This is a genomic window from Caenimonas sedimenti (assembly GCF_007833165.1).
Classification (GTDB): domain Bacteria; phylum Pseudomonadota; class Gammaproteobacteria; order Burkholderiales; family Burkholderiaceae_C; genus Ramlibacter; species Ramlibacter sedimenti.
On sequence record NZ_VOBQ01000015.1, the window covers coordinates 56,785 to 108,264 of the forward strand.

64 protein-coding genes (2 of these 64 cut by a window edge) are annotated in these 51,480 nt (G+C 69.2%); 36 read left to right on the top strand and 28 right to left on the bottom strand.

Annotation, left to right across the window (positions count from 1 at the left end; all coding sequences use genetic code 11):
* Positions 1-13: the 3' portion of a murein biosynthesis integral membrane protein MurJ gene (murJ, locus tag FN976_RS19030; protein ID WP_145894642.1), read on the top strand. Its footprint begins 1,568 nt before the window's first position; the window shows 13 of its 1,581 coding nt (coding positions 1,569-1,581); its start codon lies off the left edge, out of view; its stop codon occupies positions 11-13.
* A 56-nt stretch (positions 14-69) separates the two neighbouring features.
* The gene (locus FN976_RS19035; protein ID WP_145894643.1) at positions 70-921 is read left to right on the top strand and encodes a SirB1 family protein; all 852 of its coding nucleotides are present in this window, start codon (positions 70-72) and stop codon (positions 919-921) included.
* 13 nt (positions 922-934) lie between these two features.
* On the opposite strand, the gene FN976_RS19040 is transcribed toward FN976_RS19035, so the two are convergent.
* Positions 935-1,798 (bottom strand): ParA family protein, encoded by an 864-nt coding sequence (locus FN976_RS19040; protein WP_145894644.1) that lies wholly within the window; start codon positions 1,796-1,798, stop codon positions 935-937.
* Between the two features lie 234 nt (positions 1,799-2,032).
* Between FN976_RS19040 and FN976_RS19045 the strand changes: the two genes are divergently transcribed.
* From FN976_RS19045 to atpE, 6 genes are read left to right on the top strand one after another with little or no spacing between them, the layout of a single operon-like run.
* Positions 2,033-3,103, top strand: a complete 1,071-nt coding sequence (locus FN976_RS19045; RefSeq protein WP_145894645.1) for an AI-2E family transporter — start codon at positions 2,033-2,035, stop codon at positions 3,101-3,103.
* Positions 3,100-3,774 (top strand): DnaA regulatory inactivator Hda, encoded by a 675-nt coding sequence (gene hda, locus FN976_RS19050; RefSeq protein ID WP_145894646.1) that lies wholly within the window; start codon positions 3,100-3,102, stop codon positions 3,772-3,774. The genes FN976_RS19045 and hda overlap by 4 nt, the downstream gene beginning before the upstream one ends.
* On the top strand, positions 3,771-4,454 hold the full coding sequence (locus FN976_RS19055) for a histidinol-phosphatase (protein ID WP_145894647.1): 684 nt from the start codon (positions 3,771-3,773) through the stop codon (positions 4,452-4,454). The genes hda and FN976_RS19055 overlap by 4 nt, the downstream gene beginning before the upstream one ends.
* Positions 4,451-6,034: a polynucleotide adenylyltransferase PcnB gene (gene pcnB / locus FN976_RS19060; RefSeq protein ID WP_145894648.1), complete on the top strand. Its 1,584-nt coding sequence runs from the start codon at positions 4,451-4,453 to the stop codon at positions 6,032-6,034. The genes FN976_RS19055 and pcnB overlap by 4 nt, the downstream gene beginning before the upstream one ends.
* A gap of 12 nt (positions 6,035-6,046) precedes the next feature.
* Complete coding sequence (gene folK, locus FN976_RS19065) at positions 6,047-6,532, top strand: 2-amino-4-hydroxy-6-hydroxymethyldihydropteridine diphosphokinase (RefSeq protein ID WP_145894649.1); 486 nt, start codon at positions 6,047-6,049, stop codon at positions 6,530-6,532.
* 52 nt (positions 6,533-6,584) lie between these two features.
* On the top strand, positions 6,585-6,827 hold the full coding sequence (gene atpE, locus FN976_RS19070) for a F0F1 ATP synthase subunit C (RefSeq protein WP_145894650.1): 243 nt from the start codon (positions 6,585-6,587) through the stop codon (positions 6,825-6,827).
* Positions 6,828-6,829: 2 nt separating this feature from the next.
* Here the strand turns inward: atpE and FN976_RS19075 are convergent, their stop codons facing one another.
* The 3 genes from FN976_RS19075 to FN976_RS19085 are packed head-to-tail and all read right to left on the bottom strand — an operon-like array spanning position 6,830 to position 9,362.
* Entirely contained in the window at positions 6,830-7,306 is a 477-nt protein-coding gene (locus tag FN976_RS19075; protein WP_145894651.1) for a protein-tyrosine phosphatase family protein, read from the bottom strand.
* A 14-nt stretch (positions 7,307-7,320) separates the two neighbouring features.
* Positions 7,321-8,595 carry a c-type cytochrome gene (locus FN976_RS19080; RefSeq protein ID WP_145894807.1) on the bottom strand — a complete coding sequence of 425 codons (1,275 nt, stop codon included), beginning with the start codon at positions 8,593-8,595 and terminating at the stop codon, positions 7,321-7,323.
* Positions 8,595-9,362, bottom strand: a complete 768-nt coding sequence (locus tag FN976_RS19085) for a c-type cytochrome (protein ID WP_145894652.1) — start codon at positions 9,360-9,362, stop codon at positions 8,595-8,597. Before FN976_RS19085 ends, FN976_RS19080 begins: the two co-directional genes overlap by 1 nt.
* A 113-nt stretch (positions 9,363-9,475) precedes the next feature.
* Between FN976_RS19085 and FN976_RS19090 the strand changes: the two genes are divergently transcribed.
* Complete coding sequence (locus FN976_RS19090; protein ID WP_145894653.1) at positions 9,476-9,670, top strand: hypothetical protein; 195 nt, start codon at positions 9,476-9,478, stop codon at positions 9,668-9,670.
* Positions 9,671-9,676: 6 nt separating this feature from the next.
* Here the strand turns inward: FN976_RS19090 and FN976_RS19095 are convergent, their stop codons facing one another.
* A complete protein-coding gene (locus FN976_RS19095) occupies positions 9,677-9,961 on the bottom strand; it encodes a 2Fe-2S iron-sulfur cluster-binding protein (protein ID WP_145894654.1) in 285 nt (94 codons plus the stop codon).
* A gap of 45 nt (positions 9,962-10,006) precedes the next feature.
* Between FN976_RS19095 and FN976_RS19100 the strand changes: the two genes are divergently transcribed.
* From FN976_RS19100 to FN976_RS19120, 6 genes are all read left to right on the top strand, one after another.
* Positions 10,007-10,924 carry a DUF808 domain-containing protein gene (locus FN976_RS19100; RefSeq protein WP_145894655.1) on the top strand — a complete coding sequence of 306 codons (918 nt, stop codon included), beginning with the start codon at positions 10,007-10,009 and terminating at the stop codon, positions 10,922-10,924.
* Between the two features lie 113 nt (positions 10,925-11,037).
* Positions 11,038-11,211 (top strand): hypothetical protein, encoded by a 174-nt coding sequence (locus tag FN976_RS28930; RefSeq protein ID WP_186511000.1) that lies wholly within the window; start codon positions 11,038-11,040, stop codon positions 11,209-11,211.
* Positions 11,212-11,364: 153 nt separating this feature from the next.
* Positions 11,365-11,655, top strand: coding sequence for a hypothetical protein (locus FN976_RS19105; protein WP_145894656.1), 291 nt, complete (start codon positions 11,365-11,367; stop codon positions 11,653-11,655).
* A 60-nt stretch (positions 11,656-11,715) separates the two neighbouring features.
* Complete coding sequence (locus FN976_RS19110; protein ID WP_145894657.1) at positions 11,716-12,552, top strand: murein L,D-transpeptidase; 837 nt, start codon at positions 11,716-11,718, stop codon at positions 12,550-12,552.
* A gap of 309 nt (positions 12,553-12,861) precedes the next feature.
* Positions 12,862-13,380 (top strand): L,D-transpeptidase, encoded by a 519-nt coding sequence (locus tag FN976_RS19115; protein WP_255440596.1) that lies wholly within the window; start codon positions 12,862-12,864, stop codon positions 13,378-13,380.
* A 102-nt stretch (positions 13,381-13,482) separates the two neighbouring features.
* On the top strand, positions 13,483-13,851 hold the full coding sequence (locus FN976_RS19120; RefSeq protein WP_145894659.1) for a proteophosphoglycan ppg4: 369 nt from the start codon (positions 13,483-13,485) through the stop codon (positions 13,849-13,851).
* Positions 13,852-13,907: 56 nt separating this feature from the next.
* Here FN976_RS19120 and FN976_RS19125 read toward each other — a convergent pair whose 3' ends face one another.
* From FN976_RS19125 to FN976_RS19135, 3 genes are all read right to left on the bottom strand, one after another.
* Positions 13,908-14,360: a DUF4864 domain-containing protein gene (locus FN976_RS19125; RefSeq protein ID WP_145894660.1), complete on the bottom strand. Its 453-nt coding sequence runs from the start codon at positions 14,358-14,360 to the stop codon at positions 13,908-13,910.
* Positions 14,361-14,423: 63 nt separating this feature from the next.
* A complete protein-coding gene (locus FN976_RS19130; protein WP_145894661.1) occupies positions 14,424-14,867 on the bottom strand; it encodes a DUF4864 domain-containing protein in 444 nt (147 codons plus the stop codon).
* A 372-nt stretch (positions 14,868-15,239) separates the two neighbouring features.
* On the bottom strand, positions 15,240-16,112 hold the full coding sequence (locus FN976_RS19135; protein WP_145894662.1) for an NUDIX hydrolase: 873 nt from the start codon (positions 16,110-16,112) through the stop codon (positions 15,240-15,242).
* Positions 16,113-16,204: 92 nt separating this feature from the next.
* Between FN976_RS19135 and FN976_RS19140 the strand changes: the two genes are divergently transcribed.
* Complete coding sequence (locus FN976_RS19140; RefSeq protein ID WP_145894663.1) at positions 16,205-17,263, top strand: serine hydrolase domain-containing protein; 1,059 nt, start codon at positions 16,205-16,207, stop codon at positions 17,261-17,263.
* 9 nt (positions 17,264-17,272) lie between these two features.
* On the opposite strand, the gene FN976_RS19145 is transcribed toward FN976_RS19140, so the two are convergent.
* The 3 genes from FN976_RS19145 to FN976_RS19155 all read right to left on the bottom strand — a co-directional run bounded on the left by FN976_RS19145 (position 17,273) and on the right by FN976_RS19155 (position 19,615).
* Complete coding sequence (locus FN976_RS19145; protein WP_145894664.1) at positions 17,273-18,256, bottom strand: PA2778 family cysteine peptidase; 984 nt, start codon at positions 18,254-18,256, stop codon at positions 17,273-17,275.
* Between the two features lie 13 nt (positions 18,257-18,269).
* A complete protein-coding gene (locus FN976_RS19150) occupies positions 18,270-18,629 on the bottom strand; it encodes a PA2779 family protein (RefSeq protein WP_145894665.1) in 360 nt (119 codons plus the stop codon).
* A 173-nt stretch (positions 18,630-18,802) separates the two neighbouring features.
* A complete protein-coding gene (locus FN976_RS19155; RefSeq protein ID WP_145894666.1) occupies positions 18,803-19,615 on the bottom strand; it encodes a TIGR00266 family protein in 813 nt (270 codons plus the stop codon).
* A gap of 75 nt (positions 19,616-19,690) precedes the next feature.
* Here FN976_RS19155 and FN976_RS19160 point away from each other — a divergent pair, with 75 nt between their 5' ends.
* Complete coding sequence (locus FN976_RS19160) at positions 19,691-20,590, top strand: aminotransferase class IV (RefSeq protein WP_255440597.1); 900 nt, start codon at positions 19,691-19,693, stop codon at positions 20,588-20,590.
* Here the strand turns inward: FN976_RS19160 and FN976_RS19165 are convergent.
* A complete protein-coding gene (locus tag FN976_RS19165) occupies positions 20,584-20,949 on the bottom strand; it encodes an HPF/RaiA family ribosome-associated protein (RefSeq protein ID WP_145894668.1) in 366 nt (121 codons plus the stop codon). The two genes, FN976_RS19160 and FN976_RS19165, sit on opposite strands and share 7 nt — an antisense overlap.
* Before the next feature lie 136 nt (positions 20,950-21,085).
* Between FN976_RS19165 and FN976_RS19170 the strand changes: the two genes are divergently transcribed.
* From FN976_RS19170 to FN976_RS19190, 5 genes are all read left to right on the top strand, one after another.
* Entirely contained in the window at positions 21,086-21,757 is a 672-nt protein-coding gene (locus tag FN976_RS19170; RefSeq protein ID WP_145894669.1) for an alpha/beta hydrolase, read from the top strand.
* A gap of 73 nt (positions 21,758-21,830) precedes the next feature.
* Positions 21,831-22,370, top strand: a complete 540-nt coding sequence (locus FN976_RS19175) for a YidB family protein (RefSeq protein WP_145894670.1) — start codon at positions 21,831-21,833, stop codon at positions 22,368-22,370.
* Positions 22,371-22,453: 83 nt separating this feature from the next.
* Positions 22,454-24,028: a 4-hydroxyphenylacetate 3-hydroxylase family protein gene (locus FN976_RS19180; RefSeq protein WP_145894808.1), complete on the top strand. Its 1,575-nt coding sequence runs from the start codon at positions 22,454-22,456 to the stop codon at positions 24,026-24,028.
* Entirely contained in the window at positions 24,025-24,459 is a 435-nt protein-coding gene (locus FN976_RS29850; protein WP_145894671.1) for a nuclear transport factor 2 family protein, read from the top strand. The genes FN976_RS19180 and FN976_RS29850 overlap by 4 nt, the downstream gene beginning before the upstream one ends.
* Before the next feature lie 46 nt (positions 24,460-24,505).
* A complete protein-coding gene (locus FN976_RS19190) occupies positions 24,506-24,991 on the top strand; it encodes a GNAT family N-acetyltransferase (RefSeq protein ID WP_186511003.1) in 486 nt (161 codons plus the stop codon).
* 10 nt (positions 24,992-25,001) lie between these two features.
* Here the strand turns inward: FN976_RS19190 and FN976_RS19195 are convergent, their stop codons facing one another.
* Positions 25,002-25,475, bottom strand: a complete 474-nt coding sequence (locus FN976_RS19195) for an SRPBCC family protein (protein ID WP_145894672.1) — start codon at positions 25,473-25,475, stop codon at positions 25,002-25,004.
* An 87-nt stretch (positions 25,476-25,562) separates the two neighbouring features.
* Entirely contained in the window at positions 25,563-25,895 is a 333-nt protein-coding gene (locus FN976_RS19200; RefSeq protein WP_145894673.1) for a hypothetical protein, read from the bottom strand.
* A 194-nt stretch (positions 25,896-26,089) separates the two neighbouring features.
* On the opposite strand from FN976_RS19200, the gene gshA reads away from it, so the two are divergent.
* The 3 genes from gshA (at position 26,090) to FN976_RS19215 (ending at position 28,793) form a co-directional block, all read left to right on the top strand.
* Positions 26,090-27,643: a glutamate--cysteine ligase gene (gene gshA, locus FN976_RS19205; RefSeq protein ID WP_145894674.1), complete on the top strand. Its 1,554-nt coding sequence runs from the start codon at positions 26,090-26,092 to the stop codon at positions 27,641-27,643.
* A gap of 98 nt (positions 27,644-27,741) precedes the next feature.
* Entirely contained in the window at positions 27,742-28,338 is a 597-nt protein-coding gene (locus tag FN976_RS19210) for an RcnB family protein (protein WP_145894675.1), read from the top strand.
* 5 nt (positions 28,339-28,343) lie between these two features.
* Positions 28,344-28,793: a hypothetical protein gene (locus FN976_RS19215; RefSeq protein ID WP_145894676.1), complete on the top strand. Its 450-nt coding sequence runs from the start codon at positions 28,344-28,346 to the stop codon at positions 28,791-28,793.
* On the opposite strand, the gene FN976_RS19220 is transcribed toward FN976_RS19215, so the two are convergent.
* Together FN976_RS19220 and FN976_RS19225 are read right to left on the bottom strand one after the other, a co-directional pair.
* Entirely contained in the window at positions 28,765-29,946 is a 1,182-nt protein-coding gene (locus tag FN976_RS19220) for an aromatic ring-hydroxylating dioxygenase subunit alpha (RefSeq protein ID WP_255440598.1), read from the bottom strand. The two genes, FN976_RS19215 and FN976_RS19220, sit on opposite strands and share 29 nt — an antisense overlap.
* A gap of 8 nt (positions 29,947-29,954) precedes the next feature.
* Positions 29,955-30,923, bottom strand: coding sequence for a Bug family tripartite tricarboxylate transporter substrate binding protein (locus FN976_RS19225; RefSeq protein ID WP_186511005.1), 969 nt, complete (start codon positions 30,921-30,923; stop codon positions 29,955-29,957).
* 87 nt (positions 30,924-31,010) lie between these two features.
* On the opposite strand from FN976_RS19225, the gene FN976_RS19230 reads away from it, so the two are divergent.
* Both FN976_RS19230 and infA read left to right on the top strand, forming a co-directional pair.
* Positions 31,011-31,922: a LysR family transcriptional regulator gene (locus tag FN976_RS19230; RefSeq protein WP_145894679.1), complete on the top strand. Its 912-nt coding sequence runs from the start codon at positions 31,011-31,013 to the stop codon at positions 31,920-31,922.
* A gap of 54 nt (positions 31,923-31,976) precedes the next feature.
* A complete protein-coding gene (gene infA / locus FN976_RS19235; protein WP_145894680.1) occupies positions 31,977-32,243 on the top strand; it encodes a translation initiation factor IF-1 in 267 nt (88 codons plus the stop codon).
* Between the two features lie 69 nt (positions 32,244-32,312).
* Here the strand turns inward: infA and FN976_RS19240 are convergent, their stop codons facing one another.
* Entirely contained in the window at positions 32,313-32,984 is a 672-nt protein-coding gene (locus FN976_RS19240; protein WP_145894681.1) for a hypothetical protein, read from the bottom strand.
* 195 nt (positions 32,985-33,179) lie between these two features.
* On the opposite strand from FN976_RS19240, the gene FN976_RS19245 reads away from it, so the two are divergent.
* Positions 33,180-34,094: an SDR family NAD(P)-dependent oxidoreductase gene (locus FN976_RS19245; protein ID WP_145894682.1), complete on the top strand. Its 915-nt coding sequence runs from the start codon at positions 33,180-33,182 to the stop codon at positions 34,092-34,094.
* On the top strand, positions 34,091-34,693 hold the full coding sequence (locus FN976_RS19250; RefSeq protein ID WP_145894683.1) for a hypothetical protein: 603 nt from the start codon (positions 34,091-34,093) through the stop codon (positions 34,691-34,693). The genes FN976_RS19245 and FN976_RS19250 overlap by 4 nt, the downstream gene beginning before the upstream one ends.
* Here FN976_RS19250 and FN976_RS19255 read toward each other — a convergent pair.
* Entirely contained in the window at positions 34,683-36,122 is a 1,440-nt protein-coding gene (locus tag FN976_RS19255) for a UdgX family uracil-DNA binding protein (protein WP_145894684.1), read from the bottom strand. The two genes, FN976_RS19250 and FN976_RS19255, sit on opposite strands and share 11 nt — an antisense overlap.
* A gap of 2 nt (positions 36,123-36,124) precedes the next feature.
* Complete coding sequence (locus tag FN976_RS19260) at positions 36,125-37,384, bottom strand: putative DNA modification/repair radical SAM protein (RefSeq protein WP_145894685.1); 1,260 nt, start codon at positions 37,382-37,384, stop codon at positions 36,125-36,127.
* A gap of 51 nt (positions 37,385-37,435) precedes the next feature.
* Here FN976_RS19260 and FN976_RS19265 point away from each other — a divergent pair, with 51 nt between their 5' ends.
* Positions 37,436-38,068 (top strand): GDSL-type esterase/lipase family protein, encoded by a 633-nt coding sequence (locus FN976_RS19265; RefSeq protein ID WP_145894686.1) that lies wholly within the window; start codon positions 37,436-37,438, stop codon positions 38,066-38,068.
* A 1-nt stretch (position 38,069) separates the two neighbouring features.
* Here the strand turns inward: FN976_RS19265 and FN976_RS19270 are convergent, their stop codons facing one another.
* Positions 38,070-38,384 carry a hypothetical protein gene (locus tag FN976_RS19270; RefSeq protein ID WP_145894687.1) on the bottom strand — a complete coding sequence of 105 codons (315 nt, stop codon included), beginning with the start codon at positions 38,382-38,384 and terminating at the stop codon, positions 38,070-38,072.
* Positions 38,385-38,551: 167 nt separating this feature from the next.
* Between FN976_RS19270 and FN976_RS19275 the strand changes: the two genes are divergently transcribed.
* Complete coding sequence (locus tag FN976_RS19275) at positions 38,552-39,304, top strand: SGNH/GDSL hydrolase family protein (RefSeq protein WP_145894688.1); 753 nt, start codon at positions 38,552-38,554, stop codon at positions 39,302-39,304.
* Here FN976_RS19275 and FN976_RS19280 read toward each other — a convergent pair.
* The 3 genes from FN976_RS19280 to FN976_RS19290 form a co-directional block, all read right to left on the bottom strand.
* Positions 39,295-40,233 (bottom strand): EamA/RhaT family transporter, encoded by a 939-nt coding sequence (locus FN976_RS19280; protein WP_145894689.1) that lies wholly within the window; start codon positions 40,231-40,233, stop codon positions 39,295-39,297. The genes FN976_RS19275 and FN976_RS19280 overlap by 10 nt on opposite strands.
* Positions 40,234-40,358: 125 nt before the next feature.
* Positions 40,359-40,577 carry a hypothetical protein gene (locus FN976_RS19285; RefSeq protein ID WP_145894690.1) on the bottom strand — a complete coding sequence of 73 codons (219 nt, stop codon included), beginning with the start codon at positions 40,575-40,577 and terminating at the stop codon, positions 40,359-40,361.
* Between the two features lie 76 nt (positions 40,578-40,653).
* Positions 40,654-41,448, bottom strand: coding sequence for an SAM-dependent methyltransferase (locus tag FN976_RS19290; RefSeq protein WP_222432848.1), 795 nt, complete (start codon positions 41,446-41,448; stop codon positions 40,654-40,656).
* A gap of 217 nt (positions 41,449-41,665) precedes the next feature.
* Between FN976_RS19290 and FN976_RS19295 the strand changes: the two genes are divergently transcribed.
* The 3 genes from FN976_RS19295 to FN976_RS19305 all read left to right on the top strand — a co-directional run bounded on the left by FN976_RS19295 (position 41,666) and on the right by FN976_RS19305 (position 45,610).
* The gene (locus FN976_RS19295; RefSeq protein ID WP_145894692.1) at positions 41,666-43,414 is read left to right on the top strand and encodes a tannase/feruloyl esterase family alpha/beta hydrolase; all 1,749 of its coding nucleotides are present in this window, start codon (positions 41,666-41,668) and stop codon (positions 43,412-43,414) included.
* Positions 43,405-45,174 carry an ABC transporter ATP-binding protein gene (locus FN976_RS19300; RefSeq protein WP_145894693.1) on the top strand — a complete coding sequence of 590 codons (1,770 nt, stop codon included), beginning with the start codon at positions 43,405-43,407 and terminating at the stop codon, positions 45,172-45,174. The genes FN976_RS19295 and FN976_RS19300 overlap by 10 nt, the downstream gene beginning before the upstream one ends.
* A 61-nt stretch (positions 45,175-45,235) precedes the next feature.
* On the top strand, positions 45,236-45,610 hold the full coding sequence (locus tag FN976_RS19305) for a DUF4124 domain-containing protein (RefSeq protein WP_222432852.1): 375 nt from the start codon (positions 45,236-45,238) through the stop codon (positions 45,608-45,610).
* A 3-nt stretch (positions 45,611-45,613) separates the two neighbouring features.
* Here FN976_RS19305 and dbpA read toward each other — a convergent pair whose 3' ends face one another.
* Positions 45,614-46,999 (bottom strand): ATP-dependent RNA helicase DbpA, encoded by a 1,386-nt coding sequence (gene dbpA / locus FN976_RS19310; RefSeq protein ID WP_145894695.1) that lies wholly within the window; start codon positions 46,997-46,999, stop codon positions 45,614-45,616.
* 47 nt (positions 47,000-47,046) lie between these two features.
* A complete protein-coding gene (locus FN976_RS28940; protein ID WP_186511009.1) occupies positions 47,047-47,190 on the bottom strand; it encodes a hypothetical protein in 144 nt (47 codons plus the stop codon).
* Between the two features lie 96 nt (positions 47,191-47,286).
* Between FN976_RS28940 and FN976_RS19315 the strand changes: the two genes are divergently transcribed.
* Positions 47,287-47,643: a hypothetical protein gene (locus FN976_RS19315; RefSeq protein WP_145894696.1), complete on the top strand. Its 357-nt coding sequence runs from the start codon at positions 47,287-47,289 to the stop codon at positions 47,641-47,643.
* Positions 47,644-47,660: 17 nt separating this feature from the next.
* Here FN976_RS19315 and FN976_RS19320 read toward each other — a convergent pair whose 3' ends face one another.
* From FN976_RS19320 to FN976_RS19330, 3 genes are read right to left on the bottom strand one after another with little or no spacing between them, the layout of a single operon-like run.
* Positions 47,661-48,356, bottom strand: a complete 696-nt coding sequence (locus FN976_RS19320) for a B3/B4 domain-containing protein (RefSeq protein WP_145894697.1) — start codon at positions 48,354-48,356, stop codon at positions 47,661-47,663.
* A 41-nt stretch (positions 48,357-48,397) separates the two neighbouring features.
* Entirely contained in the window at positions 48,398-49,228 is an 831-nt protein-coding gene (locus tag FN976_RS19325; RefSeq protein WP_145894698.1) for a helix-turn-helix transcriptional regulator, read from the bottom strand.
* Entirely contained in the window at positions 49,225-50,691 is a 1,467-nt protein-coding gene (locus tag FN976_RS19330) for an amidase (RefSeq protein WP_145894699.1), read from the bottom strand. Before FN976_RS19330 ends, FN976_RS19325 begins: the two co-directional genes overlap by 4 nt.
* A 152-nt stretch (positions 50,692-50,843) precedes the next feature.
* Here FN976_RS19330 and FN976_RS19335 point away from each other — a divergent pair, with 152 nt between their 5' ends.
* Positions 50,844-51,480 carry the 5' portion of an enoyl-CoA hydratase/isomerase family protein gene (locus FN976_RS19335; protein WP_145894700.1) on the top strand. 149 nt of this gene lie beyond the right edge of the window, so the window shows 637 of its 786 coding nt (coding positions 1-637); the start codon lies at positions 50,844-50,846; the stop codon falls past the right edge of the window.

Consider the following 51,480-nt stretch of genomic DNA (forward strand, 5'->3'; position numbering starts at 1 on the left):
TGTCACGCGTTGATGAAGTTGCGGCACCGGAGCTTGACGGGGCCCAGCCCGTCCATTACAAAGAATGGCATGTCGCTGCAATTCACGGCACCCACCCCGCTGGAGTACTTCAAGACCCTGGTGCAGAGCGACGAACACTTCCCGTTGCTCGAGGCCGCGGCCAGCCTGGCACAGGACGAATACCCCGACCTGGACCTGCAGATCGTGCTGGGCGACGTCGACCAGCTGCTCGCGCGGCTGAAGCGCCGCATCCCGGCTGACGCCGCGGCGCTGCAGCGCCTGCGCAGCCTGAACCAGTTCTTCTTCCGCGACCTGAGCTTCGGCGGCAACGTCAACGACTACTGCGACCCCGACAACAGCTACCTGAACGTCGTGCTGCGCACCCGCCGCGGCATCCAGATCTCGCTGGCGGTGCTGTGGATCGAGCTGGCGCAGGGCATCGGCCTGCATGCGCGCGGCGTGTGCTTCCCGGGCCATTTCATGGTCAAGGTCAACCTGCCCAAGGGCCAGGTGGTGATCGACCCGTTCACCGGGCAGTCGCTCTCGCGCGAGGAACTGTCGGAGCGCCTCGAACCGTACAAGCGCCGCAGCGGCCTGGTCGATGAATTCGAAGTGCCGCTGGGCCTCTACCTGCAGGCGGCCCCGCCGCGCGACATCCTGGCGCGCATGCTGCGCAACCTGAAGGAGATCCATCGCGCCCAGGAAGACTGGGTGCGGCTGATCGCCGTGCAGAACCGGCTGCTGGTGTTGTTGCCGGATGCCTGGGCCGAATACCGCGACCGCGGTCTTGCCCATGCGGAGCAGGGCCACCCGGCGCAGGCCGTGGACGACCTGGAAACCTACCTGGTGCACGCCCAGGACGCCCTGGACATCGACGCCATCGCCGACCGCGTGGCCGACCTGCGCCGCGCGAAGCACTAAAGCCCGGTCGAGATCAGGTTTTCAGCAGCTGCTGATGCTGCTGGACTTCGCCGGCCTGCGTGCGCGGGGTGATGACCGGCGCGGACCGTTGCACCGCCGCATGCAAGGGACGGCCGCCCGAGAGCACCGAAGCCAGACGGCTGCCCTGGGCCAGCGTGTGCTGCGCCGCCTTCAATTGCGGTGCCAGCGAGCCGCCCAGCGGGCCCACCGGGTTGCGGCGCAGCGCCGGTTCGGCGGCTGCCTGCGGTTGCAGCACGGGGCGGATCCAGTCCAGGATCGCTTCCCATTGCGCGAGGTCCTTCTTCGCCTCGTCCGCGGGCAGGTCGAACAGAGTGAGCCCGCGTTCGAGGTTGCGCACGTAACCTTGCGTCTCACGGATCACGCCGATCAGCGGCAGGCCCTGGCCTTCCGCCCAGGCCCGCAGCGAGGCCGCGGCGTTGGTGCGGCCATCGACCCGCATGCCGACCGCCGCCACCTTGCAGCGGCCGCTGGCCACGCGGGGCAGGGACTGCATTTCGGCCAGGCAGGCGGTCGCGGCTTCACGGTCGAACACCGAAGGGCAGACCGGGATCACGACGGCATCGGCGAACATCACCACCCGGGCCAGTTCGAACCCGTGCAGCCCGCCGGGCGTGTCCAGCACCACGTGCGTGATGCCGGTCGGCACGCGCAGCACGTTCTTCTGGTCCAGGGTCCACGGCGCGATGGTGGGCAGGCCGGCGTCGCGGCGCTTCAGCCAGCCGCGGCTGGACTGCTGGCGGTCGATGTCGCCCAGCATCACGGCATGGCCCTGGCGCGCGCACCACGCGGCCACGTGGGCCGCGAAGGTGCTCTTGCCGCTCCCGCCTTTGCGGTTGACGACGGCGATCACTGGCATGGTGTCTCCTCGCTCTTGTCCGAAGTGTCCGGCAAATCCCGGCCCCGGTCCAGTCCCCACCGGAATTTGTCGCTAGAAGTTTTGTAGCAGCGCAACGCACGGCGGACTTCCTTCCGGGACCCGGGCGCCACCTGGCCTGCGCCGGCCGGGGCCCATTTCCAGGCCTTTCGGCCGACGCCCGTAGAATTTGCGCCATCTCCAGGGCCGCCCGCCCGGCCCCTTCTCCCCCACGGAATGCAATTCACCCCCACCCAGAAACGAGCCGCCGCCTGGGCCTCCATCGCCGCGCTGGTGGTGCTCGCCCTGTGGCTGCTGGGGCCCGTCCTCACGCCGTTCATCGTCGCCGGCGTGCTGGCGTACGCGCTCACGCCCGTGGTCGACCGGCTCGACGCGGCCTGGGGCGGCCGCGTGCCGCGTGTGCTGGCCGTGGTGCTGGTGGAGCTGGCCTTCCTGCTGGCGCTGATCTGCCTGCTGCTGCTGGTGGTGCCGGTGGTCGCCAAGGAAATCCCGCTGATGCGCCAGCAATTGCCTTCGCTGTTCGAACGCCTGCACAACACGCTCACCCCGTGGCTGCAGCAGTACGGCATCCAGGTCTCGCTGGACCTCGCCAGCCTGAAGGAGCAGATGCTGGAGTACATGAATGCCAACTGGGGCGACGGCCTGGCCTCGCTCTGGCCATCGCTGAAGCTGGGGGGCAGCGTCGCCCTGGCGCTGCTTGGCAACGCGGTGCTGATCCCGGTCGCCCTGTTCTACCTGCTGATGGACTGGAAGCCTTTCGTCGCGCGGGCGCTCGAACTCGTGCCCCCGCGGGCCCGCCCCAGCGTGGACGCCTTCACCGGCGAGGCCGACCAGGTGCTGGGCCAGTACCTGCGCGGCCAGTTGCTGGTGATGCTGACGATGGCGGTGTTCTACAGCGTGGGCCTGGCGCTGTTCGGGCTGGACCTGGCGCTGCCGATCGGCGCCTTCACCGGTCTGGCCATGTTCGTGCCTTACGTGGGCTTCGGCCTGGGCCTGATCCTGGCGGTCGTCGCCGGCCTGCTGCAGTTCGCTTCGATCAAGGCGCTGGTGATGGTGGGGGTGGTCTACGGGCTCGGGCAGGTCTTCGAAAGCCTGTACCTGACGCCACGGCTGGTGGGCGAACGCATCGGGCTGCATCCGCTGGCCGTCATCTTCGCGTTGCTGGCCTTCGGCCAGCTGCTCGGCTTCGTTGGGGTGCTGGTGGCCCTTCCGGCAAGCGCAGTGCTGCTGGTCGCCATCCGGCGCATGCGCGCGAGCTACCTCGCGAGCAAGCTGTACCACGCATGAAGCAGCTGGCGCTGGACATCGGCCTGGCTGGCCCGCCGACGCTGGAGAGCTATTTCCCCGGCATCAACGAGCCGGCCTGGCGCCATCTGCAGCTCTGGGCCGGCAGCCCGACCCGCTCGCCAGTCCCCACCTACCTGTGGGGTGGCCCGGGCAGCGGCAAGACGCACCTGCTGCAGGCCGTCCAGCAGGAGCTGCGCGGGCAGGGCGCCAGCACCGGCTGGCTGGACGCCTCGCTGCTGGAGCCCCCGGAGTTCAACGAGCACTGGGCGGTGGTCCTGCTGGATGACGTCCATCTCTACACCGCGGTGCAGCAGCATGCGGCCTTCACCTGGTTCGTGCAGGCGCAAGCGCTGCAGCGCGGCGTGCTCGCCGCCGGCGCCCTGCCGCCGGCCGACCTGCAGCTGCGCGAGGATCTGCGCACGCGCCTGGGCTGGGGCCACGTGTTCCAGTTGCAGACCATGAGCGAGCCGGAGCGGCGCGCCGTGCTGCGGCAGGCCGCGGACGCCCGCGGCGTGTTCCTCAGCGACGAGGTGATGGACTTCATCCTCACCCGTTTCTCGCGCGACCTGGGCAGCCTGATGCAGTTGCTGCAGCACCTGGACGCCTACGCGCTTCAGACGCAGCGGGCGATCACGATCCCGATGGTGAAGTCGATGCTGGAGGATGAATGAGCTTACGGCCCAAGGTCACGCTGTTCGACCTCGACCACACCCTGCTGCCAATCGACTCCGACCATTCCTGGGGCGAGTTCACGCAGCAGATCGGCTGGACCGATCCGGTGGAGTTCAAGCGCCGCAATGACACTTTCTACGCGCACTACATCGCGGGCACCCTGGACGTGCACGACTACGTGCGCTTCGCGGTGGAGGCCATCCGGGTGCGCGACCAGGCGCAGTACGAGGAGGCGCATGCCCGCTTCATGCGGGAGTGGATCCTCCCCGCGCTGCGCGAACCGGCGACGGCCCTGGTGCGCCAGCACCAGCAGGCCGGCGACACGGTGGCCATCGTCACGGCCACCAACGAATTCGTCACGCGGCCGATCGCCCAGGCCTTCGGCGTGGCGGAGCTGATCGCGGTCGAACTCGAGCGCGGCGCCGACGGCTGGATCACGGGCGAGATCGCCGGCGTCCCCTCCATGCGCGGCGGCAAGGTCGTGCGCACCCAGCAATGGCTGGCCGCGCGCGGCTGGGACTGGCTGGACGTCGAGACCACCTTCTATTCCGATTCGACCAACGACCTGCCCCTGCTGGAGCAGGTCGACCACCCGGTCGCCACCAACCCCGACCCGCGCCTGCGCACGCTGGCGCTGGAGCGGGGCTGGCGCATACTCGACCTGTTCCCCAAGACATGATCAAGAAATTCATCGACAGACTGCTCGGCAACTCGCCCAAACCGAAATTCGGCAAGCGCAAGGAGGTCGGGCCCGAGGAGCACGGGATCGACCCGGCCCTGGCGGACGAGCGCGCCCTCAACGTGGTGCATACGCTCAAGGAGGCGGGGTACGAGGCGTACATCGTGGGTGGCGCCGTGCGCGACCTGCTGGTGGGCCTGCGGCCGAAGGACTTCGACGTGGCCACCAATGCCACGCCGGAGCAGGTGAAGGGCCTGTTCCGCCGCGCCTTCATCATCGGCCGGCGCTTTCGCATCGTCCACGTGGTGTACGGCCGCGGCCGCGAGCACGAGGTGATCGAGGTCTCCACCTTCCGCGCCTACCTCGACAGCGCAGCGGCTGAAGCCGTCAGCGGCAACGAACGCACGAGCAAGAGCGAACTCGCCGGCATGAAGCACGCGGTGGACGCGTCGGGCCGGGTGCTGCGCGACAACGTGTGGGGCCCGCAGGAGGAAGACGCCGCGCGCCGCGACTTCACCATCAACGCCATGTACTACGACCCGGAACGCCGGATCGTGGTCGACTACCACGGCGGCATCGCCGACGCCAAGAAGCGCCTGATCCGCATGATCGGCGACCCGGCGGCCCGTTACCGCGAAGACCCGGTGCGCGTCATCCGCGCGGTGCGCTTCATGGCGAAGCTGGCACCCCTGGGCTTCAAGCTCGAACCCAAGACACAGGCACCGCTGGTGCCGAGCATGGCGCTGCTGGCGGACGTCCCGCAAAGCCGCCTGTTCGACGAGATGCTCAAGCTGCTGCAGACCGGGCACTCGCTGGCGACGGTCGAGCAATTGCAGGCGCTGGGCATGGCACGCGGCATCTATCCGCTGCTGGACCTGATCGTGGAGCGCGCGGCCGACCCGTTCGTGCGGGCCGCCCTGCAGGACACCGACCGCCGCGTCAGCGAAAGCAAGCCGGTCGCGCCGAGCTTCCTGCTGGCCTGCGTGCTGTGGTCCGACGTGCGCGACGGCTGGGCGCAGCGGCTCGCCCGCAAGCAGCATTCCTTCCCCGCCTTGCAGGACGCCATCGACGACTGCTTCAACGCGCGCATCGGCGACGTGTCGGGCCGCGGCAAGCTGGGCGCCGACATGCGCGAGATCTGGATGATGCAGCCGCGCTTCGAGAAGCGCGTCGGCAGCACGCCGTTCAGCCTGGTGGAGCAGCCGCGCTTCCGCGCCGCCTTCGACTTCATGCGCCTGCGTGCCGACGCCGGCGAGGTGGACGTGGTGCTGGCCGATTGGTGGCAGGAGTTCAGCCAGGCCAGCGACGCCGTGCGCGAAGATCTGGTGGACCAGCTGCGTGACGAGCAGCAGAAGAACCAGCGGCGCGTGCGCACGGTGCGGCCGCCGCTGCCGGCGTCCTCCGAGGCGGAAGACGTGAACGACGCGCGACCACCCGCCGCCGGCCCCGCCCCCGCGTCACGACCGGACGACGACCGCGAACCCACCGGCGGCGACGCGCCACGCAAGCGCCGCCGGCGCCGGCGCAAGCCGGGCGGCGGCCAGGGCGGCGCGGATGCGGGTGCCGGCTCCGAACCCTGAGCGCTCTCGCGAATGCGCCCGCCCGTGGTTGCCTTCGTCGGACTCGGCGCGAACCTGGGCGATGCGGCCGCCGCGCTGCAGGCCGCGCTGGCCGCTCTGGGACAGTTGCCCGGCACGCGCCTGCGGCGGGCCTCCCGGATCTACCGCAGCGCGCCAGTCGATGCCGGCGGACCCGACTTCCTCAATGCGGTGGCCGAGGTGGAGACTTCGCTCGCGGCTCCCGACCTGCTGGCCGCGCTGCAAGGCATCGAAAGCGCCGCCGGCCGCGAGCGGCCGTACCGCAACGCCCCGCGCACGCTGGACCTGGACCTGCTGCTCTATGGCGACGGCAGCATCGAAAGCCCGGTGCTGACCGTCCCCCATCCGAGGATGCGCGAGCGCGCGTTCGTGCTGCTGCCGCTGGCGGAACTGGCGCCCGCGCGGGTGGCAGCGCGCGACCTGCAAGCCGTCGCCGGCCAGCGCATCGAGCCATTACCTCCCACGTCATTGCCGCGATGACCCCATGGCCCGAACATCGGGTCATCGATTCATCAACAACGGAGGTTCCCAAATGACAGACACCGGACTCATCGCCCTCGCGTGCGGCCTCATCATCGGCCTGGGCGCCATCGGCGCGTGCATCGGCATCGGCAACATGGGCGGCCGTTTCATCGACGGCGCCGTGCGGCAGCCGGAACTGATGGAACCGCTGCAAGTGAAGATGTTCCTGCTGGCCGGCCTGATCGACGCCAACTTCCTGATCGGCGTTGGCGTGGCGATGATGTTCGTGTTCGCGAATCCGTTCGCGAAGTAGCGTCAGAACCAGCCCACCAGGCCCGACTGCTCCGCGTTCTGCGGATTCGAGCCGGCATCGCGCACGCGCTGCAACGCATCTTCTTCCGGCAGGCCCAGCGCCTTCAGGATGCAAGCGGCGGCCGTGCCCGTGCGGCCGATGCCGGCGGCGCAGTGGAGCATCACGGCGTCGCCGCGCTTCAGCGCATCCACGACCTGGGCCACGTCTTGCCGGAAGCCGGCGGCGTCCTCCGGCACGCCGAAGTTGCGCATCGGGCTGTGCAGCCAGCGAAAACCGAGGCGGCCGGCCACGACGGCGGCGTGATAGTCGGGGGACAGCTCGGCGAGTTCTTCGCGCGGGGTCAGGCACACCACGAGCGCCAATTCGCTGCGTTCCGCCTGCGACTCGAAAGCGGGCCAGCTGGCGAAGCGGCCCGGCATCGCACCCAGCCAGAGTTGGCCGGGGACGGACTCGGGCAGGCGGACAGGGCGCAGCGACATGGCAAGAGTCTGCGTCAGCGGCCGCTCGAGCGCTGCTGGTTCACCGCGAGCTCCGACACCGGCGCGGCGCGATTGCCCCACGACGTACGGACGTAGGTCAGCACGGCGGCCACGTCCGCGTCCGACAGCGTCAGCGCATAGGGCGGCATGCCGTAGGGCCGCGGATTGCCCTGCGTGGCGGGGGGGAAGCCGCCATGGAGCACGACCTGCACCAGGTTCGCGGTGGATGCCATGGTCACCGCCCGGTTGCCGGCCAGCGCCGGATAGGTGCCCGGCTGTCCCTTGCCACCCTCGCCGTGGCAACTCATGCACTGGTCGGTATAGATTTTCGCCCCGCGATCGCGCACCGGCGCGGCCGGCAAGGCGACTTCACGCGGATCGGTGTCCGTCGGCGCGGGCGGCAGGCTCTTGAGGAACACCGCCATGGCGCGGATGTCGCCCGGGTCCAGGTGCTGCGTGCTGTGCAGCACGACTTCCGCCATCGGTCCGAGCACGGTGGCGCGCGGCGAGATGCCGGTCCGCAGCAGCTGCTCGATCTCGGCGAGCGGCCAGTCCGCCAGGCCGGCCTCGGTGGGCGAGGCCAGCGACGGTGCGTACCAGTTCTGCATGGGGATGAGGCCGCCGGAAAGATCCGTCAGCTCGCCACCCGCTCCCAACGCATTGCGCGAGGTATGGCACGCACTGCAGTGGCCGAGGCCCTGCACCAGGTAGGCACCGCGGTTCCACTCGCGGGTCTGCGCCGGGTCATCGACGTGCGTCGCCGGCCGGAAGTACATGGCGCGCCAGACAGCCAGAGCGGCCTGCGTGCTGTAGGGCCAGCGCAGGCGGTGCGCGCGGTTCGGCTTGTTGGCCGGCGGCAGGCTGCGCAGGTAATCGAACAGGGCGTCGGCATCGGCGCCGGTGATGCGGGTGGTGTGCGTGTAGGGGAAGGCGGGGTAGAGCAGCCGGCCGTCGCGCGACCGGCCCTCGTGCAGTGCGCGGCGGAAGTGCGCCACCGACCAGCCGCCGATGCCGGTCGCGGTGTCGGGCGTGAGGTTGCTGGAATAGACGGTGCCGAACGGCGTGTCGACGGGCCGGCCACCCGCATACGACGTGCCGCCGCGCTCGGTGTGGCACAGCATGCAGTTGCCGGCCCGTGCCAGGTAGGCGCCGCGCGCGACCTGTTCCGCCGTGGGGGGCGCGCCGGGCGGCAGGTCGTGCAGCTTGCCGCCGCCCCAGAAGTTGAACATCCACACCAGCAGGCCGAGGCCGGCGAGGCCGAACAGCAGCGCGAGCAGCAGGCGCTTCATCATTTCGGAGCCGGCACGACGTAGGCAGTGCCGCAGCGCAGGACGGGCGGATCGTCCGCGGTGGCCGCGGCCTTGCGCGCCGGCTTCCGGCGGGTGGGTTTCGGTGGCTTCGGTGTGACGACCGGCTCGGCGGCGAGCCAGGCCGTCACCGCCAGCACGTCGTCGGGTGCCAGCCGCCGGGCGATGTCGGCCATGCAGTCGGGCGCGTGCGCGCGCCGCTGCCCGGTGCGCCAGGCCCCGAGCTGGGCATTCAGGTAGTCGCGCGGCAAGCCCAGCAAGCCGGGGACGTTCGGGGCCACACCGGTGAGCGTCGCGCCATGGCAACTTGCGCAAGCGGGCAGGCGGCGCTCCCTGTCGCCTTGCTGAGCCAATTGCCGGCCGCGCTGCAGCACGTCGGCCGGCGCGGTGGAAGCCGCGGGTTGGGGGTAGGGCACGTCCTGCCGTGCGAAGTGCCGGGCGATGTCGAGGAGGTACTCGTCCGAGAGCGGATCGAGCAGCATCGTCATCAAGCCGTAGTGGCGGCGCCCATCGCGGAAGTTCAGCAGCTGGTTGTAGAGGTAGCCCTCCGGCTTGCCCGCGATGCGGGGGTAGTAGCCATCGGGTCCGGCCCGGCCCTCCTTGCCATGGCAGCTGGTGCAGGCCAGGGTGCGCTGGGCCATGCTGTCCTCGAAGCGCACCGGTGTGGATGCCGGCGGCGCAGCGGGCGCGGGCGCGCCGGCCACGGCCGCAGCCCAGCCGGCGAGCACAAGGAGAGCAAGCCTTCGCATCGCGGGACTATGCCACCGATGGCCAACGCGCTCCGCACGTGCCCGCCACATCCTCACAAGGCGCGGCGCCGCGTCCTACAAAACAGCCCTTGCCCGCCACCTATGTTGGGGCCATGAACCTCTATCGACGCTCCGCCAAGCCGCGGCCGCAGGCCGACAACGTGCGTGGCCGCCGGCCGCCGCCCGGCCCCGAACCTGGCGAAGGCACGAACAGCGTGCAGCACCGGCCCGACCCCAAGGCCGAGCCGATCCCGGACGGCGAGCACAAGTACGTGCCGCGCAGCCCCTATCGAACCGGAAATTACTGAGGCGCCTCAGTCCCCGAGGACGACGTCCGAGCACGGGTACGCCACGCACGGCAGCACCCAGGCGCCGCTCGCACGTTCTTCCGGGAGCAGGCCGGGCCATTCGATCCGGTAAGTGACCGCGCCCTCATGCAGCGGCCGCAGGCACGAGCGGCAGGTGCCATTGCGGCACGCGTGGGGCAAGGCGATGCCCGCGGCCAGCGCGGACAGCAGCAGTGTCTGCTCCGCCGGCGCGGCGAAGCCGCGGCCGGAGGGCGCCAGCGACGCGGCGTGCAACTTCCCCGATTCGGCCATCGGCCCATGATAATCGGCGCACAACAACGACCAAGGGTTCCCGCGATGGCCTCCAGCCTGTTCGCCCTCCTCGACGACATCGCCACGATCCTGGACGACGTCGCCGTCCTCACCAAAGTGGCCGCCAAGAAGACTGCCGGCGTGCTCGGCGACGACCTCGCGCTGAACGCGCAGCAGGTCACCGGCGTCGCCGCCGACCGCGAATTGCCCGTGGTGTGGGCCGTCGCCAAGGGCTCGGCGGTGAACAAGGCCATCCTGGTGCCGGCGGCGCTGGCCATCAGCGCCCTTGCACCATGGGCCGTCATCCCGCTGCTGATGATCGGCGGCGCCTTTCTCTGCTTCGAAGGGTTCGAGAAAGTGGCGCACCGGCTGTTGCACAGCAAAGCCGAGGACGAAGCGCACCACCAGGAGCTGACCGAAGCGCTGGCCAACCCGGCCATCGACCTGGTGGCGCTCGAACGCGACAAGATCAAGGGGGCGATCCGCACCGATTTCATCCTGTCCGCCGAGATCATCGTCATCAGCCTGGGCACGGTGGCGCAATCGAATTTCACCACCCGGGTCGCGGTGCTGGTGGGGATCGCGGTGCTGATGACGGTGGGCGTCTACGGGCTGGTGGCGGGCATCGTGAAGCTGGACGACTTCGGGCTCTACCTGAGCCGCAAGGCATCGGCGGGCGCGCAGGCGGTGGGCCGGGGTATCCTGGTGGCCGCGCCGTGGCTGATGAAATTCCTTTCCGTGGCTGGCACCGCCGCGATGTTCCTGGTGGGCGGCAGCATCCTGGCGCACGGCATCCCGCCGCTGCACCATGCGATGGAAGCGGCAGCACACGCCGCGGGCGCCATGGGCTGGCTCGTGACCATGCTGCTCGATGCGCTGGTCGGCATCGTCGCGGGCGGGCTCGTGCTGGCGGTCGTGACGCTGTTCCAGCGGCTGCGCGGAGCCAAATCCGCGCACGCCTGAAGGCCCACGCGCAGAACCGTAGGCACCCTCCTACGGCGCTTCGCGCGGGCGACGGATATGGCCGGCTGGCTCTTCCTCCAACAATGGCTCTTCTCTTCGAGAGGGAGTCCGTCATGCCCGATATGCAACAACCCCAACCGGGTTCCGCCAGCCTGTCCCTGGCCGCGCTCGATGCCGCGTCGCGCTGCCTGGACGACGACTACGCGCTCGGCTGCGAATGCGCCGACCCGCGTCTGCAGATCGAACGCTGGGCCGAAGCGCCACCCTCCGCCGGAGAGTTGGGCTGAAGCACTTGCTGACAGCGGCGCTCCTACAGGCGCCGCGGGCATCGCCCCACTTGGTGCATTCGGGTTTCTACCTAACCTGGGTCTCAGTCGGCTGAAACACGCCGGCAGTGTTCAACAGCCCACCAGGGCTACCCACAGAAGGAGTGAAGACTCATGCAATCGACCAAGAAGACCCTGACCACCCTCGGCGTTGCCGCCGCGATGGCCCTCGGCGGCATCGCCGTCGCCCAGACCAGCGCCGATTCCGGCACCAACGTGAACGACGCCAGCAGCGCGACCTCGACGATGGGCGCGGGCGCGGCCCCGAGCACGAGCGGCAGCTCTGACCTGGGCAGCACGGCCACGAACAACAGCGCGACGACCGACACGTCGACGATGGGCTCCAGCTCTTCGACCACCTCGCTGGACGCGAGCGCGCCGGTGGCGCAGGTGGACCGCAACTAAGCCAGGCCACTTCAAGTCCCCATCGGGCACCGCCCGATGGGGCTATCCTTCAGAAACGCCATGGACGACAAGAAAGCCGACCAGAACAAATCCGAATTCGTCGACGCCCTGCAGAAAGGCCTTCTGCTGGGCGTCGCCCTGCTGGTCCTGGTGCTCCCGCCGCTGCGGATGGCCCAGTCGCCGCGCGCTCCGGCGCCGCCGACCGCGGTGGCGACGGCACCCCAGGCCGTACCGGCGCCCCAGGAAGCCCCGGCGCCTGCACCCGAGAGCCCCGCCAATCCGCGCAGCCCGCTGCGCCTGGCCGATTTCAATGGCGAAGACCCATCGCCCGAAGTGCGCCATGTGGCGAACTGGGCGCACCACGTGGGCGACCACAAACAGCAGGCCTTCGTGATCGTCGACAAGAAGGATGCGCGCGTCTACGTGTTCGGCCCGGACGGCAAGCTGCGCGAGAGCGCACCGGCGCTGCTCGGCTCGGCCCATGGTGACCACAGCGTGCCGGGAATCGGCGACAAGCCGTTGTCCGCCATCACGGCCGAAGAGAAAACCACGCCCGCCGGACGCTTCAAGGCCGAGCCCGGGCTGAACGCGGGCAACGAGGACGTGGTGTGGGTCGACTACGACGCCGCCGTGTCCATGCACCGCATCCGCCCGCTGGTGGCCGCCGAACGCCGCCTGGAACGCCTGGCTTCGCTGACGGTCGACGACAACCGCATCTCGTTCGGCTGCATCAACCTGCCGGTGAGTTTCTACGAGAACGTGCTGGTGCCGGCCGTCAAGCGGCATGGCGCCGTCATTTACGTGCTGCCCGAAACGAAGTCACCGCAGCAGCTGTTCGGCTCCTTCGACGTGGAAGACGTGCGCCAGTTGGCGCAGCGGAACCCGCGCCGCACCTAGCCTAGGTTCGGCGCCAGCGGACCCCAGCAATTCCGCCAAGCTCGTCTTTACAGTTACAAACCATTGCGCCGCCCCCGCGGCGCTTGCTAGCATCCTCTCCAGCCGAGCTGGCCGTCGCCAGCCGGAGGACGCGCGAAGTTGCGCGGGGGGACTCGGATGCGGGGCAGAACCGCGGTCTGGCGTTGCCGGGCCGGTGTGGTCGTGTTGTCTTTGGCGGCAGCTGCCGCCGCTTTCGCCCAGGCGCCGTCGGCGCCGCGCGAAAGCCCACCCAGTTTTTCCCAGGTTCGAAGCTCCAGCGAAGCCAGGCGCATGGTCGACTGGGTCCTGCGGCATGGCGACCACGGCGGCCGGCCCTTCGCGGTGGTCGACAAGCGGCTGGCGCGCATCTACGTGTTCGACGGCCAAGGCCGCCTGACCGGCGAGACCGCCGCCCTGCTGGGCCAGACCTGGGGCGACCACACGGTCCCAGGTGTCGGCGAAAGGGCCCAGACCGGCAGCGTCCGCCCCGACGAGCGCACCACCCCGGCCGGCCGGTTCGATTCCATGCCGGGACGCAACCTCAAGGGTGAGGCCGTCATCTGGGTGGACCACGCCAGTGCCTTCGCCATTCACCGCCTGCGGCCCGACGCGGCGCAGCGCGCGCGGCAGATCCGGCTCGCCACCGCGTCGCCCGACGACAACCGCGCCTCGCTCGGCTGCGTGATCGTGTCGGTGCGCTTCTACGAAGACATCATCGAGCCCACGCTGGGCCGCTCACGAAGCGTGGTGTACGTGCTGCCCGAAACCGGGCCGCTGCGTCTGCCGCTTCGCGACGAAAGCGCTGTCTGACACTGCGGCGCGCGTGGGGCCGACGATGCCTCAACCGCCCGTGACTCACTCTTGCATGTCGCCGAATTTGGCGCACCACAACCACGCAAGGAGTCAATCCACATGTCACGCTTCACGCATTTCTCGATCGCCGTTCTCGCCACCGCCGCCATGGGCGCCGCCATCGCGCAAAGCACGCCGCCCACGCCCAACGCTGCGAACCCCGCGCAAGGCGCCGGCCAGCAGAGCTCGCAGAACACCCCCATGGGCACGACCGGCACGCAAGCCGGCGGCGGCACGGCGGGCAGCACCAGCGGCACCACCGGCAGCACCATGAGCAGCGGCACCTCGGGCAGCACGGGCGGCTCCACCATGAGCAGCGGCACCTCCGGCAGCACCTCCGGCAGCACGGCCGGCTCCAGCACGATGGGCTCGACCGACACGACGGCCAGCGCATCCACCACGCGCCGCGCCCGCGCGGATCGGAATTAAACGGTCTTCACAAGCACAAGGACAAGGCCCGCGACGCGGGCCTTGTTTTCGACCGCTTACGTGGAAAGACGGGGCGTATCCGGGACGACCAGGCAGGCGCTGATGCGCCAAGCCTTGTCCTGCTGGCGCTGCAGCAGGTAGGTGACCAGCCAGGCCGAACCTGCGCTGTCGGTCATGCGAACGCGCTGGAACGCCATGGTGCCGTCGGACTCGGGCTTCAGGAACATCACCGATGCGGGGCGGTGCACCATGGGGTAGTGCGCGCGCACCATCGCCATGAAGTGCTCGGCGCTGTCGAACTTGCTGCGGATGGCTGGGTCCGCCAGCGCGAAGGCCTTGCCGGCATCGTCGGTGGCGAAGGCACGCAGTTGCTGCTGCACGACCTCGCGGACGCGGGTCACGTCTTCCTTCGGCAAGTCGGCGGCGAGCACACCGCCGATGAGCGCGCCGGCGAGCGCCAGCGCCCAGGTGACGGGCTGGTGGCGCAAGCGCGAAACGATCGGGTGCATGGGGTGCTCCAGTCGCAGGTGCAACGATGATGCCGCAAAGGGCCGGCCTGCGCCAGCCGCCAGTCAGGTGGTGCGCCAGTCGTTCTCGGCGACGATGCAGCCGCCGATGCGCCAGCTCATGTCCGGCTGCTGCACCATGGAGAACAGCGCCAGCCAGGTCTTGTCGTTGCCGTCGCGGATGGTGACGATCTGCAGCACCGTGCCCTGTTCTTTCTCGGGCGCCAGGAAGCCGAAGCCGGCGGCGCGGTAGACCATGGGGTAGTTGCCGCGCACCATGGCGAGGAAGCGGTCGGGATTGCCGATGGCTTTGCGCACCTCGGGCGTCGCCGCGGCGAAAGCGGCTTCCGCGTCGTCTTCGGAGAACGCCTTGAGCTGCTGCAGGATCACGGCGCGCACCTGCTGCACCTCGGCGTCGGGAACCGTTTCGGCCCGCGCCTTCAGCTGCATGCTGGCCGCCGCCAGCGCGATGCCGACCAGGGTGAAGAAGCGGAGGATCATGGGGCTCATGGCGGCATCTCCCGGGGCGGCGTTGAACTTGCTGCCAAGGGTAGGTGGGCCGCGTGGAGTTCAGCTGTAGGTGGACAGCGCGGGGGCGCGTGGGAAGGTCCACAGAGCGTGCCAATGGCGCGATGAGAGCGTGGTGAATGGGGGGAGGGTGCGCGGCGCAAGCCGCCGGGAAAGCCGCCGGCCCACTGGACAATGCTCTTGCTTTTTCGCTGGCGGTCGCGGAAAGCTCGATGCCTGTCTTGGTAGCGCGGGCCGGCTGGCTCTCGAAGTGGATTGGAGCGGTGGGGCCCTGGCGGGTGCGCAGGCAGGCAGGCCTTGCGGCTGTAGGCGCGGCCCGTCGAGCTGTGTGGGAGGTCCCGCGCCGGCAGGCGCTCAGGCGTCGCTGAGCAGCACGCGCAAGCCGCCTTCGGGCTCGAACCGGTCGTTGCGCCAGTGCAGCCGGGTGGGCCCGGGCAGTGCCCGCTCGCGCAACGAGTGCCGGGGATCGCCGGGGTAGCACAGCACCCGCTCGCCCTCCTGCTCGAACGGCTCGGGCCGGATGCAAGGCGGCTGCCGGGCTCGAGCCGCTTCCAGCACGGACGCCACGTTGCGGTGGCGCGCCAGGTGCGCGAGGCTCATGATCTGCGGCGGCGCCAGCTCGATGCCGCCCTCCCAGTACTGCGTGAGCGCCCGCCCCGGCGCCAGCCACAGGCTTTCGACGGCCTCATGCTGGTCATGCGCGGGCACCTGGCCCGGTGGCACCGCCGCGACGAAGAAGCGCGTGTCGAAACGCTTGCGCACCACGCCGCCGACCTGCGGCGTGACCCAGCGCGACCAGGGGTGCAGCGCGCCGGCCTGCAGCACCAGGCCCCAGGGCTCGAGCAACTCGCTGAACCGCGGGCCGGTGCGCAACGCCGCCCAGGCTTGCTGCGCCTGGGCGGGCGTGACCGGCGCGAACAGCAACCCGGTTTCCTCGAACACTTCACGGATCGCCGCGACGTACAGCGCGGCGGCCTGCAGCCCGTCGAGCTCCGGTTCGCCGAGCGCCGCGTGCAACGCAGCAGGCGCCGTGTCCAGGCGGTCGGCCCACTCGGCATCCTCCGCATCCACCTTGCCGCCCGGGAACACGTAGGCCCCGCCCAGCACGTCGGACAGGCCATGGCGCTTCAGCAGGAACACCTCCAGCCCGTCCGCGCCGTCGCGCAGCAGGACGACCGTCGCCGAGGGCAGGGCGGGCGAGCGGATGGCTTCGGTGGTGAGTTGCATGGGTGTCCTTGCGGGCGACGTTAGCAGAGACCATGCGACCCGCCGAGCACCTGGGGGACGCTATGCTTTGGTAGCACACCAACGTCCATCCCATGCACGATTTCACCGAAGCCATCTCCTATGCCACCGCGCACGAAGTCGCGTGGCCGCGCGACCCCCATGCCGAGCCGGCGCGCTGGGGCGTCCACCACGACGATCCGCCGCCCTTCAACCGCCTGCGCGGTCCCGTGCATGCGCGCGGCGGCGTCTCGGGCGTGATCCGCGTGGGCGGCCGGGAGGTCGCGGCCTGGGGGGAGCCGGACCGCGCCGACCTGACGTTCAGCGTCGCCAAGACCTACCTCGCACTGCTGGCCGGCCTGGCGCTCGCGCGCGGACTGATCGCGAGCGCCGATGAGACGGTGGCCTCGCGGCTGCCCGGCATCGGCTTCGACGATCCGCACAATCGCGCCATCACCTGGGCACACCTGCTGGAGCAGGTGAGCGAATGGCAGGGCACCTGCTTCGGCATGCCCGACCAGGTGGAGCATCACCGCAAGGTGGCGCACGACCCCAAGCCGCCCACCGGACGCAAGGGTGAAGCGCGCGCATTGCAGCCGCCGGGCAGCTACTGGGAATACAACGACGTGCGCATCAACCAGCTGTCGCTGGCGCTGCTGCACCTGTTCTGCCGTCCCCTGCCCGACGTGTTCCAGGAGGCGGTGCTGGGACCCATCGGCGGTGGCGCGGACTGGCGCTGGGTGGGCTACGACGATGCCTGGGTGGAGATCGACGGCCGGCGGATGCAGTCCGTGCCCGGCGGCACGCACTGGGGCGGTGGGGTATCGATCAGTGCGCGCGACCAGGCGCGCATCGGCCGGCTGCTGTTGTCCGATGGGCTGCACGAGGGCCGCCAATTGCTGCCGGCCGATTGGGTGCGGCGCATGCGTGAGCCTTGTTCGATCGCGCCGTTCTACGGCTGGCTGACCTGGCTGAACCGCGAGGGGCAGTTGTTCGCCGATGCGTCGCGCGCCAGCAGCTTCATGATCGGTGCGGGTGGCCACTACGTGTGGATGGAACCGGAGCACGACGCCGTGGTGGTCGTGCGCTGGCTGGACAGCGCGCGTGCGCCGGGTTTCGTGAGCCGTGTGACGCGCGCTTTGCGCGCGGCTTAGACGAAGCCGCTAGCGCCCGGCCTGCCCCTGCCGCAGCCGCTGCTGGATGGCCTGGCGCGTCGCGCGCACGTCGCTCGCGAAAGGGCTCTGCGGGTCGCTGGCCTGCTCGATCAGCGCCAACGCTTCGTGGTGGCGCCCGAGATCCGACAGGGTCTGCGCCAGGTTGTTCAGCACGATGATGGATTGCGGATGCCGCTGCTTCGCGCCACGCAGCACGTCAGCCGCCTGCGCCAGCGAGCCGCTGGCGTGCAGGTGGTTGGCCAGGCCGACCGCCGCCGGCAGGCTTTCGGGCCAGCGCTGCAGCGCGGCCGCGTAGCCACGCACGGTGGCCTGCACGTCGCCCCCACGCGCCAGGCCGGCGAGGGCGTCGAGCCAGCTGTCTTCGGTGGCCGTCGCCGCCGCTTGTTCCGGCGGCAGCACGGCCATGGCCCAATAGCCGCCCTGCATCCAGGTGCGCTCGAAAGCGGTGAACGACATCTCCTGGCGCGCCTGCGTACCGGAGCGCAGGAAGATGCTGCCGGTGGCGTAGTCGAAACCGTTGACGACGGCATAGTGCCACTGCGGGAAGATCGGCCCGACATCCTGCAGCACGACGACGGGATGCCCGGCGGCCACTTCGCGCAGCAGGTTGGCGAACTGCGGCGCGAGCTTGAAACTCACGCGCCCATGGCGGCGCGGCGTGGCCAGCATCTCGAGCTGCAGGCTGCCGCGCCGGGACGGCAGCCACACCTGCTCGACCAGCGCCTCCGGGCTGGCCACCACGCCGCTGTGACCCAACACGGTGGCCAGTGCGGCGGGGCCGCACTGGTATTCGTCCTGCGGAAAGAACGGGACGTCCGCCAGTTCCACCCGCTGCGGCACGCCGGCCGGCCAGGCGCCACGCAGGGCCATGGTCTGCGGCACCATGGATGCGCAGCCGCCCAGCAGCAGCGCGGCCAGCCAGAGCGCCAGCAAGCCCGCGCGATGCCAATGGTGCTTGTGCCCCTCCTCCATCGGGATCCGTCTCCTATTTGCGGATGGCGTAATACCAGATCAGCGCGGCGACTAGAACTACCGCCAGGATGCCCCAGCCACTGGCGGCGCCGGCGGGTGCCGCCTGGATGTCCTGCGCGAGGGTGCGAACTTCCTGGTCGGTCATCGCATTCACGCGCTCACGCGCGGCGGCGGGGTCCACGCCGGCCAGGCGCAGCTGGTCCCCCACTTCGGCACGTTCCAGCGCGCCCAGCACCAGCGCGCGCTCGGCCGTCGCGGGTGCGCCCGCGGCCTGCTCGGCGCCGATCAGCCCGGCTTGCGCCGACTGGAACGACAAGGTCATGAGCGACACCACGAGGGTGCGGCAAACCGCTCTCTTCAGGATCGAAGTCATCAAGGTCTCCAATGAGTGTTGGTGCCCTGCGGCATGCCGGGCACGAGGCAATTTACGCACTCCATGTCCTCAGCGGGGCCGACTTCGCCCCATGGAAACATTTCCCTACATGTGTTTCCGGCCGGTGTTGCGGTGGCAGGCCGGCCGTGCTGCGCCGGCCAGCCGTCGCGCCCTCACTCGTCGTCGCCGCTCAGCACGCTGCCGAGCAGGCCGCCGCCCACCAGGCCGCCGAGCACGGAGCCTTCTTCCTTGGAGCCGCCGCGCTGCGGTGCAGCCGCGAAGACGCGCGAGGCCAGGCGGGAGAACGGCAGGCTTTGCAGCCAGATGGTGCCAGGGCCGGTGAGCTTCGCGAAGAACAGGCCCTCGCCCCCGAACAATGCGGTCTTCACCTTGCCCACGTACTGGATCTCGAAGTTGACGCTCGGCGTGTACGCCACCACGCAGCCGGTGTCGACCAGCAGCGATTGCCCGGCCGCCAGCTCGCGCTTGACCACCGTGCCGCCCGCGTGCACGAACGCCATGCCGTCGCCGTCGAGCTTCTGCATGATGAAGCCTTCGCCGCCGAAGAAGCCGACCGACATCTTGCGCTGGAAGGCGATCCCCAGCGAGACGCCCCGCGCGGCACACAGGAAAGCGTCCTTCTGGCAGATCAGCGTTCCACCCATCTTGCTCAGGTCCATCGCCAGGATCTTCCCGGGGTAGGGCGCGGCGAACGCCACGCGCTGCTTGGCCTGGGCCTGGTTGCTGTACACGGTGGTGAACAGCGACTCGCCGGTCACCAGCCGCTTGCCGGCGCCCATCAGCTTGCCGAAGAAGCCACCCTGCTGGGCGCTGGCGTCACCGAACACCGTGTCCATGGTGATGCCGGCGTCCATGAACATCATGCTGCCGGCTTCGCCGATGGCGGCTTCGCCGGGGTCCAGTTCCACCTCCACGAACTGCATCTCCGCTCCGCGGATGTCGTAGTCGATCACGTCCATGGCCATGGCAAAACCTCCGTTGGTTGAAATGGATGAGTCGGGCGATGGTAGCGAACTCGGCCTTGCGCGAGAATGGTCCGAATGGACGGTCCCGATTTCTCCAAAGGTGTCGCGTGGCAGCGCGGCGAGTACGTTCCCATCGCGCAGGCCTCGGTGCCGCTCACCGACTGGGGCTTCCTGCGCTCGGATGCCACCTACGACGTGGTGACCGTCTGGGACGGCGCGTTCTTCCGGCTCGACGCCCACCTGGAGCGCTTCGAGCGCAGCTGCCGGCGCTTCCGGCTGGATCCCGGCAAGACGATGGCGGAGGTGACGGACATCCTGGCGCAATGCGTCAAGCTGGCAGGGTTGCGCAGCGCCTATGTCGAGATGCTCTGCACGCGCGGCCAGCCGCCCTGGGGCTCACGCGACCCGCGGCAGGCCGTCAACCAGTTCTACGCGTTCGCGGTGCCCTACGTCTGGATCGCCAACGAGGCGCAGCGCGAACGCGGCCTGCACGTGATCGTGAGCGACGTGCAGCGCATCCCGGCGGCCAGCGTGGACCCGACCGCCAAGAACTACCACTGGAACGACCTCACCATGGGCTTGCTGGGGGCGCTCGATGCGGGCGGCGACACGGTGCTGCTGACCGATGCCGCGGGCAACGTGGTGGAGGGACCGGGCTTCAACGTGTTCGCGGTGCGCGGTGGCGCGCTCGTCACGCCGAAGGAGGGCGTGCTCGAAGGCGTGACGCGGCGCACGGTGCTGGAGATGGCGCAGGCGCTGGGCATCCCGGTGGAACTGCGGGCGTTGCCTGCGGACGAACTGCGAGCCGCGGACGAAGCCTTCCTCAGCACGTCCGGCGGCGGCGTGCTGCCGGTGACTCGGGTGGACGGGCAACCGGTGGGCAACGGCGCACCGGGCGCAGTGACCCGGCGCCTGGTGGAGACCTACTGGGCGTGGCACCGCGATCCGCGGTACAGCCGCCCCATCGATTATTGAGGGAGCGTGTCGACGTCCTTGCGGATGGTCTCGCGCTCGCGGTGCTCCTTGCGGTCGAGCTTGCCCAAAGCGTGGTCCAGGGCCCGCCCCAACTTCTCGGCAGCGCCGCGGAACGCCAGGTCCTGGTCGGCACCCTCGTTCGTCACGGCCACGGGCGGACGGCCGGCAATACGCGCTTCCATCATGCAGCGCTTGTCGATGCCGCCCTTGGCGCCATGGTTCTGGTCGGAGAGTTGCACTTCGATGCTGGTGATGTCCTGGCGGTAGCGGCCCAGGTGCTCGTTGAGGTAGTCGGCGGCCCAGCGTTCGAGTCCTTCCGTGTTCGCGATCCCGTTGCTGGTGTTGACCTGGATGTGCATGCTCTTCCTTTCGGTTTCTTTGGAGTTGCCTTCAGCTTGAGGCCGAATCGTCCCGCGGGCAAGTGGGACGAGGGCGATTGGCTTGTCGGACAGCCTTGGACAGCGCGCTATGCTTCCCGCCATAAAGAGGACCCCCATGGCAGAGCTGGAAATCATCGAAGCGCAGACCGGCCCCGAGCCGCGTTCCACCATCCTGATCCTGCACGGGCTCGGCGCGGACGGCAACGATTTCGTGCCGATCGCGCAGGAGCTGGACCTGGCGTCCATCGGCCCGGTGCGGTTCGTGTTCCCGCATGCGCCGGTGCGGCCGGTGACCATCAACAACGGCTACCGCATGCGCGCCTGGTACGACATCCTGGGCAGCGAAGCCCAGGGGCGGGAAGACGAAGCGGGTTTGCGCGAGTCGCTCGCCGCCGTGGAGGAACTGCTGGCGCGCGAGGAGGCGTTGGGCATCGCGCCCGAGCGCATCGTGCTCGCCGGTTTCTCGCAGGGTTGTGCGATGGCGCTGCTGACGGGGTTGCGGCACGGCCGGCGGCTGGCCGGCATCGCGGGGCTGTCGGGCTACCTTCCGCTGGCCATGCACACCGCGGCGGAGCGGCATGCGGCGAATGCGGACACGCCGATCTTCCTGGCGCACGGCAGCCATGACGACATCGTCGTGCCCGCGCGCGGCCGCATGACCCGCGATGCGCTCGCGGCGTTGGGTTACCGGCCAGAGTGGCATGAATATCCCATGGGCCACTCCGTGTCCATGGAGGAGATCGCCGACCTGCAGGGATGGCTCCTGAAGGTCCTCGGCACGGTGTGAACGGCTTGCGCGCCTACATGCGGCGCGCTGCGCGACAGTACGCTGGGGCCATGCAAGAAAGCGGAGCGCAGACATGAACGCCCACCCCCTGCTCGGACAGATTCTCGGCGGCGTGTTCGGCCATGCCATGCAACGGCGCGGCATGCCGCCGCGCGCCGGGCGTGGCCTCGGCGGCGCCGCCGTGGGGGGCATCCTGGCCGGCATGCTCGGGCGCGGCCGGGGCGGGCGCGGCAACATGCTGATGTTGCTGCTGCCGCTGGCGCTGCGCTGGGTGCAACGCAATGGTGGCATCGCCGCCGTGCTGAAGCGCTTCCAGCAGCAAGGCTACGGGCCCCAGGCCAAGTCGTGGGTCGCGACGGGCGAGAACAAGCGCCTGGACGAGCACGCCATCCACGAGCTGGTGGGCCAGCGCGAGATGGCGCAGCTTTCGCAGCAGCTGGGGGTGCCGCAGCACGAGGTGGCCCAGGGTTTCGCGGAGATCCTGCCCGAGGTGGTGGATCAGCTCACGCCTGCCGGCCGGCTGCCGGCGGAGGCGGACGACCTGCTGGAGGACGGCCGCAGCGAGCTCGAACAGGAGATCGGCCAGGTGCAGCAGAAGGAAAGCACTCCCTAGACAGTTCCGCGGCGGCGCGGCCACAATGCTCCGGCCACCACCGGAGAACTGCAGTGAACGCTCCCGCCGCCCTCGCCACGCTGATGACCGGCGACGACTACCGTGAATCGCTGCGCCGCTACCAACCTCGCGTGTTCGTCGATGGCCGTGCCATCGAATCGGTGGTTGACGAGCCGGCGCTGCAGCCCGGCATCAACGCCATCGCGCTCACCTACGACTACGCGCTGAAACCGGAGTACGAGCCGCTGATGACGGCGGTGCAGCACACCAGCGGCAAGCGCGTGAACCGGCTCACGCACATCAACACCGGGGTTGCGGACCTCATGAACAAGCTGGAGGCCGTGCGCCTGGTCTGCCAGGAAACGGGCTGCGCCCAGCGCTATCTCACGCACGACGCGATGAACGCCATCGGCCAGGTGGCCGCGCGCATCGATGACGCCAGGGGCTCGCGCGAACACACGGCGCGCTTCCTGGAATATCTGCATCGCGTGCAGGACCAGGACCTGACGCTGGGCGTGGCGATGACGGACGCCAAGGGCGACCGCAGCCGCCGCCCGCACGAGCAGGCCAGTGCCGACAGCTACGTGCACATCGTCGAGCGCAACGCGAGGGGCGTCGTCATTTCGGGGACCAAGGCCATCGTGACGGGTGCGCCCTACATGCACGAACTGCTGGTCATGCCCTGCCGAAACATGGGGAAGGAAGATGCGGACTTCGCGGTCTGCTGCGCGGTGCCCATTGACGCGCCGGGACTCACCATCGCCGCGCGTCCCGCGGGCCGGCCCGGCGACAAGGTGGAGCATGGTGAAGCATTGTTCTCGCGCAAGTACGGCCAGAGCACCGGTGTGTGCATCTTCGATCGCGTGTTCGTACCGTGGGAACATGTGTTCTACGCCGGCGAGTGGGAGCACAGCGGCCACCTCACCTACAGCTATGCCACCCACCATCGCCACACCTGCATCGCCGCCAGGGCGGGCTTCGGCGACCTGCTGATCGGCGCCGGCGCACTGATGTGCGAGGCGAACGGCTTCGACCCGGGCCACGAGACGCACCTGCGCGAGCAGATGGTGGAGCTGATCAAGATCACCGAAGGCTTCTTCGCTTGCGGCGTGGCGGCCAGCGTCTACGGCAAGGCCGACGAGCACAGCGGCACCTTCATGCCCGACCCGGTGTTCTCCAACATCGGCAAGCTGCTGCTGGCCACGCAGATCTACGACATGCACCGCATCGCGCACTATGTGAGCGGCGGCCTGATCGTCACGCTGCCGGGGCCCGACGAAGACCACAACCCCGAGACCGGCGCGAAGCTGTCGGAGGTGCTGCGCGCGAATCCGGCGGTGCCGTACGAGAAGCGCATCGAGACCGCGCGCTTCATCGAGGACCTGACGGCCGGCTACCAGGGCGGCTGGTACAGCCTGATCAGCCTGCACGGCGGCGGTTCACCGGCCGCGATGAAGCAGGAGATCTGGCGGCACTACCCGGTGGGGTCAAAGGTGGAGTTGGTCGAGCGGTTGCTGGAGCGCGGCGTGCTGCACGACCCGAATCGCGCGATCACGAAGAACCGCCAGCCCGGGAAATGCTGCGACATGGGCTGCAGCACGCCGGGGGCGCCGGTGATGGTGCCGTTGCCGAGTCCTCAAGGGCCCCATCATGAGTGACTCCGAAAAGCAGGTCCTCCGAGCCCTCGACACCTACAAGTCGGCGGTGCTGGCCAAGAACGCCGAGACGCTCATGCACCTCTACGACCCCGAGGTCAGGGTCTTCGACACCTGGGGCATCTGGTCGTACGAATGCGCGGCTGCCTGGCGAATCGCCGTGGAAGGCTGGTTCTCCTCGCTTCGCGACGAGACCCCGGGTCACGTTCGAGGGCGTGAAGATCATCAGCGAGGCAGACTTCGCCTGCATGAGCGCCTTCGTCACGTACACCGGCATTTCAGCCCAGGGGCAGGAGCTCCGGGCCATGCAGAACCGGATCAGCTGGGCCCTCAGGAACCGGGGCCATGTTCTGCGTATCGTCCACGAGCACACATCCGCACCGATCGGGTTCGAGGACCACAAGGCGATCCTGGAGCGTGAAGGGAAGTCATGAGCGGGCGGGCCGTCGCGTCGTGGCGCACATGAACGTCCGTTGTGCCATGCCAGCGGACATCCAAACCCTCAACGAAATCGCTCTCGCGGCCAAGGCGCACTGGGGTTACTCCGCCGAGCAGCTTCGGGCTTGGAAAGCGGACCTCACCGTCTCCGCGGAAGCACTGGCGGCCAAGCCGGTCTGGGTGGCGGAAGAAAATGGGCGGCCGACCGGCTTTGTGCAGGTGGCGATGGACACGCAGCCTTGGGAACTGGAGGCGTTGTGGGTTGATCCAGGGCACATGGGCCGGGGTGTCGGCAAAGCCCTCCTGGCGTGGGCCAGGCAACAGGCTCTGGCTGGGGGCCAGAGCGAACTGGCCATCGACGCGGACCCCCACGCCGAGGCGTTCTACCGTGCTTGTGGGGCCCGCCTGGTGGGCACGGTGCCGGCACCCATCGCCGGCAGTCCGGAACGCGTACGGCCTCAGCTCAGATTGCAGGTGAAGGCCGAAGATGGAGATGGAAGCCCTGGATTCCCGCCTCCGCGGGAATGACGAAGCAGGCCTACGCCTCGCCGCCGAACCGCTTGATCAGGTTGTCGATGTACTTCTCGACCAGCTTTTCGAACTCGGAAGCCACGACCGGTTCCACGACCATCTTCATCAGGCCGGGCAGCGGCACTTCGACCGTCCCGTCGATCTTCAGGACCACCTTGGTCGTCTTGCCCTTGACGTCGGTGATCTTCCAGCTGCCGCCGACCAGCGCGTTGCCGACGCCCTTGACCGGCGTCCACTTGACGGTGCCCTTGGCCTTGTCAGTCACGTACTTGCTGGCGTAGACGGTCTGGATGTTCACCTGGGCGGTGCCGACCTTCTGCATTTCCCACTTGTAGACGCCGTCACCCATGTCGGTGAGCTTCTCCACCTTGGGGAAATGCGAGACGGACGTGGGGACGTCCGACAACACCGCGAACACTTCGTCGGCCTTGGCCTTGACTTCGAACTCGTAGCCCAGGTCGATGTTGACGCTCACTGCCATGCTTGTCTCCTCGTGCTTTTGTCGTTCTGGCGAAAAAAAGGGTGGCCCATTCTGCCACCCCGTCTTGCGAGCGCGAAGCGCCGCGGATTACGCGCGCGTCTGCTGCCAGGTGGCGGCGCGGTCCACCGCCGTACGCGCGGCTTGCACCACCGTCTGCACGGCGACTTCGGCGCCGCTGGCGGTCAGGGCAACGCCCTTGGTGTAGTAGCCGGCGAACACCTTCTTGGCATGCGTGGCGTTGCGGCGCGTCTCGGCCGACAGCTTCGGCGCGGACTGCTTGAACGCGCTGTCCCACTGGGCGCCGGCGAACTCGGCCAGGCGCTCGCCGCCTTCACGCCAGGCGTCGATGGCCTTCTGGGCGTTGCTGTCGATACCGTCGATGACCTGGCTGGCCACGGTGGAGAAGTCGGCGTTTTTCATGGGTCGTTCCTTGATGAGGGGAGAATTCGGATGAGTGGATTGTCGGCAGGCGGCCTAGTGCGGACGACCTAAAGCGGGCACTTTCTCTAGAGGGGCTGACCTAACGCAAAAAGCTTGGGCCTGCCCGGTGCAGGTTTTGCCCAAAGGTGTTACCTTCCGGCCCAGCACGAACCCGAGGGCGACGAGAGACATCCATGAGCACCCTGCAACAAGCCCTGAACACGCTCGCGCCCGAGCGTCTGAAGGGCATCCGCCGCGGCATCGAGAAGGAAAGCCTGCGCGCCACGGCGCAGGGCTCGCTCGCGTTGACGCCGCACCCGGCGGAGCTGGGCTCCGCGCTCACGCACCCGAACATCACCACCGACTACAGTGAGTCCCAGCTCGAGCTCATCACGGGCGTGCACACCAGCGTCGAGCAGTGCCTGGAAGAGCTGACCAACATCCACCAGTTCACCTACCGCGCGCTCGGCGACGAGGTGCTGTGGGTGAGCAGCATGCCGTGCAACCTGCCGGCCGACGAGAACATCCCGATCGGCCGCTACGGCTCGTCGAACGTGGGCCGCGCCAAGAGCGTCTACCGGATGGGTCTCGCGCACCGCTACGGGCGGCGCATGCAGACCATCTCGGGCATCCACTACAACTGGTCGATGCCGGGCGTGACGGACGCGCAGTACTTCGGCCTGATCCGCAATTTCCGCCGCCACGCCTTCCTGCTGCTGTACCTGTTCGGCGCGTCGCCGGCGGCATGCTCCACCTTCGTCACCGGCCGCAACCACGAACTGCAGTCGCTCACCCCGCACACGGTCTACATGCCGCACGGCACGTCGCTGCGGATGGGCCGGCTGGGTTACCAGAGCGACGCGCAGGCCAGCCTGGCGGTCAGCTACAACAGCCTGGAAGGCTACGCCGCGTCGATCCATGACGCGCTGACGCGCCCCTATCCCGCCTACGAGGCGGTGGGCATCATGAACCCCGGCGGCGAGTACAACCAGCTCGCCACCAGCCTGCTGCAGATCGAGAACGAGTTCTACGGCACGATCCGCCCCAAGCGCGTCATCCGCCCCGGCGAGCGCCCGTTGCATGCCCTGCGCGAGCGCGGCGTCGAATACGTCGAAGTCCGCCTGATGGACCTCGACCCCTTCGTGCCGATCGGCATCAAGGCCCAGACCATCCGCTTCCTCGACGTCTTCCTGCTGCACTGCCTGCTGGCCGGCAGCCCGGCCGACACGCCGCAGGAAATCGCCGCGCTCGGACGCAACCAGCACAAGACGGCCGCGTACGGGCGCCAGCCTGGCCTGATGCTGGAGCGCGGCAATGCCGAGGTCTCGCTGGCCGATTGGGGTGCCGAGATCGTCGCGGCCTGCGGCCCCATCGCAGCCCAGCTCGACGCGGCGCACGGGACCACCGACTACACCGACGCCATGCGCTCCGCGCTCGCGCTGCTGGCCGAGCCCGAACTGCTGCCGTCGGCCCGTGTCCTGGCGGCCATGGCGCAGGACCACGACAACAGCTTCACGGGGTTCGTCCGCGCGCAGTCGGAACAGGTCAAGGCGAAGCTGCTCAAGCTGCCCTATGCGGGTGCGCTGCAGACGCGGCTGGAAGCCTTGGCGCGCCAGTCGGTGGCCGAACAGGCCGCCGTGGAAGCCGGCGACAGCATGCCGTTCGAGATCTACCGGCAGCAGTACGTCTCGCCGGAACGGCTGGGCCTGGGCAAGACGGCCGTGGCGCCCGCGCTCGCGGCGGTCTAGCTTCCTCACGTCAAGCCATGGCGACGGTGTCCTACAGGCGTCGCCTACCGCTGAGCCGAAAGTAGCGGGGCCGGGGAGTTTCCCCGCAAGGAGCTTCCATGCAAATCAGACTTTCATCGCATCGCCTGCTGGCCGTGCTGATCGCCGCGGCATTCTGCGCGGGTCCCGCGCTGGCCGACAAGGACGACAAGGGCGGCAAGCACCATGACAAGGCCGAGAAGCATGCGCAGAAGCATGAGGACAAGGCCGAGCGAAAGGCCGGGAAGCACGCGGAGAAGGCCGCGAAGCAGCAACACAAGGAAGCCATGAAGGACCGCCGGGACGACGACCGCGACGGCCGGCCTGGTCACCGCGTGGCGCGCCGCGACCTGCCGCCCGGCGGCTACTTCAACGACCGGCACCGCGAATCCGTGCGCACCTACTACGTCCAGCACTACGGCCACGGCAAGTCCTGCCCGCCTGGCCTGGCCAAGAAGAACAACGGCTGCCAGCCTCCCGGCCATGCGAAGCGCTGGAACGTCGGCCAGCCGCTGCCCCGTGACGTCGTCTACTACACGGTGCCGCAGCCGGTGCTGGTGCGGCTGCCGCCCCAGCCCCAGGGCTACCGCTATGTCCACGTGGGCGGTGACGTCCTGCTGATCGCCATCGGCACGCTGATGGTGATCGACGGCATGGACGGCCTGTTGCGGATGTAGCCGGCATGAGGTTCGCGCGCCTGGTCATCGCGGGATGCGCCGCCGCGGCCTGTGTGGCCGCGTTCCCGCTGCGGGCCCAGACCGAGCCGCCGAAGCAGGAGCGCGAAGCGGCCGCGCCGGCGTCCCAGCTCAGTCAAGTCGGCAAGGGCTCCCGCATGGGCCGCAAGGAACTGCAGCCCGGCGCCTTCATCGGACCCCGCCACCGCGGGCGGGCCCAGGAGTGGATCAGCCGGCATCGCGCGGGTGCTTCACCCGGGCCGTGGCGCATCGGGCAGTCCTTGCCCAAGGCAGCCGGCGCCCAGCCCGCACCGGCGGACCTGCTGGGCGTCCTCCCTCCCACGCCGCCCGGCATGCGCTATGTCGTCGTGGGTGACGCCGTACTGCTGTTGGGGAGCGAGTCGCGCATGGTGGTCGACGCGGTGGCCCTCAGCCTTCCATCCAGTTCCCCGCGCTGAACTTCACCGGCGGTGCTGCCGGGTCGAAACTCACCCCGGCGGGGTCGCGACCTTCCTGCACGGCCTCCAGCTGCTTCATCAGCAGCCGGCGCAGCATCACCAGGCCGCGGTCCGTGCTGGCCAGGTGTTCCTCGGAGTGCTTCGCGATCGGGCCCTGGCTCACCATGGCCTCGTAGTCGCCGGGGTAGACCTGGTGCTCGGCCTCGGTCAGTTCCTCCCACAGCTTGCCACCCAGGCGCGAGCGCATCTTGTGCAGCTCGCCCTTCTCGGTGACGCGCCCGACCACATAGATGCGGAAGCTGTGGTCGTCGATCGGCAGGATCCAGCCCAGCGACTCGACCATGCCAAAGCGGCCGACGCGCGGGCTGGGGATGACGCGCAGCGTCGGCAGCCCGGCTTCGCTGATGCGGCGGAACGTCTTGCCATCGGGCAGTTTGCGCAGCGACAGCGTGCGCACCGAGATGCCGGTCGTATCCCAGTTGACCTGGGGCATCACGGCCATCTCCGGAACGAACTGCGTGCCGCTGAAGGACGAATGCAGGATCACGACGTGGAACGGGTCCACCAGGTTCTCGTAGTGCTGCAGCCAGTTGCAGGGGATCACCTGCGGGCCGCCGCCGCCGATGCTGCGGTCATCCGCCTCCAGGAATTCACCTTCGGCCAGCTGTTCGAGACATTCGTAGCGCGGCAGCACCGGCTTCTTCTCCGGCGGGCCGAGGTAGGCCCAGACCAGGCCGTACAGCTCTTCGACGGGGTACCAGGGCTGGCGCACCTTGTCCCGCGCCCGGCCGCCTTCCGGCTCGCACGGCTGTTCCATGCAGTGCCCCTGCACGTCGAACAACCAGCCGTGATAGCAGCAGCGGATGCCGCGCTCTTCCACCTTGCCGTAGTAGAGCGAGGCGCCGCGGTGCGCGCAGTGGGGATAGACCAGGCCCGGCCGGCCCTGGCCGTCCCGGAACAGGATGAGGTCTTCGCCCAGCACGCGCACCTTGCGCGGCGTGGCGGTGGCGTCCCCCACCAGGCCGACCGGGTGCCAATAGCGGCGCAGCAACTCGCCCATGGGCGTGCCGGGGCCGACGTCGGTGAGCTCGTGCTTCGACGTGGGTGGCGGCTTGCCGTACGCCGTGCCGGTATCGACGGCGATCGGAATCACTCGCGCATTCATTCCGCCGTCACCCCCGCCGCCTTGATCAGCTCCGCCATGCGCGGGTAGTCCTGCCGGTAGCGCTCCATGAACTCGGTGGGCGTATTGCCGAGCGGCTCGAAGCCGAAAGCCGTGAGGCGCGCCTTCACGTCCGGCATGGCGGTGATCTCACGCAGGGCCGTGACCCAGGCCTGGACGATCGGTTGCGGCGTGTTCGCCGGCGCATAGATCCCGATCCAGCTGTCGATGTCGAAGCCCTGGAAGCCCTGCTCCTTGAAGGTGGGCACGTTGGGCATCGCCGAGACGCGGCTGGTGCCGGAGATGCCCAGCACCTTCATCTTGCCGCCCTGTGTCTGGTTGCGCGCGGTCGACGGGTTGGCCCAGGCGAAGTCAAGCTGCTCGCCGAACAGGTCGTTGTGCGCCGCGGCTTCAGCCTTGTAGGGCACGTGGACCAGGTCGGCGCCGGTCTGGCGGCGCAGCAGTTCGCCGAACAGGTGCGCCGTGGAGCCGTTGCCCCAGGTGCCGTAGGTCATGCGTCCCTTGGTCTTGGCGAAGGCGATGAATTCCTTCAGGTCGGAATAGGGCGCGTTGGCGCGCGCGACCAGCATCGGCCCGCCGGTCGCCAGCATCGACAGCGGCTGGAAGTCCTTCACCGGGTCGTAAGGCAGCTTCGCCTGCAGGATGTGGTTGTTCACGTGCGTGAGCGGCAACGTCATCAGCACCGTGTGACCGTCGGGCGCGGCCTTGGCCACGAAATCGGCGGCGATGATGCCGCTGGCACCCGGCTTGGCGTCCACCACCACCGGCTGGTTCCAGCGGGCCGAGAGCTTCTCGCCGTAGGCGCGCGCCAGCGTGTCGATGGGACCGCCGCCGGTGCCGAAGGGCACAATGCGAATGGGCCTGTTGGGGAAGGGCGCGGTCTGCGCCCAGGCGGGCAGGGCGGCCGAAAGTGCGGCGCCGGCGAGGAGGCTTCTTCTGTTGAACATGCGCGATGTCTCCAGGTGCGGATCGGGAATCGCCGATGTTGCGGGCGGACCGTCCGCGGTGTCCATTCCAAGCTTTGGATAGGAGATATGAACCAGCGTGATATCCGCAGCCTGGACATCGGCATGCTGCGCACCTTCGACGCGCTGATGCGCGAGCAGAACGTGTCGCGCGCGGCGGCCCGCCTGTTCCTGAGCCAGCCGGCCGTCAGCGCGTCGCTCAACCGCCTGCGCGAGGTGTTCGGCGATCCGCTCTTCACGCGCACCTCGCACGGTGTGGTGCCGACGCCGCGGGCGCGGGCCCTGGCGCCGCAGGTGGCCAAGCTGCTGGCCGACCTGGCGGGCTTGCTTGAGGGCGACCAGCCGTTCGATCCCGCGCGCAGCCAGCGCATCTTCCGCATCGCCGGTTCGGACCACGCCAGCCGCATGTTGCTGCCGGCACTCTCGCAGACCCTGGTGGCGCTTTCCTCCGGCATCCGCATCGTGTGGGTGCCGCCGGGCTCGTGGTCGCTGGCCGAACACCTGCACAAGGGCGAGCTCGACCTGGCGGTGGTGGCGCGCGTGCAGGTGCCGCGCGACATCGAAACGCGCGTGCTGTACCAGGACCACTACGTCTATGTCATGCGCCAGGACCATCCCCGGGCCGCCGAACCCGTCACGCTCGACAGCTTCTGCGCCATCCCGCAGATCTTCCTGGGCTACGGCACCTCGACGCTCGACGACCTCATCGACGAAACGCTGGCCCGCCAGGGCCGCCAGCGGCTGGCGCAGATCGCCGTGACCAGTTTCGGGCAGATCGTCCACCAGCTGCTGCACAGCGACCATGCGGCCGTGCTCGGCGGCCGGGTGGCGCGGCAGTTCGCGGCGCAGCTGCACATCCAGCCACTGCCTTTCGAACTTCCGGGCTACAGCTCGCTGCTGTGCTGGGACGCGCGCTCGGACGCCGACGCCGGCGTGCAATGGCTCAAGGGCGAGATCCTGCGCACCCTGGCCACCGATTGAACCCTTTTTGCACGGGAGCGGCCCTCGTTCTACAATACTGGGTTAAGGAGGCCCATGGCCAAGGAAGAACTGATCGAAATGAACGGCCGCGTGGCCGAAATCCTGCCGGACTCGCGCTATCGCGTGATTCTGGACAACGGGCATGAACTCGTCGCCTACACCGGCGGCAAGATGCGCAAGAACCACATCCGCATCATCGCGGGTGACCTGGTGAGCCTGGAGCTGTCGCCGTACGACCTGACCAAGGGCCGCATCATGTTCCGCCACCTGCCGGCCCGCACCGGCCCTTCGTCGCCGCGTCCGGCCTTCAAGCGCCGCTGAGGCGCTGGCGCGCATCTTTGCGGGGCCTTGCCGCCCCGCCGACCCCGCAAGTTCCTCGACTGTTCGCGCCTAGAGCTGGATCGGCTGCGTCGCCGCGAAATCCTCGGGCGGCCGCTTGGCGTTGTCGCGCACGGAAAGCAGGCGCTCCAGGTCCGCTTTCACTTCGTCGGTGGACCGCTGGATGGTGACGGGGCCAGCGATCACGTCACCTCCCGCCACAGCCGCGGCCGACGACTCGGTGTGATCCGAAGGCATGGCCGTCCAGGAGCCCGGATGCGGCAGCATCGGGCAGGACGACTGGTCGTCCATCGCGTACTGCCAGGAAATCCCCATCAGCCAGTTCGTCGCCAGCGGGTCCATCGCGACCACCCGCTTGTAGAAATTCTGTTCGAACGCGACCCCGTGCACGAGCAGGCGCGGATCCCAGTGATGCATGAGCAGGCGCACATGGATGCCGGCATCCCGGCCGCCGCGCCCGGTGGTGCGCAGCATGTCGGCGCCGATCCAGGCGAGCGGGATGCCGTTGCGCGTCATCGTTTCGCGCAGCACCATGCGCAGCAAATCCTTGCGGATCGAGTGCGCGGAATTCGTCGCCTGTTGCGACGACATCGAGTTCAGGAACTGCTGGGAATGCGCCGGCGCAGGCGGTGGCACCGCAGCGCTCTTGGCCGGCTTGGCGGCCACGGCACGTTTGGCGGGCGTGTGCAGCCAGCCGAAGAAGCCGCCAGTCGTTTTTCCCATGGTTTTCCTCGAGCGGATCACTCAGCCCGCGATGTCTTTGGTGTTGTTGAGTAGATCACAATTTGAAACACTTACACATGGCTGACTGCTGAGTTACAAAGCATTCATTGGGCGAAAGGTGTTACTCGTGCGGCATCACGGCTGGGTGCGATGCGCTACAGTCCCGCTCGCTTTTTCACGACGGAGACTTCAAGCATGGGACTGGATTTCAAAGGCCGCGTGGCCATCGTCACGGGCGCGGGCGGCGGCTTGGGACGCCAGCATGCGCTGGCGCTGGCGGCGCGCGGCGCGCGGGTGCTGGTGAATGACCTGGGCGGCGCCGTCGACGGCTCCGGCGGCTCCGTGACCGCCGCGCAGGCGGTGGTGGATGAGATCCGCGCCGCGGGAGGCGAAGCGCTCGCCAACGGCGCATCCGTCACCGACTACGCCGCCGTGCAGGCCATGGTGCAGCAGGCGGTGGACGCCTGGGGCCGCGTCGACATCGTGGTCAGCAACGCGGGCATCCTGCGCGACAAGAGCTTCGCCAAGATGGACATCGCGGATTTCCGGCTGGTACTCGACGTCCACCTGATGGGCGCGGTGCATTGCTGCAAGGCGGTGTGGCCCGTGATGCAGCAGCAGAAGTACGGCCGCATCGTGTTCACCACCTCGTCGAGCGGCCTCTTCGGCAACTTCGGCCAGGCGAACTACGGCGCGGCCAAGATGGCGCTGGTGGGATTGATGCAGACCTTGTCCATCGAGGGCGAAAAGCACGGCATCCGCGTGAACTGCCTGGCGCCGACGGCCGCGACGCGCATGACCGAGGACATCTTCCCGCCCGACATGCTCGGCGCGTTCGGCCCGCAGGCCGTCGTGCCCGCCATGCTGGTGCTGGCCCAGGAAGATGCGCCGACGCGCACGACGCTGTGCGCCGGTGCCGGCGGATTCGAGGCCGCCCACGTCACGCTCACGCGCGGCGTGCACATCGGCGATGGCGCGGACGCGCCGGAGCAACTGGCCGAAGCGCTGGCCGCCGTGCGCGACCGGGATGGCGAGATCGTGCCCGGCAGCGGCATGGAGCAAGGCGCCAACGAGATGCGTCTCGCGCGCGGGCGGCAGGCGATCGCATGATGGGTCCCCTGGCGCAGACCTCACGCCGATGGGTGGCTGGTGCCCTGGCCGCCGTGCTGCTGGCCGGTTGTGGCGGCACCGGCCCCCTGCAATCCGAACTGACACCGGGCCAGCCGATCGCCCTGCAGAACCCCGGTTTCACGGCCGACCCGAACGGACGCATGCCCGGCTGGTCGCAGATCGAGCACATGGGCGGCGAGTCGTACACCTTCGTGGCCGACACCGAGCATTTCGCCTTGTCCGCGCCTTCCAGCTTGCGCATGCGCCGGCACGGCCGCGAGTTCTTCGGACTGATGGAACAGCGGGTGCGCATGCAACCGGCCTGGGCCGGCAAGACGGTGCGGCTGTCCGGCTTCATGCGCTCCCGCGGCGCCACGGGCACGGGCGGCGCGCTGCTGCTGCAATCGCGGGACGGCTACGACAACATCGTGCGCGACGAGCGCATGGCCGGGCGGCGCGTGCGCGGCGACACCGAGTGGCGCCAGTACGCCGTGGAGATGAAGCTTCCACCCTCCACCTGGTGGATCCAGGTCGGCGTGATGCTCGAGGACGACGGCACGCTGTGGGCGGACGACATCGTGCTGGAAATCATCGACTGAGCACGGGTTCCTGGATCGAAAGCGCCAGGTCGCGCGCGAAGTTCTCGAACGCCTCAGCCTGGTCTTCCGGCGGCATCCGCAGCAGCGCGGATGGATGCAGGGTCAGCAGCACCTGGCGCTTGTCGGCGCGCGTGAACCACTGGCCGCGCTCCTTCAGCACCGCGGCGGGCCGCCCCAGCAAGGCGCGCGCCGCCGTCGCGCCCAGGGCCACCAGCGCCCGCGGCTGCACCAGCGCGATCTCCTCCTCCAGCCAGTGCGCGCACGCCGCCACCTCCTGCTGCGATGGCGTCTTGTGGATGCGCCGCTTGCCGCGCGGCTCGTACTTGAAGTGGCGCACCGCGTTCGTGACGAACACCGTCTCGCGCTCGATGCCGGCCTGGCGCAGCGCACGGTCGAACAACTGCCCCGCCGGGCCGACGAAGGGGCGGCCGCGCAAGTCCTCCTGGTCGCCGGGCTGCTCACCGACGAACATCACGCGTGGCCGCAAAGGGCCTTCACCGCACACGCCCTGGGTCGCCATGGCGCCGATCGGGCAGGCGTGGCAGCGCTGCACGGCTTCGTGCAATGCGGGCAGGGTGCCGGCGGCGGGCAGCAACTGCACGCGTGGCGCGGGACCGGGGATGCGCTTGGGCAGCTGCGTGGGTGGCTGCTCGATCATCACGCCGCTGCGTTCCTGCGCCTGCGCGGCCAGGGAGGAGATCAGAGCGGCTTCCGGCAGGTTGCGCCAATACTTGCGCGGCATCTCCTTGCGCATCATGTCCAGCTTCAGGCGCGCCGGATTGAAGATGCTGCGGTAGTAGGTGAGCCAGAGCTGCTCGCCCGCGTCCGCCGGCGGCGCCTGGTCGCGCGCCACGCCAGGGCGCTCGGTCAAGGTCACGCGGTTCCACTCGATGCAGCGGTCCGGCGTGAGGATCGCCCAGCGCATGTTGGCGAAGCGGCGGCGGAACCAGGGCCCATTCGCGGCGACGATGTGGTGGTCCGGCTCGAACCAGGCGACATGCAACGGGTCCGCCGGGTCAATCCCGTCGGCCACCTGGCGGAACCGCACGAACGCATGCATCTTGTGGCTGTCGCGGCGGACGTCATGCGCCATCCGCCGCGCCAGCAACAGGTCTTCATCCAGTGGGTCATGGCGCAGCGCGGGTTCATGCGCCAGCCGCCAGAGCAGGCGGTACAGCAACGCGAAGCGCTGCGGGTCGCGGTGCAGGACGACGTCTTCGCACAGGGACAGGAAGCTCGCGGGGACGGAGACGGCAGCCGCGTCGCCGGGTGTCTGCGGAAGATGCGAGCCCGCGTCCTCGTCGAACAATGTGGCCGTTGCCGCGGTGGACCAGTGCACGGCATCTGGCGGTACGCCTCGCGCGAGCAGGGCGCGCGCCTGCGCCCGGAACCCGGCCAAATCGGTCTCGCTCGCCAACCGCACCTGCATGGTCAGAACAGCGCCGCCTGCGCGGGCACGGGCGTGACGGTGGGCACAACAGCTCCGCGGCCCGGCCGGTGGTCCGCCAGCACCACGAACGGCAGCACGCGCCGCGTGGGCACGTGCAGCCGCTTCAGGTCGTCGGCGCGCAGCCGGCGCACCCGGCGCGCCAGCAGCAGCCGCTCGACCGCTTTCACGCCCAGCCCCGGCACGCGCAACAACAGCTCGCGCGGCGCGCGGTCCAGGTCCACTGGAAAGCGCTCCGGATGCGCCAGTGCCCACGCCAGTTTGGGGTCGACGTCCAGCGCGAGCATGCCGCCGCTGCGCGGCGTGGCGATCTCGTCCGCCTCGAAGCCGTAGAAGCGCATCAGCCAGTCGGCCTGGTAGAGCCGGTGCTCGCGCACCAGCGGCGGCGCCTGCAACGGCAGGGCTGCCGACGCATGGGGGATCGGGCTGAAAGCGGAGTAGTACACCCGCTTCAGGCGGTAGGCGCCATAGAGCTGCGCGCTCGTCGCGAGGATGGTCGCGTCATTCGTGGCGTCCGCGCCGACGATCATCTGGGTGCTCTGGCCCGCGGCGGCGAACGATGGGCTCTTCGCCCGCCTGGGAGCGGCACCGGGAAGCGAAGCGACCGGCCGCCGCGCCGTGTCGCGCGCTTCCGCCCTGGCATCTTCGATGTGGATGCGGACGCGCGCCATCGAACGCTTGATGGCCGCGCCATCCTTCTCCGGCGCGAGAGCGCCCAGGCTTTGCGCGGTCGGCAGCTCGATGTTGATGGAGAGCCGGTCGGCGAAGCGCCCGGCGCGTTGCAACAGCTCCGGCGCGGCGTCTGGAATGGTCTTCAGGTGGATGTAGCCGCGGAAGTCATGCTCCTCGCGCAGGCGGCGCGCGACCTCCACCACCTGCTCCATCGTGTAGTCGGGGCTGCGGATGATGCCGCTGGACAGGAACAGTCCCTCGATGCAGTTGCGGCGATAGAAGTCCAGCGTGAGGTGCACCACTTCGTCGATGGCGAAGCGGGCCCGCGGCACGTCGCTGCTGGCGCGGTTGACGCAGTAAAGGCAGTCGTACTGGCAGTAGTTGGTCAGCAGGATCTTCAGCAGCGAGATGCAGCGGCCGTCGGGCGCGTAGCTGTGGCAGATGCCCATGCCCTCGTTGGAGCCGACGCCGCGGCCGCTGGTCGAGTCGCGCTTCACCCCGCCGCTGGAAGCGCACGATGCGTCGTATTTGGCGGCGTCCGCGAGGACGGCGAGCTTGTCCGAAAGATTCACTGGATGATCGTACAGTATCGATGGCTCAGCCGCGCCACGTCACAATCCCGCATGCCCTGGAACCGACGAATCTTTCTCACCGCAGCCGCCGCCGCCTCCCTCGCCGCCTGCTCGAAGCAGCCCAAGCTGAGCGCCCTGCCAGCCGGAGCCCCGGTCCTTGCCTTGGGCGACTCCATCACCTTCGGCACCGGCGCGACACCCGAGACGAGCTATCCCACGGTGCTGGCGAAGCTGACCGGCTGGAACATCGTCAACGCCGGTGTGCCCGGCGACACGTCGCTGGCGGCATTGAAGCGCCTGCCGGCCCTGCTGCAGGAACATGCGCCGCGGCTGGTGCTGGTCAGCATCGGCGGCAATGACTTCCTGCGTGGCGTGCAGGAGTCCGAGACCCGCACCAATGTGCGTGCGATCTGCCAGCAGTGCGCCGCGGCCGGGGCGCAGGTGGTGCTGGTCGCGATCCCGGGGTTCAGCGCTTTGGCGGCGGCGACGCGGTCGCTGAGCGACCATGCCCTGTATGCCGAGCTGGCGCAGGAGCTGAAAATTCCGGTGCACGCGTCCGGCTGGGCCGAAGTGCTCAGCGATGCGTCCCTGCGCTCGGACCCGATCCACGCCAATGCGCGCGGCTACGAGGTGTTCGCCCGCGGCCTCGCGGAGACGCTCAGGAAACTGGGCTTGACCGGATAGGTCAGACCTGGGCGGGCAGCACTTTGAGGCCGACCCAGGCGGCGCCGATCACGGCATTGACGGGCACGCTCAGCGCGCTCGGCACATAGAACAGCACCGACAGGCCGGGCGCGTTCAAGAGCATCTCGAAGAAGCCGCCCATCCCGTAGAACACGACCCCGCACCAAAGCCAGCGGCGCATGTACGTCGGCAGCCAGCGCGCCTGCGCGCGGTTGTGCCGCCACGCCGCCGCACGCTCGATCACGTTGCCGCGATTGACGTCCTGGAACAGCCAGCCGAAGAAGAAGTAGCGGTACAGCAGCGTGCGGAAAGCCATGGGGCAAGCCCTGCGGGGTGGTGCGACGATGTTGTTTCCTTGTACCGGGAAGGTCCGTGCGTGTCCATGCTGATTGTGCGTAGGACTTGGCGTCCGCGCGTTTTTCCTACCGGGGTGCGCCCGGGGGGCGGCTAACCTCCGGCGATGCAAAAACGAAAGACCGCAACGTGAAGGCTTTCCGGCTCGCGCGGCCCGCGCTGTGGCTCGCGCTCGTGGCCGTCGTCACTGCGTCCGGCTGGACCGGCTGGAAGCTGCGCGAGAGCGCACGCCTCGCACGGGAGAGCGAACCCTTCCAGGCGCAGCCGGTGAACGCGGTCGCCAGCCTGCTGATCGTCGGGGACAGCACGGCCGTGGGCACGGGGGCCAGCAGCGCCACGCGCAGCATTGGGGGCCTGATCGGCATCGGCAACCCGCAACTGCGCGTCGTGAACCGCGCGGCCAACGGCGCCCGGTACGAGGATTTCGCGCGGCAACTGCAGGCCGGCACCGAGCGCTTCGATTTCGTGCTGGTCCTCGGCGGCGGCAACGACGTGATCCGCGGGACCAGCGCCGAACAGCTGCTGCCACAGGCCCGGCGCGTGGCCGAACTGGCGCGCGAACGCGGCACCAACGTGGTGCTGATGCCACCCGGCAACGTCGGCAACGCGCCGCTCTTCCTTCCGCCGGTGGGCTGGTGGATGAGCCGGCGCGCGCAGGAACTGCATGCGGCCGTGCGGCTGGCCGCGCTGGCCACGGGCGCGACCTATGTCAACCTGTACCAGCCCCCGGAGCAGGACCCCTTTGCCCGCCAGCCCGGGCTGTACCATGCCGCCGACGGCCTGCATCCCAGCGACGCCGGCTACCGCCTCTGGCTGCAGGAGCTGGACCGGCAGGCCCACTTCGGCGAACGCCTGGCCAGCATCGTCCCGTCTCAGAGCTGAAGGCACAGCGCCAGCACGCCGGCCAGTACCAGGGCCAGGCCGGTCTTCTCCATGCGCGTGAGCTGTTCGCTCATCAGCTTGCGCGAGACGAGATAGCTGAACACCACTTCCACCATGCCGAGCGTGCGCACGTTGGCCGCCGTCGTCAGCGCGAACGCGGTGAACCAGCCGATGGACGCCGCGGCCCCGGCCGCTCCGGCGACGGCGGAGACGTGCCAGGCCGAAGCCATGGCACGCAGCGCCTGCGGAGAACGCCAGGCCAGCCAGCCGCCCAGCAGCAGCGATTGCGCCGCCTGCGCCCACAGCACGCCCCAGGCGCCCGTGAGCCAGGGCGAAACCTCGGGCAACTGCAGCGCCGCCCCGCGATAGCCGACGGCGGACAACGCGAAGCCGGCGCCGGAGCCCAGGCCGAACCAGGCGGCCCGCCCGGTCCACGCCTTCGCATCCTTCAGCGCACCCACGCCGGCCTGGGGTGGCAGCGAGAGCAGCACCACGCCGGCCGTCGCGAGCCCCATCGCCAGCAGGGTGATCCAGCCCGGCAGCTCCAGCAGGAACAGGCTGGCGAACAAGGCCACCTGCAGTGCATCGGTTTTCGAATAGGCGACGCCGATGACGAAGTTGCGCTCCTTCATGGCCCCCAGCAGGAAAGCGGTGGCCGCCAGTTGCCCGAGCGCCCCCAGCATCAACCAGCCGAAGTAGCCGGCATGGAAGCCCGGGATGGCGGCGCGCGTGGCGGGCAGCGCATGCAGCAGCAGCAGCCAGGCGGCCGCGAAGGGCAGGCCGTACAGGAAGCGCGCGAGGGTGGCGCCCAAGGTCCCCGCCTCGGCGACCAGGGACCGTTGCGCCGCATTGCGGGCGGTCTGCGCCAGGGCGGCCCACAGGACGATGGGCACCCAGAGCCAGGGCAGGAGTGGGGTGGCGGCGGACATGGCGTGACGGAACCGGAATCGCGATGATCCCGGAAACGGCCCTGCCGCGCCGTCTCGATGCGCGTGAGCTGGCCGCGCCGTTGGCGATAGCGCGCGTGACGCGGCTTCCCAACGGTTTGTGGAGGTCAGGCCGGGGTCAGCTTGATCTTGCCTTCGCGCACGTAGCGGTCGTATTCGTCGCGCGTGATGGCGGTGGCGCCGCGGCTGTTGTCTTCGGTGGACCAGCCGAGGGTGACGCTGTCGTCGGCGACCTCGATCTCCACGGGGCCCGGCGGGATGGGGATGAGCATGCCGTCGCCTTCGCGAAAGCAGACCTCGCCGCGGATCAGGGCTTGCTGGCTCATGGGTGCTCCTTGGTTGGAGCGATTGCAACCCGGCCATGGCGGCCGGCGTGTAGTCGGGCGCCTTGTCCGAATGCCGTCAACCTCCGCCGCAGGACGCCCCGGCCGCGCGCTGGAAGACCTGCCCGCGCAGCAGCATGAAAGGCCCTTCCCCGCCGGTGATGCGCAGTTCGCTGCCGACGGCATCCGCCACCAGTGCGCCACGCTCGTGGGGCGTGGTCCGCATGGTGGCGCCCTGCATGCGCGCCGTCATCCTGCGGTCGCGGCCCTTGCGCGTGAGCGTCCCCTCCACTTCCTGGTAACGCTGGGCCAGGCGCAGGCCGAAATCCTTCAACGGGCCGGTGCCGCACCACAGGCCGTCCACCTTCGCGGGCACCACCCACAGGTGCACCTTGCTCGACTTTTCCAGCCCGACCTTCTTGTCGGGCACGGGCACGACGGTGGTCTGGTCGGGCTTCCAGTCGCCCATGTCCCAGTCATGCGACACCAGCCGCGTGCCCGGCTTGAGGTCGAGCAGCACGGGCCGCAGCTGCAGGTTGACGGCGGGCAGCAGGTACATGGTGATCACGGACGCCTTGGTCAGGTCGGTCTTGAACAGGTCTTGCTCGCGGAACACCGCCCGTTCGGCGACGCCGGAGTCGCGCGCGTTCTTCTGGCTCAGCGCGACGAGCTGGGGATCGATTTCCACACCCAGCCCGCTGGCACCGAAGCGGCGCGCGGCGAGGATGACGATGCGGCCATCGCCCGAGCCGAGGTCGATCACGTGGTCGGTCGCCTTGACGTCGGCCAGGCGAAGCATCTCGAGCGTGACGTTGTCGGGGGAGGTGATGAAGGGCACTTCCTCGGTGGCCAGAGCGCACAGGGGCGCGGCCACGGCGAGTCTCAGCAGCAGTCGAAGGGGAAAGAAAAGCATCGCCCAAAAATACCACGGCGGCCTGGGCCGTGCCTCAGCCATTGCCACGGTCGAGGGCGCCGGCTGACATGGGGACGGCCGCACGGCTGGGCATCTGACCTCGATCGTCCTACAAACTTCCGCCACCGGCTGACCTTCAATGGCGCTGCCTCAACGGCGAGGCGCAGGGAGAACGGTCATGCACAGCTGGTTTCGCGCGCGGCTCGCCCCGGTGCTGGCGTGCCATCTCGTCCTCGTTGCATGCGGCGGCGGCGGCGGTGGTGGCCCGGATGCCCCAGTGGCGGCCGCTGCCGGCCGCGCCGAAGCCACCGTCTTCCATCCCATCGACACGCAGCTCCAGCAATGCGCGGCCCTGCGGAGCTTCACCTATCCGGCGTTGACCGTGTCCTCCGCCGACAGCATCCCTGCCGGCCCCGTCTCCGGCGTCGAGACCGGGCCGCACTGCCGGGTCACCGGCTTCATGAACCGGCGCAGCGGCGTCAACGGGGCGTACGCCATCGGTTTCGAGATGCGCCTGCCCGCCAGCTGGAACGGCCGCTTCTTCTTCCAGAACAACGGCGGCTTCGACGGCGTCGTCCTCCCGGCCATCGGCATGCAGCTGGGTGGCGGCCACACCAGCAGCGCCCTGTCGATGGGGTTCGCCGTGATCAGTTCCGACGCGGGCCATTCCGCTGAACAGAACCTGCCCGGCCCCGGCCATTTCGGGCTGGATCCGCAGGCGCGGCTGGACTACGGCTATCAGTACATCGGCGTGCTGACGCCGATGGCGCGCGACCTCGTGCGCGCCGCCTATGGCCGCGCGCCCGACCGTTCGTACATCGGCGGCTGTTCCAACGGCGGCCGGCAGACGCTGGTGGCCGCGGCGCGCTATCCGCAGTTGTTCGACGGCTATCTGGCCGGCGCGCCCGGCTTCAACCTGCCCAAATCGGTGGTGCAGATGCTGTGGGACACGCAGCAACTGGCCTCGGCCGCATCCACCACGCTCCCCGACGGGTTGCCCGACATCACGAGCGCACTGAGCCCCGCGGAACGCAAGCTCGTGGCCCGCCGCATCGTGGAGAAATGCGACGCCATGGATGGTGCGCGTGACGGCATGGTGCTGGACGTGAAGGCTTGCCACGCGGCCTTCGACTTCCAGGCCGACGTGCCTTCGTGCGGCGCCGCGCGCGACGGCAACTGCCTGGACGCGAAGCAGAAGGCCGCGCTCACCCGCATGCATGCCGGCGCCAGCAACAGCGCGGGCCAGGCGCTGCACGCGAGCTTCCCCATCGACCGCGGCATCGCCTACGACGACTGGCTCTCGTGGAAGTACCACCTGAACCCCGGCGTGGGCGCGAGCGCCATGCCCTACCTGATGACCAGCCCACCGGCCCAGGTGCGGGGCGACTCGCTCCTGAAGTACTCGCTCGATTTCAGCATGGACCTGGATGCGCCGAAGATCCATGCCAGCGGTGGCGCTTACCTGCAGTCCGCCATGCAATACCTGAGCCCGCCCGATCCGGCGGACCTGTCGGCGCTGAAGCAGCGCCGCGGCAAGATCCTGGTGACGCATGGCACCTCCGACCCCGTGTTCTCCTCGGACGACACCGCGGCCTGGTACGACGCGCTGCGCCGCGCGAACAACGGCGACGCCTCCGATTTCGCCCGCTACTTCCCCGTGCCCGGCATGGGGCACTGCGTCGGCGGCGCGGCCACGGACCAGTTCAATGGCATCACAGCCCTGGTGGAATGGGTGGAGCAGGGCAAGGCGCCCGCCACCCTGCTCGCCACGGCGCGTGGGCCTGGCAACCCCGGCGGCGCGAACCCCATGGTGCCGGCCGATTGGTCGCCCGGCCGCACCCGGCCCCTCTGCCCCTATCCGCAGGTGGCGCGGCTGAAACTGGGCGCGACCGACGTCGAATCGGCGGGCAGCTTCATTTGCCAGTAGCGCTGCTTGGGCGTTACCTGAAGCCGCAGCGCAAGCTCGCGGCGCTGGCGCTGCTGCTGGCTGCCGCAAGCCAGGTGCTGGCGCTGGTGGACCCGATCATCTTCGGCTGGATCATCGACGGCTACGCCAACCAGCGGCATGCGAAGACCGACGAGGAACTGGTGCGCGGCGCGTTGCAGCTGTTGGCGCTCGCGGTGGCCGTGGCCATCGCTTCGCGCGCCTGCAAAGCGGTGCAGGACTACCTGACGCGGCTGGTCGTGCAGCGCTTCGGCACCCAGATCTTCAACGACGGCCTGCGCCAGACGCTGCGCCTGAACTACCAGGAGTTCGAGGACCGCAGCAGCGGCGAGACGCTGTCCCTGCTGCTGCGCGTCCGCGCCGACACCGAGCGCTTCATCAATGCCTTCATCAATGTGCTGTTCGCCTCCGTGGTGGGCCTGGCCTTCCTGCTCTGGTACGCCGTCACCAAGAGCTGGCTGCTGGTGCCGGTCTTCGGCATCGGCCTGGTGGTGCTGGGCGGCCTGAGCGGGCTCCTGAGCCGCCAGATCCGCACGCAGCAGCGCTCGCTCAATCGGGAAACGGCGCGCAGCGCCGGCTTCATCACCGAGAGCCTGCGCAACGTTGCGCTGATCAAGAGCCTGGGCCTGACCTTCCGCGAGATCCGCCGCCTGCAGGCGCAGACCGAGGCGATCTTCGCGCTGGAGATGGCCAAGGTGCGCCGCATCCGCTGGCTGTCGTTCCTGCAGGGCAGCACGCTCAGCCTGCTGAAGCTGTCGGTGCTCTTCACACTGCTCTGGCTGATCTTCCGGGACGTGCTGAGCACCGGCGAGCTGATCGCGATGCAGTTCATCTCGGTCGCCATCCTGGCGCCGCTGCAGGAGCTGGGCACCATCATCCTGGCCTGGCGGGAGGCCAGTTCGTCGCTGGCGAATTTCGCCGAGCTGATGGCCAAGCCGGTGGAACGCCGGCCGGAGGACGCGGTGCACATCGGCCCGGTGGAGTCGTTGCGCTTCGAAAACGTGGTGTTCCGCCACCGCGGCGCGGCCCAAAACGCGCTGGACGGCGTCAGCTTCGAGGCGCGGCTCGGCGACACCATCGCCTTCGTCGGCCCTTCGGGTTCCGGCAAGTCCACACTCGTCAAGCTGTTGCTCGGGCTGTACCGGCCCGCGGAGGGGGAAGTCTTCTTCAACGAGGTCAGCACGCGCCGCCTGCGCTACAACGAGGCGCGCCGGCAGGTGGGCTATGTGACCCAGGAAACCACCCTCTTCGCCGGCACCGTGCGCGAGAACATGCTGTTCGTGCGGCCGGATGCGGACGACCTCCAGATCCTGGAGGCGCTGGACCAGGCCCAATGCACCGCGTTGCTGGCGCGGCTGCCGCAGGGCCTGGACACCGTCATCGGGGAGGGCGGCGCCAAGTTGTCCGGCGGTGAGCGGCAGCGCCTGTCCATCGCCCGGGCGCTGCTGCGCGAGCCGCGCCTGCTGGTGTTCGACGAGGCGACATCCGCCCTGGATTCGTTGACGGAGGAGCAAGTGACCGAAACCGTGCGGCGCGTGTCGGCGGCCCGCAACCGCATCACCCTGCTGATCGCACACCGGCTTTCCACCGTGCTGCACGCCGACGCCATCCACGTCCTGGAGATGGGGAAGTTGGTGGAACGCGGCTCGCATGCGGAATTGGTCGCACAGAAGGGTCTTTACTATGCGATGTGGCGGCAGCAGATCGGCGAGCGGCTTGCCAACCCCGCCACTCTGCAGTAGCGTTGGCGACCTTCCCACCGAACCCGGACCCGAAAGCGAAAAAACGATGACGACCCGATGGATGCCCCTGATTTGCGCGGCCGGCCTGCTGTTCGCGGCCGCCCAGGCGACCGCGCAAGCCCATAAACCGCTGTACAAGTGCACCGACGCCAAGGGCAAGCCCGTCTACACCCAGATGCCTTGCGAAGACGCCAAGATCGTCGGCGAGAAGAAGCCCAAGCCGGATGCCCGCAAGGAAACGCCGCCGCAGGACCGCGCGCGGGCCGCGAACCGGGCCCGCCTGAGCCCCGAGGAACTGCAGAAATGCGACGGCCTGGCCGCGACGATCAAGGACCAGGAGGCCACGCTGAAGGCCAAGCCGGCACCGCACAATCCCGAGGACGAGCGTCCGCTCACCCAGAGCCGCAAGGAATACCGCGAGATGCGGTGTGCCTGAGGTTCAATCCTCCAGCACCCGCACCTTCACGCTCTTGCCCTTGATCCGGCCTGCATCCAGCCGGGCCGCGGCATCATTCGCGATGCCGCGCTCCACCGCCACGTAGGTGGAGAACTCGTTGACGTCGATCTTGCCGACCTGTTCGCGGGTGTAGCCCAGGTCGGCGGTGAGCGCCCCCAGCACGTCGCCAGGCCGGATCTTCTCCTTGCGCCCGCCCTGGATGTGCAGGGTGGCCATCGGCGGCACCAGCGGTCCCTTGCCGGTGGGCGTCAATTCGTCGAGCGGGAACCACGCCGACTCGCGGCCTTGCAGCACCTCGATGCGGCCGACGGCGCCCATCTCGTCGAGGCTGGCCAGACACAGCGCCAGGCCGGATTCGCCGGCCCGTCCCGTGCGGCCGATGCGGTGCACGTGCACCTCGGCATCCGGCGTCACGTCGACGTTGATCACCGCCGCCAGGTTCGCGATGTCCAGGCCGCGCGCCGCGACGTCGGTGGCGACCAGCACCGAGCAGCTGCGGTTGGCGAAGCGCACCAGCACCTGGTCGCGTTCGCGCTGCTCCAGCTCGCCATGGAGCGCGAGCGCACTGAAGCCGCGCGCCTGCAGGTCCGCGGCCACCTCGCGGCAGCGCGCCTTGGTGTTGCAGAAGGCGAGCGTGCTGGCGGGCCGGAAGTGGTCGAGCAGGCGGGCCACGGCCGGCAGCCGCTGCGCCTCGGTCACTTCGTACCAGCGCTGTTCGATCTGCGCGCCGGCATGCTGCGCTTCCACCTTCACCGCGAGCGGCGAGCGCATGAACTGCGCGGCCAGCTTCGCGATGCCTTCCGGATAGGTCGCCGAGAACAGCAGCGTCTGCCGTTCGGGCGGACACTGGCGCGCAACCGTCGCGATGTCGTCGAGGAAGCCCATGTCCAGCATCCGGTCGGCTTCGTCCAGCACCAGCGTGTTGAGCGCGTCCAGCCGCAGGCTGCCACGCTCCAGGTGGTCCATCACGCGGCCGGGGGTGCCGACGACGACGTGCGCGCCATGCTCCAGCGTGGCCAGCTGGCCACGCAGCGGCACGCCGCCGCACAGCGTCACCACCTTGATGTTGTCTTCGGCGCGCGCGAGGCGGCGGATCTCCGCCGTCACCTGGTCGGCCAGCTCGCGTGTCGGGCACAGCACCAGCGACTGCACGGCGAAGCGCCGCGTGTTCAGGTTGGCGAGCAGGGCCAGCGCGAAGGCCGCCGTCTTGCCGCTGCCGGTCTTGGCCTGGGCGATGATGTCCTTGCCCAGCAGGGCGGCGGGCAGGCTGGCGGCCTGGATGGCCGTCATCTCCAGGTAGCCCAGCCGCTGCAGGTTGGCCTGCATCTGCGGGCTGAGGGCGAGGGTGGCGAAGCTGGGGGCGGTCATGCCGCGATCATTCCACGAGAACCGCCTCCACCCCGCGGGTGCGCTCCCTAGAGCTTGTTCTTCAGCTTCCCTTTGGGCAGCACGGTCGTCGTCGGCGGCATCGGCCGGTCGGACGTGCCCTCTTTCGGGGGAGAATTGTCCTTCTTGGGCTTTTTCTGAAGCTTGTTGCTGCGCTGTTCACCTTTGGGCATGGCGGCCTCCGTCGTCTGGATGAGCCGAGAATGTAGCAGCCGGCGGGAACGCGACGGTCCGTTCAGTCTCCAATGTTCACCTTCAAGAAGGACCTCATGCCCCGCCGAACCGTCATCAAGCCCATTGTCACCGCGCGCAAGAAGACCGAATCCGTGCAAACCGAGATCCAGCAAGCCGAATCCGACCTGCACGAGACCAACGCGCTGCTGCTCGAGACGCCCGTGGGCCAGGTCACGCGGGCGGACGTGCAGGAGGCGGTGGACCGCAGCGTGAAGGTCGAAGAGCAGTTGCACGATGCCGCGAAGGAGCTCGAGGTGGTGACCGGGCTGCTGCGGGCGGCGGAGGCTGCCGTGGCGCCCGACGATGCAGGCAACCGTTCCGGCGAAGGCGCCGACAGCGTGCTGCGGCACATGCGTCAGGGGTCGGCTCCGGATACGGATGCCGCCCAATAATTGGAATCTGACCCCAATTAAAAGTCGAAGCGGGGAGCGGAGGCGCTGAGGAGCGCCTGCCGCGGCTGGGCGCCCCACAGTTCGGCCAGCACGCCGGTGAGCGCATCCAACAGGCGCGGCACGTCGGCGGCCGCGCTGGCATGCACACCCTCGCACACGATCAGGACAGTCCGGGTCGCATCGCGCACGGCCGAGAGGCCGCTTTGCCGGTTGGTCCAGCGGCGGGCATGCGAACGGTTCTCCGCGTCCACGAAAGTCACTTCGCCGGGATCCGGATGCTCCATCTCCCCCGAGAACGCCTGGTAGTTCTCCGTGCCATCGGCATGGCGCACCTGCAGCCACCCGGCGATGTGCGCGGTGTCGAGCGCCGCCACCGGGATCGCAAAAGCCATCGAAAGTGCGTTGCACACGTCGACCAGCGGGTGCAGCTGCGGCATCGCGCCTTCCTTCTTGAAGCGGCGCAGCAGCGACTCGGAAGCGCAGCGGTACTGCGTGGGCTTGAGCCCCATGCGCGAGAAGACGCGGCGCCACGCCTGGATCTCCGGCAGCTCGGATTCGGAGAGCGCGGTTTCCAGGCGGTCGCGGGCGGTGGCCTGGAAGCGCGCCACCAGCGGCTGGGCGTCCGCGCCGCTGTGGATGCCTTCGGCGTAGAGCGCGCCGGCGGCGAGCTCGGGATACTTTTGCCAGATGTCGGGGTGGTGGCTGAAATGCATGGCGCCAGTGTGGCGCGCCGGCCAAGCCGCTGTCTAGAACGTTATTGCGGGCGCCGCGCGCGCTGCCAGGCGCCCGGCGTGAAGCCGAAATGCCGGGTGAAGATGCGCGTCATGTGGCTCTGGTCGGCAAAGCCGGTGGCGCCGGCCGCCTGCGTCACGCTCGAGCCGTTGGCGATGAGTGCGCGGGCCCGCTCCGCGCGCCGCTGCAGCAGCCAGGCATGCGGCGTCACACCGTAGGCGGCGGCGAAGCGGCGCAAGAGTTGGTAGCGGCTGAGCCCGGCGATCTGTGCCAGCTCGGACAGCGCGGGTGCGTGGGCCAGGTCGTCGCCCAGGCGCTGGCGGGCCCGCTCGAGGTTTGCCGCGGCGCTTGCCGGCGCGCGTGGCGGCGCGGCGTGGCGGCCCAGCAGTTGGTGGGCCGCCAGCACCAGCGATTCGTCGCAGGGCAGGGCGTCGCACGCGCCGGCCTGCCAGCGGGCCAGATCGCCCAGCAGCCTGCGCCACGCCTGCTGCAGCGGCGCGTCGCTCATGACCGGAAGCGCCAGCGCCATCTCCGCCGCGCCGCCGTTCGTTTCGGCGGCCAGCGCGGCCATCGCTTCAGGTTCGAAATACACCATGCGCCAGGCCCGCGCCTCGCAGTGCAAAGGCCGGCCGTCGTGCACTTCGCCGGGGTTGTGCGCGAGCACGTCGCCGGCGTGCGCGTCCACGGTCAGCCGGCCACTGCTGGAGCGCTGCGCGCCTTGCTCCAGCACGCCGACGCCGTAGAAGTCGTGCGCATGCCGGCCGTAGTGCCGGCCGCTCCAGATCTGCGCCGCATGGATGCCCGGCCAGGGCGAACCCCAGACTTGCGAGCGGTGCAGCGGGGCGGGGGTCATGCCGCGCTCGTGCCGCTGGCCAGCCCCGGCTCCGGCGGCCGCTGCGCAATGAAGCCGGCGCGCACCGCTTCGTAAGCACCCGCCACGCGCAGCAGCAAGGCGTCCGCGCTGTGCTTCGCGATCAGCTGGATCCCCATGGGCCAGCCTTTCTGCGGATGGAATCCGGCCGGCACGCTGATCGCCGGCAGGCCCGCCAGCGTGGCGTACAGCGTCACCTCCATCCAACGGTGGTAGGTGTCCATCGTGCGGCCGGCGATCTGCTTCGGCCAGCGCTCGTTCACATCGAACGGCCACACCTGCGCCGCCGGCAAGGCCAGCACGTCCCAGCGCTCGAACAGCTGGCGCATGTGCTGGTAGTAGGCCGTGCGCACCTGGCTGGCCCGCATGAAGTCCATGAACGAGAGGCCGAGCGAGCAGTCGTATTCCCACAGGGCTTCGGGCTTGATCTTGTCGCGCGCACCCGGCCGATCGATCAGCGCCGCCACCCGCGGCCCGGTGAGGGCGCGCCGCCACGCCAGCCAGCAGTCCCACAGCGCGGCCGGGTCGGTGCCCAGCGACGTTGCTTCGACGATGGCGCCGGCGTCCGTGCAATGCCGCAATGCGTCTTCACAGGCGGCCAGCACGCCGTCGTCCATGGCCAGGTAGCCGCCGAGGTCGCCCAGCCAGCCGATGCGCAGGCCGCGCAGGGTCGATGGATCCGCCGCTGCCGGAGCGTCCAGCCCGGATTGCAACGACAAGGGCAGGGCGGGATCGTGGCCGGCCTGCGTGGCCAGCAGCCGCCCCAGGTCTTGCACCGTGCGGGCCATCGGTCCTTCGGTGCTCAGCTGATCGATCCACACATCGGGCCCGGGCCCGGACGGCACGCGCCCTTGCGTGGGCCGCATGCCGAACACGTGGTTCCACGCCGCCGGGTTGCGCAGCGAACCCATGAAGTCGGAACCGTCGGCGATGGGCAGCATGCGCAGGGCCAGCGCGACGGCGGCGCCGCCACTGCTGCCGCCGGCGGTCACCAGCGGATCCCACGCATTCCGGGTGGCGCCAAACAGCGAATTGAAGGTGTGCGAGCCCAGTCCCAGCTCCGGGATGTTGGTCTTGCCGATGACGATGGCGCCCGCCGCCTTGACGCGGGCCGTCATCACGCTGTCGCGTGCGGGCAGGTTGTCCGCGAGGAGCAGGCAACCCTTGGTCGTCGGGAAGCCCAGCGCATCCGCTGCGTCCTTGATCGCGATGGGCAGGCCATGCAGCCACCCGCGGCTGCGCCCTTGCGCCAGCTCCGCGTCGCAGGTCGCTGCCTGCTCCATCAGCACGTCGGCGGCGGCGAGGTTCACGATGGCGTTGGCCTGCGGGTTCAGCCGCGCGATTCGAGCGAGGTGCGCCTGCATCACCTCGCGACACGACACGGTGCGCGCATGGATGAGTTCCGACAGCGTGCTCGCGTCCTTGAAGATCAGTTCGTCCACCATCGCGGCATCGTAGCGCGCGCCGGGCCGGGCGGCAGTTCGACGCCTCTTTCACGAATGAGAAATCTCATTCACATTCATGAAACCTCGGGCCACCTCCATTGCCGCGCCCGATCCCCGCTCCCATACTGGCCGCCACCCAGGAAGGACGTCCCATGTACGAATCCATCCGCATCGACAAGGCCGGACCGGTCTGGCGCGTCGTGCTGAATCGGCCCGAGGTGCGCAACGCGCACGACCTGGAGATGTTCCAGGAACTGGTGCAGGCCTTCGACGAGGTCGAGCAGGACCCGGATTGCCTGTGCGCCGTGCTCACGGGTGAGGGCGACATCTTCAGCGCCGGGCAGGACCTGCGTTTCACCCGCGGCGCCGACGCACGCGCTATCGATGCCTACGGCCGCTGGAACGTGGCCGCCCGCCAGCGCATCCAGCGCAACCACAAGCCGGTCGTCGCCGCGGTGAACGGCCCGGCGATCGGTGGCGGCACCTATCTCGCCACGGCGTGCGACCTGATCGTCGCGGTGGACACGGCGTATTTCCAGATGCGCGAGATCCAGGCCGGCAATCACGCCGGCGGCGCGTTGCTGTTCACGGTAGGACGTGCGCGCTCGCTCGAGTTGGCGCTGCTCGGCAAGAAGATTCCAGCGCCGCAAGCCGAAGCATGGGGAATGATCAACCGCAGCGTGCCAGCCGCCGGATTCGAGGCGGCGGTCGACGAATACGTGCAGGCGCTGCTGGAGGTGCCGCCGCTGGCGGTGCGCTACACCAAGAGCGCGACCAACCTGCTGCTCG

Coding starts and splice junctions, on each gene's coding strand:
- FN976_RS19035 (WP_145894643.1), top strand. CDS start 70: ATGTCGCTGCAATTCACGGCACCCACCCCGCTGGAGTACTTCAAGACC.
- FN976_RS19040 (WP_145894644.1), bottom strand. CDS start 1,798: ATGCCAGTGATCGCCGTCGTCAACCGCAAAGGCGGGAGCGGCAAGAGC.
- FN976_RS19045 (WP_145894645.1), top strand. CDS start 2,033: ATGCAATTCACCCCCACCCAGAAACGAGCCGCCGCCTGGGCCTCCATC.
- hda (WP_145894646.1), top strand. CDS start 3,100: ATGAAGCAGCTGGCGCTGGACATCGGCCTGGCTGGCCCGCCGACGCTG.
- FN976_RS19055 (WP_145894647.1), top strand. CDS start 3,771: ATGAGCTTACGGCCCAAGGTCACGCTGTTCGACCTCGACCACACCCTG.
- pcnB (WP_145894648.1), top strand. CDS start 4,451: ATGATCAAGAAATTCATCGACAGACTGCTCGGCAACTCGCCCAAACCG.
- folK (WP_145894649.1), top strand. CDS start 6,047: ATGCGCCCGCCCGTGGTTGCCTTCGTCGGACTCGGCGCGAACCTGGGC.
- atpE (WP_145894650.1), top strand. CDS start 6,585: ATGACAGACACCGGACTCATCGCCCTCGCGTGCGGCCTCATCATCGGC.
- FN976_RS19075 (WP_145894651.1), bottom strand. CDS start 7,306: ATGTCGCTGCGCCCTGTCCGCCTGCCCGAGTCCGTCCCCGGCCAACTC.
- FN976_RS19080 (WP_145894807.1), bottom strand. CDS start 8,595: ATGAAGCGCCTGCTGCTCGCGCTGCTGTTCGGCCTCGCCGGCCTCGGC.
- FN976_RS19085 (WP_145894652.1), bottom strand. CDS start 9,362: ATGCGAAGGCTTGCTCTCCTTGTGCTCGCCGGCTGGGCTGCGGCCGTG.
- FN976_RS19090 (WP_145894653.1), top strand. CDS start 9,476: ATGAACCTCTATCGACGCTCCGCCAAGCCGCGGCCGCAGGCCGACAAC.
- FN976_RS19095 (WP_145894654.1), bottom strand. CDS start 9,961: ATGGCCGAATCGGGGAAGTTGCACGCCGCGTCGCTGGCGCCCTCCGGC.
- FN976_RS19100 (WP_145894655.1), top strand. CDS start 10,007: ATGGCCTCCAGCCTGTTCGCCCTCCTCGACGACATCGCCACGATCCTG.
- FN976_RS28930 (WP_186511000.1), top strand. CDS start 11,038: ATGCCCGATATGCAACAACCCCAACCGGGTTCCGCCAGCCTGTCCCTG.
- FN976_RS19105 (WP_145894656.1), top strand. CDS start 11,365: ATGCAATCGACCAAGAAGACCCTGACCACCCTCGGCGTTGCCGCCGCG.
- FN976_RS19110 (WP_145894657.1), top strand. CDS start 11,716: ATGGACGACAAGAAAGCCGACCAGAACAAATCCGAATTCGTCGACGCC.
- FN976_RS19115 (WP_255440596.1), top strand. CDS start 12,862: ATGGTCGACTGGGTCCTGCGGCATGGCGACCACGGCGGCCGGCCCTTC.
- FN976_RS19120 (WP_145894659.1), top strand. CDS start 13,483: ATGTCACGCTTCACGCATTTCTCGATCGCCGTTCTCGCCACCGCCGCC.
- FN976_RS19125 (WP_145894660.1), bottom strand. CDS start 14,360: ATGCACCCGATCGTTTCGCGCTTGCGCCACCAGCCCGTCACCTGGGCG.
- FN976_RS19130 (WP_145894661.1), bottom strand. CDS start 14,867: ATGAGCCCCATGATCCTCCGCTTCTTCACCCTGGTCGGCATCGCGCTG.
- FN976_RS19135 (WP_145894662.1), bottom strand. CDS start 16,112: ATGCAACTCACCACCGAAGCCATCCGCTCGCCCGCCCTGCCCTCGGCG.
- FN976_RS19140 (WP_145894663.1), top strand. CDS start 16,205: ATGCACGATTTCACCGAAGCCATCTCCTATGCCACCGCGCACGAAGTC.
- FN976_RS19145 (WP_145894664.1), bottom strand. CDS start 18,256: ATGGAGGAGGGGCACAAGCACCATTGGCATCGCGCGGGCTTGCTGGCG.
- FN976_RS19150 (WP_145894665.1), bottom strand. CDS start 18,629: ATGACTTCGATCCTGAAGAGAGCGGTTTGCCGCACCCTCGTGGTGTCG.
- FN976_RS19155 (WP_145894666.1), bottom strand. CDS start 19,615: ATGGCCATGGACGTGATCGACTACGACATCCGCGGAGCGGAGATGCAG.
- FN976_RS19160 (WP_255440597.1), top strand. CDS start 19,691: ATGGACGGTCCCGATTTCTCCAAAGGTGTCGCGTGGCAGCGCGGCGAG.
- FN976_RS19165 (WP_145894668.1), bottom strand. CDS start 20,949: ATGCACATCCAGGTCAACACCAGCAACGGGATCGCGAACACGGAAGGA.
- FN976_RS19170 (WP_145894669.1), top strand. CDS start 21,086: ATGGCAGAGCTGGAAATCATCGAAGCGCAGACCGGCCCCGAGCCGCGT.
- FN976_RS19175 (WP_145894670.1), top strand. CDS start 21,831: ATGAACGCCCACCCCCTGCTCGGACAGATTCTCGGCGGCGTGTTCGGC.
- FN976_RS19180 (WP_145894808.1), top strand. CDS start 22,454: ATGACCGGCGACGACTACCGTGAATCGCTGCGCCGCTACCAACCTCGC.
- FN976_RS19190 (WP_186511003.1), top strand. CDS start 24,506: ATGCCAGCGGACATCCAAACCCTCAACGAAATCGCTCTCGCGGCCAAG.
- FN976_RS19195 (WP_145894672.1), bottom strand. CDS start 25,475: ATGGCAGTGAGCGTCAACATCGACCTGGGCTACGAGTTCGAAGTCAAG.
- FN976_RS19200 (WP_145894673.1), bottom strand. CDS start 25,895: ATGAAAAACGCCGACTTCTCCACCGTGGCCAGCCAGGTCATCGACGGT.
- gshA (WP_145894674.1), top strand. CDS start 26,090: ATGAGCACCCTGCAACAAGCCCTGAACACGCTCGCGCCCGAGCGTCTG.
- FN976_RS19210 (WP_145894675.1), top strand. CDS start 27,742: ATGCAAATCAGACTTTCATCGCATCGCCTGCTGGCCGTGCTGATCGCC.
- FN976_RS19215 (WP_145894676.1), top strand. CDS start 28,344: ATGAGGTTCGCGCGCCTGGTCATCGCGGGATGCGCCGCCGCGGCCTGT.
- FN976_RS19225 (WP_186511005.1), bottom strand. CDS start 30,923: ATGTTCAACAGAAGAAGCCTCCTCGCCGGCGCCGCACTTTCGGCCGCC.
- FN976_RS19230 (WP_145894679.1), top strand. CDS start 31,011: ATGAACCAGCGTGATATCCGCAGCCTGGACATCGGCATGCTGCGCACC.
- infA (WP_145894680.1), top strand. CDS start 31,977: ATGGCCAAGGAAGAACTGATCGAAATGAACGGCCGCGTGGCCGAAATC.
- FN976_RS19240 (WP_145894681.1), bottom strand. CDS start 32,984: ATGGGAAAAACGACTGGCGGCTTCTTCGGCTGGCTGCACACGCCCGCC.
- FN976_RS19245 (WP_145894682.1), top strand. CDS start 33,180: ATGGGACTGGATTTCAAAGGCCGCGTGGCCATCGTCACGGGCGCGGGC.
- FN976_RS19250 (WP_145894683.1), top strand. CDS start 34,091: ATGATGGGTCCCCTGGCGCAGACCTCACGCCGATGGGTGGCTGGTGCC.
- FN976_RS19255 (WP_145894684.1), bottom strand. CDS start 36,122: ATGCAGGTGCGGTTGGCGAGCGAGACCGATTTGGCCGGGTTCCGGGCG.
- FN976_RS19265 (WP_145894686.1), top strand. CDS start 37,436: ATGCCCTGGAACCGACGAATCTTTCTCACCGCAGCCGCCGCCGCCTCC.
- FN976_RS19270 (WP_145894687.1), bottom strand. CDS start 38,384: ATGGCTTTCCGCACGCTGCTGTACCGCTACTTCTTCTTCGGCTGGCTG.
- FN976_RS19280 (WP_145894689.1), bottom strand. CDS start 40,233: ATGTCCGCCGCCACCCCACTCCTGCCCTGGCTCTGGGTGCCCATCGTC.
- FN976_RS19285 (WP_145894690.1), bottom strand. CDS start 40,577: ATGAGCCAGCAAGCCCTGATCCGCGGCGAGGTCTGCTTTCGCGAAGGC.
- FN976_RS19295 (WP_145894692.1), top strand. CDS start 41,666: ATGCACAGCTGGTTTCGCGCGCGGCTCGCCCCGGTGCTGGCGTGCCAT.
- FN976_RS19305 (WP_222432852.1), top strand. CDS start 45,236: ATGCCCCTGATTTGCGCGGCCGGCCTGCTGTTCGCGGCCGCCCAGGCG.
- dbpA (WP_145894695.1), bottom strand. CDS start 46,999: ATGACCGCCCCCAGCTTCGCCACCCTCGCCCTCAGCCCGCAGATGCAG.
- FN976_RS28940 (WP_186511009.1), bottom strand. CDS start 47,190: ATGCCCAAAGGTGAACAGCGCAGCAACAAGCTTCAGAAAAAGCCCAAG.
- FN976_RS19315 (WP_145894696.1), top strand. CDS start 47,287: ATGCCCCGCCGAACCGTCATCAAGCCCATTGTCACCGCGCGCAAGAAG.
- FN976_RS19320 (WP_145894697.1), bottom strand. CDS start 48,356: ATGCATTTCAGCCACCACCCCGACATCTGGCAAAAGTATCCCGAGCTC.
- FN976_RS19325 (WP_145894698.1), bottom strand. CDS start 49,228: ATGACCCCCGCCCCGCTGCACCGCTCGCAAGTCTGGGGTTCGCCCTGG.
- FN976_RS19330 (WP_145894699.1), bottom strand. CDS start 50,691: ATGGTGGACGAACTGATCTTCAAGGACGCGAGCACGCTGTCGGAACTC.